Here is a 56,917-nt window from a genome sequence, read left to right on the forward strand (position 1 = left end):
GCGACAAGGGCAGGGGTATGCCTATTTCATGAAAAAGCTCTGGTCGGATGCGGCTGTCCCGCCATCCCGGAAGGATGGTGCGCCCGGAACGAATCAGATCGAGTTCGCGAAGGGCGAGAACAGCGCTCCGAAGGCGTATCACGACGACGCGGCGACTCGTTTGCTGCAGCAGCTTCGTGACCAGGATGCGGAGCTTCGACTCCAGCTCGCGACGACCGACAAGCTGACGAATTCCGAAAAGGAGCTGGCGAAGTTCAACCAGCAGATCAGCGACTGGAAGGGCAAGACGCTCACTGAGGATCAGAAAAGCCTGATCGGGCATCAGGTCGAGATTCGCATTCAGTTGCAGAAGAACATCGAACTCGAGAAAGAGGTCAAGCACCGCGAGGATGTGGCGAAGCTCCAGGAGCGTTCCGCGCAGCTGGCTCAATCCATTGCGGCATTCCAGAAAGGCCAATCTGAGCAGTATTCGCGCGAGCTGGGCGCGATCGGGATGGGTGCGGACGCCCTGAAGAACGTCCAGGCCATCAAGTCCATCTACAAGGAATATCAGCGCCTGCAGGAGCAGCTTGACAAGGCGACGCCGAAGGAACTGATCGGCGGCCCGGATTACCAAAAGGCGGTCGGCGAGATTCAGGCCGGGCTGCAACAGTCCCTGCAGGACTACGACGAGTACTACGCCGCGCTGAAGCTGAAACAGGCGAACTGGATCAACGGCGCGTCGACCGCGCTTGCGAACTATATGGACGAGTCGCAAAACAAGATGAAGCAGACCGAACAGCTGTTCAATACCGTAACGAGCGGGATGGAGTCTGCCTGGGTCAACTTCACGCAGACCGGGAAGCTCAGCTTCACGTCGCTGGTGAACTCAGTAATTGCGGACCTCGCGCGCATGTCGGCAAAGGCGGCGATCAGTGGGCTTCTCGGAAACTTCGCGTCGATCGGTGGCTCTCTGATCGGCGGCTTCTTCGGGGCGAATGCCGGTGTTGCCGCACCCGTCTCGAGCGCGTTGCCGGGTGACTCACTCGACAACATGATCAATCTGACGAACGGATTCGGCACCGGCCATGCGGACGGCGGATACATCACCGGCCCTGGCAGTGGCACTAGCGACAGCATCATGGCTCGACTGTCGAATGGCGAATTCGTGGTGAACGCAGCTGCGACGTCGAAGTACCGCGGCTTGCTCGAGGCGATCAACGGCAAGCAGCCGGTTGCGGCCGCGCCGCGATTCGCGACGGGTGGCTACGTCGGTTCCTCGACGCCGGTTTCGGGTAGCTCCAGCAACGGCATGACGGTCATCGTCGACGCCCCGGTCACTGTAACGGGCGGCAATGGCACGTCCGCTGCCGAACAGCAAAACAGCGCCGAGCTGTCCAAGAAGATCAAGCAGGCTGTTCAGGCTTTGTTGCAGAACGAGCGTAGGCAGGGCGGCGTGCTCTGGAAGCTACAGAACGGATTGAATTAAATGCCCGACACCTTTATTTGGATTCCCACCGTCGCGCAGTATGCCGGTACGACAAAGCTGCGCGTGCGCAAGTCGCAATTCGGCGACGGGTACGAACAGACGGTGCCGGACGGAATCAACAATCGTGTGCTGTCGTTCGCGGTGCAGTTCGTCGGCGGCGCCGACACGATCTCGGAGATTCTCGCCTTCCTCGATGCGCACGTCGGCGTCGGGTTCTATTGGACTCCTCCGCTGCGGCAGCAGTCGCTTTTCAAGTGCGACACATATGCCGACTCCATCCCGGATAACGGCACGTATGCCGTGACGGCGACGTTCACGCAGACATTCGACCTCGGATCATGACAGCACTTCAAAAAATCAATCTGGGAACGGCGCCGGCCGGCTCAGACGGCGATACTGCCCGCTCGGCATTCTCGAAGGTGAATTCGAACGTCGACGTGCTTAATACGCAAGCGGCGCTCACGTCGTCCACGGTGATCACGGCAGCGCAGGCGCTGACTAACGCGTACGTCGGCAAGCGTGTGAATATCAACCTGGCGAGCGCGGGCACGATCAACATGCCGGCAGCCTCGACATGCGCCGCTGATCAGGTGTCGCTTCTGCGCAATATCGGCACGACCGTCGTGACGCTGGCGATCACAACAGGGTCCGGCGATACTGTCGCGCTGTCGAAGCTGAATCCGGGTGAGACGGCTCTGATGGACACCGACGGCGTTCACGCATGGAACGTGCTAATGCGTGGTCGGACGAACAGCGACAATGAAGTTGTCAACGGTAGCTGCACGGTCGGTGGAGCGCTGTCGGTTGCCGGTAACGAAACTGTCAGCGGGACGTTGGTAGTTGGCGGGGCTATAACTGCGTCCGGCGGATTTTCTGCGCGTCCAACGTTCGCTGGGGCAACTCCATGGGACTCCGCGAATCTGAATCCGGTTTCCATAACCGGATCGCAGACAGTGACGGGGGCAAAGACATTCTCGAACACGTTTACGCTGTCGCAAGCAGCAACCGTTAGTCCGTCTCTCGTGCTAAATGCGAACGGCTATGCGCCGTCTCTGAGAAGTATCACGAGCACCTTCTCGACTGATTTTGTAAACAGTGCCGGCACCGCAGTGAATTTTTCTGTTTTCGATTCTGGAGCATCGTCTGCACGAGTGGCATTCTCGGTCGGTGATGCCAGCAACGTCGACAAAGTAACAGTCAAAAATTTTGGCGTCAGTCAAGGCAATGGAGTTGTTTTCCTTCCTAGCTCGAGCGAAAATACTCCGCTGTTGTTCGGAACCTATGGCGGAGGCGTATCGGGTTCTGTCTCCGTTAGTGGTGCAACGACTGCGTTCAACACGAGTTCCGACTATCGCCTTAAGCAGAATTACAGGGCGATCGAGAATGCTCGGGCGTCTATTCGAAAGATTCGCTTTTACACTGGTGAATTCAGGGCAACTCCTGGCGAACAGCATGACTATGTAATCGCGCATGAGTTGCAGGAGATTATCCCGACCGCGGTGACAGGCGAGAAGGATGCGATGGGAGATTGGCACCCGGTATATCGCCAAGGATTCAATCCGACTACGCAGACGCTCATCGATGTGCAGGTTGGTGAAGGAGAAGATGGAGAGCCGATCTTCGAAAAACAGGTGGTAGCCGTGCCGACTCCTGTCGAGCCTGGTGACGTCATCGACGTGGTGCAAGAAATTGCTCCGCAGGCGGTCGACTACTCGAAGTTGGTTCCACGCATTGGCGCAGCCGTACAGGAGATCGATACGGATGTCGAAGACATTAAGGGGAAGTTCGCCGCTCTGCTATTGCGTGTTGAAGCCTTGGAGGGCAAGTGACGATTGCATCCGACATCCAGAAACTCGTGCCCGGTGCACTGATAGAGCTATTCGAGGTGGATTGCACTGCAATCGGTGGCGATATGCTGCGCTTTCACGGGCATCTGCAATCGACCTCGATCTGGTGGCAGGGAAACGAGTACAAGCCGTGGCCGATTCAGGCAAGCGGATTCGAGCATACGTCTAGCGCGCAGCAGCCGTCGCCGACGCTTTCTGTCGGAAACGTCGGCGGCACGATCTCGGCGCTATGCGTCTTCCTTGGCGACATGGTCGGCGCGAAGGTGCGGCGCCGGCGCACGCTGACGAAATATCTGGATTCGGTGAATTTCCCGTCCGGCAACCCGACTGCAGATCCGACGCAAGAGATGGCGCCTGAGCTTTGGTACATCGAGCAGAAGACCGGCGAGACGAACGCGCAGGTCGATTTTATGCTCTCGTCGGCGCTCGACTTTGGCGGCCAGCAAGTGCCGGCTCGGCAGATCGCGTCCGGCTGCCAGTGGCGGTACCGGGACGCAAATTGCGGATACACCGGCACGACGTATTTCGATGCCAAGGACCAGCCCGTGAGCGATCCAGCGCTCGACCGATGCAGTAAGAAGGTGAGCGGCTGCCAGTGTCGCTTCGGCATCAACAACCCGCTTCCGTTCGGGGGGTTCCTCTCCGACACGCTGTCCTGACCTTTCCCCAACCTGCATCCACAACCCCGCTTCGGCTGGTTTTTTATGGACGAACGAATCAAGGCTGCGATCGCCGCGCACGCGCTCGCTGAATACCCGCGCGAGTGCGTTGGCTTCATCGTGCAGACTGACGCCGGCGAAGTCTATCTGCCATGCATCAACCGCGCACCGAAGCCGGAAGACGACATGGCGGTATCTGGCGAGGACTACGCACGCGCCGAAGATATAGGCGAGATCGCAGCGTTCGTTCATTCGCATCCAGGTATGCCGGCGCGCCCGAGCGGCGCTGACAGGGCGATGTGTGAGCAGAGCGGTATCGCGCGCTGGATCATCGTTTCGCTCGGTGTGCAGGCCGATGGCTTGATCGCCATCGACGATTGGTGCGAGTTCGGGCCGTCCGGTTTCATCGCGCCGCTCATTGGGCGCCAGTTTGTGCATGGCGTGCACGACTGCTACGCGATTGTGCGCGATTACTACCGGCTCGAGCGCGGCGTTGATCTCCCTGATTTCGAGCGAAGCGACGAGTGGTGGGATGACGGTCACTCGTCGCTCTATCTCGAAAACTACCGCGCCGCAGGGTTCGAAGACGTGGGGCACGATGCGCCGCTCGAAGTCGGCGACGTGCTGCTGATGCAGATCCGTAGCCGCAACGGCGTGCCAAACCATGCCGGCGTCTATCTCGGCGACAGCCAATTCATCCACCACATGCACGGGCGCCTGTCGGGCCGCACGGTGTGGGGCGGCATGTGGGCGCAAACCCTGCACACGGTGCTGCGCTACAAGGGGTAATCAATGAGCAACACGCTTCGTACCGTACGCCTCTATGGCGTGGCGGGGACCAAGTTCGGCCGCGTGCATCGCATCGCCGTCTCGTCGACGCGCGAAGCCATACGTGCGCTGTGCGTGACGGTTCCCGGATTCGAGAAATTCATGATGTGCGCCAAGGACAACGGCCTGACATTCGCAGTGTTTCATGGCCGCCGGAACGTCTCCGAAGACGAGCTCGAGCATCCGGTCGGGAGGGATGAAATTCGCATTGCGCCGATCCTGATCGGCAGCAAGAACGGCGGCCTGTTCCAGACCATCATTGGGGCCGCGCTGATCGTGGTGGGGGCATTCACGAGCGCATATGGTGGATCAACGCTGATCGGCCTTGGCGCTTCGATGATGCTCGGCGGCGTCATGCAGATGCTGAGTCCGCAGACGAGCGGGCTCGCCGGCGCTGGCCCGAACAACGGAACGTCGTACTACTTCAATGGGCCAGTCAACAGTGCGGCGCAGGGCGAGCCGGTGCCTTTGGTGTACGGCCGCATGGTGGTCGGCTCGAAGGTAATCAGCTCTGGAATTTTTGCACAGGACAAGAACTGATATGCGCATTCAAGGCTCGAAGGGCGGCGGATCGAGCAGCACGCCAACGCAGTCGCCTGATAGCCTGCACTCGATCGCCTATGCGAAAGTGCTCGACGTTCTGTCCGAGGGGCCGATCGGTGGCCTGGTGAATGGGCTGCAGTCGGTGTATCTCAACGGTACGCCAATTCAGAATAGCGACGGCTCGACGAACTTCGCGAACTACAGTTTCGACGCGCGCACCGGCACACAGGACCAGACCTATCTCGCTGGGTTCCCCGCTGTCGAGAACGAGATCGCAATCAGCACGCCGCTGACGTCGGATGCGCCATGGGTTCGCCAGGTGCAGAACACGCAACTCACGGCCGTACGGTTGCGGTTCGGCGTCCCAGCGCTGCAGGTGTCGGACGCGACGACCGGCAATGTCACGGGCTACCGAGTCGAATATGCGATAGATCTCGCCGTCGACGGCGGCTCGTACTCGCAGGTCGTTTCCGGTGCGTTTGATGGCAAGACGACGTCGCTCTACGAGCGCAGTGTTCGCATCGAATTGCCGGCCGCGACTTCGAGCTGGCTTGTGCGTGTGCGCCGCATCACGCCGAACGCGCATAGTTCGCTGATCGCGGACACGATCAATATCGAGGCGATCACCGAAGTCATCGATCGCAAGCTGCGCTATCCGATGAGCGCCCTCATCGGCCTCACGTTCGATGCGCAGTCGTTCAGTTCGGTGCCGACGCGTTCCTACGACATCTACGGTCTGTTGATCCGCGTCCCGACCAACTACAACCCGGTGACGCGCGCATATACCGGCGCTTGGGACGGTACGTTCAAGACTGCATGGTCGAACAACCCTGCATGGGTCTTCTACGACCTCGTGCTGAACGCGCGCTATGGGCTTGGCAACCACGTCGACGCATCAATGGTCGACAAGTGGGGGCTGTATCAGATCGCGCAGTATTGCGACGTGATGGTCGCAGACGGGAAGGGCGGCCAGGAACCCCGGTTCACGTGCAACTGCGTGATCCAGTCGCAGGCCGACGCGTACAAGGTGTTGCAGGATCTCGCGACTACGTTCCGCGGCATCGCGTATTGGGGTCCGGGATCAGTCGTAGCGAACGCGGACATGCCGGCCGATCCGGTCTACGTGTACACCGCGGCGAATGTCGTTGGCGGCCAGTTCAAGTACGTCGGCTCTGCACTCAAGACTCGCTACACGACTGCGCTGGTGAGCTGGAACGATCCAGCGAATCAGTACAAGCAGGCCGTCGAGTATGTGCCTGATGAGGACGGGATCGCGCGCTACGGCGTCACGAAAGCGCAGATCACCGCGTTCGGGACAACGTCGCAAGGGCAGGCGCACCGATTGGGGCTCTGGACACTGCTGACCAGCAGGTACGAAACGAACACGGTTTCGTTTTCGGTCGGACTCGACGGTACGCTCTGCGCACCTGGGCAAATCATCGCCGTCGCGGATCCGGCGAAGGCCGGCAAGAGAATGGGTGGCCGCATCCGCGCGGTGAACGGCGCCGTGATCACGCTCGACAAAGCACCGAGCGTCTCAGCCGGTGACGTGTTGACCGCGATCCTGCCCACTGGCGTAGCGCAGAAGCGCACCGTCAGATCGTCTGCTGGCGACGCAATCACGGTGGACAGCGCCTTCGATACAGATCCGGTCGTCGGGGCCGTGTGGATGCTTGAAAACACGACCCTCAATGCGCAGCTGTTCCGAGTGATCAGCGTGCAGGAGGCATCTGACAACGACCAGATCACGTACACGATCAACGCTGCCCAGCATGAGCCTGGCAAGTACGCGGCGATCGACAATGGTGCGGCGATTCAGGTTCGGCCGATCACGGTCATCCCGCCCTCGGCACAGGTTCCGCCGGCTAACGTTCGGCTCTCGACGTACTCGGTGATCGACCAGGGCATCTCAAAGGCCGTCATGGTCATCGCATGGGATGCTGCTGCGAATGGTGTGAGCTACCTTCCGGAGTGGCGCAAGGATAACGGCGAGTGGGTGTCAGCTAACCAGACGGGCGGCCTGCAGGTTGAGGTGTCGGGCATCTACCGCGGCACCTACAGCGCGCGCGTCCGTGCCGTCAACGGGATGGGGGTGACCTCTGTTCCCGCCTATTCCGCTGACACCACTCTTACCGGCAAGACGGGGCTCCCGCCGGCTGTAGCGTCGCTCTCGACCGCCACGCAGGTGTTCGCGATCGAGGTTGACTGGACGTTCCCAGCCGACGGGACTGCTGGCGATACGCAGCGCACCGAGATTTGGTACAGCAGGACAAACGATCTCAGCACTGCGACGAAGCTCTCGGACTATGCGTTTCCGCAAGCGCGCGCGAGTTTGATGGGCCTCGCAGCAGGCCAATCGTTCTTCTTTTGGGCGCGCCTTGTTGATACGTCCGGGAACATCGGTCCTTGGTATCCGTCTGGCGCTGGTGTGAATGGGCAAAGCAGCAGCGATGCGACGCCGATTCTTGAGTACCTCACTGGGGCTATCACGAAGACGCAGCTGGGTACTGATGTCCTGACTCCCATCGACGCGATTCCCGGTTTGCAGCAGGACGTAAGCGATAACGCGGCAGCGATCACGATTGAGCAGCAAGCACGGTCCACTGCTGACGCAGCGCTCTCGACGCGGATCGATCAGGTGAGTGCTCAGGTCGTTATCCCACCAATGGCTGGCGACAGTGGGGGATATGCCGGATCGACAACGGTCTATGCCGGGGTGTGGTCTGAACAGTCTGCGCGGGCTGAGGCGGATTTGGCGCAGGCGCAGAAAACGGATACCGTTACCGCTCAGATGCAGTCATCCGTGGCAGCGCTGTCTGCTGCCGTGCAGACCGAGACCACGGCGCGAATTGCGGCTGACTCAGCCACGGCGGCACAGATTACGACCGTACAGGCGCAGGTCAATAGCAACACGGCTGCAGTCCAAACGAACGCTGCTTCCTATGCCGACATCAACGGCCGAGTCGCTGCCTCCTATCAGATCAAGACTCGGGTCACGACAGGGGGGCGCACGTACATGGCCGGTATCGGTGTTGGCGTAGATAACACTAGCGGCACGGTCGAGTCCCAGGTGCTGGTGGCAGCACAGCGCTTTGCGATCCTCGACGACGCCGGATCGACGGTGTCGTCGCCGTTCGTGGTGCTGGGTGGCCAAGTATTTCTGTCGCAGGCGTTCATCGGTACCGGCTGGATCACGAATGCGATGATCGGCCAGACGATTCAGTCGACAGCCGTGGGCGCAAACGGTCAGCCGCTCTGGATTTTGGATAAGGCCAATGGCATTACGTTCAATGGCCCGAACGGCGGAAGTGGTTATCTGAACATCAACTCGAGCACGCTAACGGTCTACGACAGCAACGGCACGCTGCGCGTGCGCCTGGGGATCTGGCAATGACGGCAGGTTTGCAAATATGGGATGGCTCTGGCCGCTTGCTGCTGGATGCCACATCGCGCGCGGGCCGAGTGATGGGCATTGTGCGAGCGGAGGGCGTAGCGGGCAGTGCGTCCGCCGACCTGTCGAGCGGGACGCCTTTCTGGACGTTCATGCCCGATTGGATCTTCAAGCGGGTATCGGGTGCCGAGCCGTCTCCCATCGTGTCAATTGGGCCAAGCGGAATCAGCTGGACATACAGCCCGAACTCTGGCGGATCGAATGCCTATAACCCGGTTCCGGGATGGCTGGTATTTGGAGTGTATTGAGGATGACAGCAGGATTTCAAGCATTCACCGATACCGGTCTATATCAGATCGATGGAATGACGCCCAACTACCAGTTGGTGATGTCTGCGTCCGCTGCATCGAGCAGCACGACATTGCTGTTGGCGAGAAACGACGCGGGGAATCCCTTTTACACGACGCTCGCCGCAGTGTCATTTACGTTCTCGGCGAATCAAGCACCGATGTACGGTGTATATGCAGAAGGCGGTGTTGGAATAACTCTCTGGAATGCAACGTCATCTGGCAATACGTACACGCTGACCTTCATCACCGAGCAGCCGTGCACGGTTCACTTCTTCGCTTTCGATAAAGTGCCACCTCCGAGCGGGAACTTCGGCCTGCAGGTGTTCAATGGAAATGGCGTGCTAATTGCTGACTCATCGCGGCCATTCCTGCGCGTGCTCGACGTCATCTACGAAGAGTATTTGCCGCCTGGGACGGGCTGGGTCACAACCGGGTCTCCGTATCCAACATGGAAGTCGAAAACGTACAGCGCCCCAGTCATCATATCGGCGATCTACTCAGTGCATGTGGCTTGGAGCTATGACCCTGCCGGCGTCGAGCTTACGTCGATTCGAGTGAGTGGGAGCACTGTTTCATGGGGAACGACGATGTACGGGGGTGGCAAGACATCAAACTTCTCGGGGTTCAGGGAGCAATATCGCTCGCGCTTCATGGTGCTGGATGGAACTGGAATCGTGTGATTGGCCGCTTTCGAGCGGCCCTTTGTTTTTTGGGGGGGGGAATGGATGCAAGTTAGTCCGACGGAGGCAGCAAGCTACGCCGGTAGCGGCGTGGCTCTTGGAGCGTCGCTGACGCTTACTCAAGTTGGCGTGATCGTGGGTATCGCGACGGCAATCCTGACGTTCGCGTCCAACTTGTATTTCCAGTGGCGAGACGACCAGCGCAAGCAGCGCGAATCCGATCTACGGATCGAAGATATGGAGAAACACGATGGCTAGTGCACCGAAGAAAACTCTTGCCGGTGTTGTGGGGGCTGCTGCGGCAGCCCTTTTGCTTTCTATCGTCCCGCGATTTGAAGGGCAGGTGCTCGTCGCGAAGCCCGATCCGATCGGCATTGTGACTGCGTGCAACGGCGATACGAAGGACGTGAAGCTCGGGCAGCGCTTCACGCCGGAAGAGTGCCGTACTCGGCTCGAACAGCGTTTGATCGAGCATGCCGAGCCGGTGCTGAAGTGCACCCCAACGCTGAAGGGGCACCCGTACCAACTCGCGGCCGCGGTGAGTTTCGCCTACAACGTCGGGCCGCGCGCGTACTGCGCGAGCACAACTGCTCGCCGGTTCAATGCGGGCGACTTCCGCGGCGCGTGCCGCGCGATGAACGAATCGGACAGCGGCAGGCCGCAGTGGGTGACGGCCGGCGGCCGCGTGCTGCCCGGATTGGTGAAACGGCGCGCAGACGAGCGCGCGCTCTGCGAGAGGGGGCTGTGATGCTGAGAATCATCATTCCGTACCTGATTGCTGCGATCCTCGGCGCGTCGGCTGGCTTCGAGGTCGAGCACCTGATCAGCGCGCGGCGGATCGCCGATATGAAGTCCGATGCGGCGATCGCACAAACGAAGGCGGTCGAGGCCGCTCGCATCGAGGAACAACGCCGCACCGCGGCGCAAACGGAGATCGCAAATGACGCGAACCAAAAACGTACGGCCGCGCTCGCGGATGCTTTTGCTGCTCGTGCTGCCGCTGGCAGCCTGCACCAGCGCGTCGATCAGCTCGTCGCAGCCGCCCGCGATCCCGCCACTTCCGCCGGAGGCTCGACAGCCGGCGACGCCCTCGATCTGCTTGCCGACGTGCTCGGCCGCGCTGACCAGCGCGCGGGCGACTTGGCAGAGTACGCTGACCGCGCCCGCATCGCCGGCCAGCAGTGCGAGCGCGACTACGACGCGCTGACGATGACAACCGCGAAATCGAAGAACTGACTGCGCTGCAGGATTATTTGACCGCAAAACGGCCGGCGATGTCCGGCCGCAAATGGATTGTGTGGATCATGAAAAGCTCTGTAAACTTCATAGAAACGAAGTGAAGTTCATCAACTAGCGCCTGAGACCAAAATGAAAAAGATCCTCGCAGCATTGGCAATTCCACTTTGCATTTCCATGGCCGCATGCGGCGGCGGCGACGGTGACTCGCCCGCGGCGCCCAGCAAGTTTGCGGTGAAGCTGACGTTCTCCGGCGTTCCGCTCGTTACGCAGCAAAAGACTACGCGTACGGCCTCGACGGATGTTGCTTCCAGCGCTAGTGCCACGCTCGCGCCATCTGCGGGCCAGGCAACGGTTGACGCGCTTCAGCAGCGGTTCGCCGCGGCGGGCGCCGGGATCACCGTATATCCTGGGGTGATCGACGGGACGACCCTGCATCAACTGGTGATGGCCGTGAATAATGGCGTCGGTCCTACACAGGATGAGATGGATCATGCGAAGCTTCCGGTTGCGCCGTCCGAATGGGTCGTATTGAATTTCCAGCTCGACGATATGCAAACGGGGCGCAATGATCCCGCTCAGGTCGCGGCAATCGAGCAATTCCGCAAGGATCTCGTCGTGTTCCAGAATCGGCTCTATCTGGAAGGCAAACAAATTTACAAGGTGCTCCCGATTCGCACGTGCGAATTGCCCATGGGTCAAACGGCAGCAGATGGGTTGGCGGATCTCTTGGCGAGCGTGCCCGGCAACGGCTATTTGCTTGGCCTAGTGGATGCCCCGGATAAGTCGCACATGGGAGCGGACTGCCGAACTCCGGACCAGGCAACACAAGACGCTCATCTGACCGCCATCGTCACCCGTGTGGTAGACAGCTACAACGCGGTCAATGCGTACGTGAACGACTGCCGCGCCCATCCGGAAAACCATCCCGAGGGTTGCAAAGGGCTGTAACACATCGGGGGCGTTTGCCCCCGATGGTTGTCAGATCAGGGGTGCCTCCTTGTAGGCTTTCGTGACGCACCGGATCCATCAAGCGGGTCATCGGTCCTACGTCCTTCGCTCCTCGTCCTGCAACAGCCGACGCAGCTTGTACAGCGCGACGAGGTGCGCCCCTCCCGTGTCCTCCTTCCAGACCTGCTGAACGATCTCGCGGTAGTGCTCTGCCTCGTCCAACACCCGCCGCATGCGCACGATCTCGATGATGAGCGTGCGCACTTCGTGCCCTTCGGGGTACCGGCGCCAGATTTCGCGTAGCTGGCGCGCGGTTGGCGACTGGATCGAGGGCAGTGGCGGCTTCGGCATGACGGCGTAAATACTGTATGGATATACAGTTTATCGCGGAGTAAGATGGGGCCGTCAACTCGAAAAAGTGGGGACAGCATGTGCACCAACTACGTGGCACCAGGCGAAGATCCCGGACTCAGCGAGTTGCGGATCGACAGCTTCGTCGACCTCTATCGGTGGCACCCATGGAAGCCAGAGATCTACCAGGACTACGACGCCCCGATCGTCGGCTATGTCGACGGGCAGTTCAAGCCGCTGATCGCCGGCTTTGGCTTCTGGCCGCACGCGCTGCAGAAGGCCAACGTCGAGAAGGCGAAGGAGCAGGGCAAGAAGCCTCCGATCATCCGCAGCACGATGAACGTGCGCGACGACAACCTCGGGAAGTCGCCGCTGTATGCGCCGGCGTGGCGCGCCGGCCGCCGCTGCCTGATTCCAGCGAAGTGGATCTACGAGCCGAACTGGGAGACGGGAAAGCACGTGCGGTACCGGATCGGGCTGGCAGGCTGGCGGCCGCTATGCGTCGCGGGCATCTGGCGCACGCTTCAGCGCCCGGACGGCACCGAGCAGCACACCATGGCGATGATCACGGTGAACGGTGATGAGCACCCGATCATGAAGCATATGCATCGGCCGGGCGACGAGAAACGGTCGGTCGTGATCCTGCGGCCGGAAGACTGGGAGGAATGGCTGACGACGTCGAATGTTGAGGCCGCGCGCGCGATGCTGCAGCTGTACCCGGCGGAGGATATGGCGGCCGAGCCGGCGACGTCAGAATGAGGCAGATTTTTCTGGAAGATGAGGCAAAGTGTCTACGCCAGATAAGGATGAGCGATGGCGCCACATTCCAATGTTTTTGTGTAAGTCTATGATTTGTATGGATTATATGTAAGGATTGTGATTCCTGTTGTCGTGGGTTCGAGTCCCATCAGCCACCCCAAAGAATTCCTAGCGGTATCAAGTTGTTGAAAACGGCACTGTCCTTCAGGACAGTGCCGTTTTTGTTTTGGCATTCCCAAATTGGGAATTGCGCGCGGTAACGCTTTGCGAGCTATGTGAAGTCGCAGGGGCGGGCAGCCGTCGCCGGACGCATGCCGATCCCGCAACGCACTGGGTCCGCTTTGCCGGGTCACGAATACGTGCGCCGGCTCCCAGTGCCGAGTCCGTCGCGCGGCAGCGGTGCGCTGCCGGAAACGGCTCGCGGCCGAGCAGTCGCTTCTCGTCGCGCCGTTGAAGCCGCGCGCGTCAGCCGACGCAAGCCACCCGAACCCGGCCCGGGACCCGCGGCGAACCCAGACAGCGTCCCTCATCGAGCGGAGTTTGACCCGCGGCGGTCGCCGTCCTAGTTGTCTTGAACGGCCGCGTCACCGGTCTGGGCAATCTTGGATAGCACGCGCTTCTGATATGCATACCAGGACATCAGGCAGTCTTTATCGCGGCAATTTTTTTCTCGAAAGTTCCATTGCCGCCTCGTTCTATTATTGAACGCCGTCTTGTCTACCGCGGCCTCCTTGGCCTGACGGTACGTGTCGGCGAGATCGCGGTCAGCTGCCGCCAAATCCGGATCGTGACAAATCAGAAACTCTGGAATCGACTTCGCCTTGCTGCAGTCGAAGCTCGTTTGCTGGACGGGGCCGTTGGCAGAGTCATGCTGAGCGTCGGTGGCGGGTGTGGTCGTGGTCGGTGGTTGCGGCACTTGCGATGACGATGCTGCACCGACCGGAGCCTGGCTCACGGTCTGACTTGGCGCTCTCTGGCCGAACGGAATCAGTTGCCCGGCTACGGCATCTTCCACCATTCCATTCAACAGGGATCCCGGCGCAACACGTATGGTTTCCGTCTTTACCACCATATCTCCGGCCATAGTCTGCGATTTTGCGAATTCACAGGGCGCTTGACACGCGACGCGCGTCGAGAAATTGGGATTATCTTCGTCGATCAACAGCAGGATGTACGTGCCGTCGCGAAGGCCGACGTATCGCATCATGACCAAAGGCTTGGCCGTCTTTCCGGCACGAATATCATCTTCGCTTAGGCCCGGCTCGTAACCATAAGTCCCGTCCTGATTGATGGCGTAATTATGCCGAGGCGCGGGCGGGGCAGTGGTGGTCGTTTGCGTCGGAGAAACCTGAGAGGCCGGGGCAGTGTCACTGGCCGCGGCAGGTGCCGCCGTTGTGGTTGCCGAATGAGTGTTGTCCTGCTTCGAATTACATCCCGCGAGAGCTGCAACGACAAGCAGCACAGGGCCAATATGTTTCATGGTCTTCCTCGTTTCTTGTTTGATTTAGTATTTCCATTGCGACTAGCAGATTTCGCTGCACGCACATGCGCCTAAGGTGCGCTTGCGAGTCGATCATGTCAGTCGGCCGCGGGCATCGCAAGCGGCCCATCGCATAGCCGAGCCCGCTACCTACGGTCTGGTTCAAGGTTATTTGTTTTGTTAACTAATTTGATGCTAAATCAGTATGCCGGTGTTGACTTGGATCAGTCGGTGGCTGAAGGTGTCAAATCAGCATTTTTTTCTGATGGACACAAACGGGGAAGCAGCACGATCGCTTTTGGCGCCCCTATTTTCAGCATGATTACCGCCGCAATATCACCGCCAATTCGACCGCGGTTTATTCTGTCGATATCCGACACAAGGTTTATGGAGGAACGAGCGCCTTGGAATATGCCGAAAACGGACCGAACGGCGGGCAGCCGAGCGAGGCGATCGCCATGGTTTCAGCGGAGGAGCGCTACCGCTCGCTGGTCGACGCAATCCGCGACTATGCGATTTTTCTGCTGGACCCGACTGGCCATGTCGCCAGCTGGAACGCCGGCGCGGAGCGTATCAAAGGCTATCGCGCCGACGAAATCATCGGCCAGCACTTCTCGGTCTTTTACCCATCCGACGCGCAACAGCGCGGCTATCCGGCGGAAGAACTCGCTCGCGCCGTCACGCTCGGACGCTGGGAGGACGAAGGGTGGCGCATACGCCGCGATGGTTCGAGGTTCTGGGCCAACGTCGTCATTACGCCGCTGCGAGACCGCGACGGCATGCTGGTCGGCTTCGCGAAAGTCACGCGCGACCTGACCGAGCGCCGCAGCAATGAAGAGAGACTGCGTCAGAGCGAAGAGCGCTTGCGTTTGCTGATGGACGCGGTCGAGGATGCCGTTTTCATGCTCGACCCGGACGGTCACATCACCAGCTGGAACGCCGGTGCGAAGCGGCTCAAAGGTTTCGAACCGGCGGAGATCATCGGCCACCACGTGTCGCGTTTCTATCCGGCGGAAGACATCGCGGCGCGCAAGCCGGAGAGGGAACTGGCGACCGCGGCCGCACAGGGCCGGGTGGAGGACGAGGGCTGGCGGCTGCGCAAAGACGGATCGCGTTTCTGGGCCAACGTCGTGATTACGGCGGTCTACGGTCCGGCCGGCAAATTGCTGGGCTTCGCGAAAGTCACGCGCGACATGACCGAGCGTAATCGCCTGAAGCAACTGGAGTACGCAAGCGAACTCGCGTCGCGTATCGAGACGGCCCGCGAGGAAGAAAAGAAGCGGATCTCGCGAGAACTGCACGACGACCTCGGCCAACAACTGACGGCGCTGAAGATGGGCCTGAACAGGCTCGTGACGCAGGATGACGCGACGCCGAGTGCCCAAGCGGCCCAGCTCGCCGACAGCATGCGCGCCGCGCTCGACCGCGCGATCCTGTCGGTGCGACGCTTGTCGGCCGGTTTGCGGCCGGCGATCCTGGACGATCTCGGCCTGCTTCCCGCGCTCGAGTGGCTGGTGGACGACTTTCGGCAACGCTCCGGCTTGCGGGTGCTGTTCCACACAGAGCGTTGCGATGTGAGATTCACGGACGCCGCGTCGACGGCGTTGTTCCGCATCGTCCAGGAGGCGCTCACGAACATTGCGCGGCACGCATGGAATCCGACCGAAGTCCGGATCGCATTTCGTTGCACGGAATCGCAATGCGACCTGTCGATCGAGGACGACGGCGAGCCGGCCCCGTCAACCGAGCGCCCGCCGGCTGCGGTTCACTCGTCGGGGCTCGCCGGCATTCGCGATCGCGTGCGACGGCTCGGCGGCACGAGCGTCGCGGAGCCTTTACCGTCGCGGGGCTTCGGCATCAGTCTGTCGGTCCCGCGCAGATCGGTCACGACCGACTGAGGCCAACGGCACAACGTCGTCGTGCCGTGCTCCAGGACGTCGAGATCGAACCGGCCGCCACTACCGACCCGATCGAACGTCACATACCGCAATAGCGCGCGAGCAAATCCGCTTCCGTCTCATGCACCTCCACCGGCACGCGCGTCGCGCCCGCGTGCGCCAGATAGCGCGCGCGATGCTGCCCGTTCCGGAACGACGCAACGCCGGTCTTCGACAGACTCGGGATGCCGAGCAGCGTCCGCGGCCTCGTCTCGCGGAACGTGATGAACGGCATGTCCGGAATCCGCGCCTTGTCCGGGTCGAGAAATTCGCGAATGCCGGCCGCCTTGCCGGGCGGCCAGTCCTGAACGGACGGCAGCACGTAATCGGTCGTGTCGCGGTCCGCGCACGCGAGCAGCCGACGCAGGTCGATGGTCACGACGCGATGTCGCGAGTCGTCGGATCCGAATACCCGCTTGAGGTGCGTATAGGCGTAGGCGGCGTGTCCGGGCAACGGAACGATCCAGACGTCGACGCCGTCGTGTTGTGCCTGAGCGAGTGTCATGGTTTGCATCGTATTGCGGTGATTTCTATAGCTCGACTGTCGCAGTGCGGCGGCCTCCGTCCGCAGCGGAATGCGGCGACAGGGGCGCACGAGCAGCTAGCGTGCAATCCGCGCCGCGCTCGTCGACGCGTTCGCGATCATTCCGAGAATAACGGCACCGTGCGTCCGGAATTTATTCCCACGAGCGAAATTCACACAAGATTCACGCGGTGCAGCGCGCATCCGGACGCGCCGGCACATCGCGGACGCGGCGCGTGCCGCGCGGAGGGAAACAACGGAATTCGCCGACGAAAGGTGCAAGCGTCGCTGTCGCCGAGTGCGATCGACACTGGCGCTTGCCGGTTCCAAGGGTGAGTTGTCGCACAGACGGTTGCGCGCGCCACGATCACAATCCGACGGGTTGACCGTTCTCCCCGGCCCGGTCAACGTTTCCCCGCTCGCTCGTGCAGGAGCGGGGACTTTTTGCAGGCCGGATGCGTCAGTGGCTGTCAGGGCTCGAGCGAGCGCTCGGGACGACCGCGTCTATAGGTTGATGATGCCTATTTCCGCCGATGCGCCGCCGGGGCGTCTCGGCCCGCCAGCCGTCAGCGCGCGCGCTACGCTCCGGCCCGCTCACCCAGCCTGTTCGACGCTCGTTTCCCAACCGTCGTAGTTGCCGCCGAGCGCGCGCACCTCGCGGTTGATCTCGAGCGTATGGCGCGTGATGTCGGCCAGCGCCATCGTCCCTTCGTGCGCGAAGCGCACGGCCGATTTGCCGTCCTCGGTCGGCGCGACCGATTCGACCAGATAGCCCTTCGACTCGGCCCAGTCGGCGAACTGGTGCGCGTCGCTCGGATCCGGGAAGTAGGCCCAGTGCGCCACGCGCCGGCTCACGTCGCCGACGTCGCCTTTTTGCAGCAGCGCGTCGAGCCCGCGCATGTCGCGCATCAATTGCCAGTCGTCGTCGGTCGGGTAGAGCGTGCGCCAGTAGGTCTCCTTGTCCGGATCCTCGTGGTATGCGTATTGAAGTGCGTAGGCCGTCTGGTCGGCCAGCGCGTCGACGATCCCGGCCGCCGTGTCTTCGTCGAACGACACGTAAAACAGGAAATCCTGGTTGTTGTCGACGGTGATGCGGCCGACCTGCACGCCGTTGCGCCCAGTCACCGCGGCGTCCAGCAGCGTCTCGACGCGCGTGAGTTCGGCGAATTCGTCGCTGCCGGGCAGGCCGTCGGGCGTCGGATGCGCGAGCGCGACGCGCACGCTGAGCAGCGACGTGCGCGGGTCGGTCTCGGCGATTTCCGCGAACGCGTGATTGAAGCTGATGAAAGCCTGATGGTCGCCCATTCTGGCCGGGAAGGTTCCCCAGGCGTCGGTCATGTGTTTCTCCGGTGCACGATGGTCTGTTGACGGTTGCAAAGCGTCTCAATGTATCATCGAAAATCGCGTCGGCCGAAGCCGCGCGCGCGGCCGGTCGCAACCGTTTCGAAGGAGAGGTCGATGTCGATGTTCGCGGTGAATGGTGTCCGAATCGATGTGCGCAGCGCGCGGGTGACACACGTGCGCTGGGCGGCCGTCAACCCAACGGACCGCTCGTGGGCCGCAGCGCCCAGCGAGGCGACGGTCGCGGAGGTCGCCAGCGCGCTCGCCGCCGGCGCCGACGTGTTGGCCGTGTTCGACGAAGCGGACGCAACGGCCGTCGGGCCGAGGTTGAAACGCGTGCTGTACCGCGACGCATCCGAAGGGATCGAGCTCGACATCGACGCGACGAACGAGTCGCGCACGCTGCGCGACCTTCCGCAAATCTGACGGCAACTGCGGCGCGCGCCCGCACTGCGCAGCGCCGCACGACGACCCATCCCGCCGCGGCAGCAAACGCGATGCCGCCGGTCTCCAGCGCGCCGTTGGCGCCGCACCGCGCTCGCTGCCCGCGTACGTTCGTGCCGGTCCGGCACGTCGCAAAAAAATTTCCGAACCGATGTCGATTTCAGTCGAGCCCGTTCGTCGTGTCATCGGCGGCGGATGCATCGCGCGTCCGTCCCGTTTCCGATACGACAACTCACTGAAGGAGCGACACCCATGGCCACGTTCGTCAAACCGATTCCGGAAGGGATGCGCACGCTGACGCCGCACCTGATCTGCGCCGGCGCAACCGCCGCGATCGAGTTCTACACGCGCGCGTTCAACGCCACCGAACGGTTCCGCCTGATGCTGCCCGACGGCCGGCTCGCGCACGCGTGTCTCGCGATCGGCGATTCGGCGCTGATGCTCGTGGATGAAATGCCCGAGCACGGCGCGGTCGGGCCGAAGGCGCTGAAGGGCACGCCGGTCAGTCTGCATCTGTTCGTGCCGAACGTGGATGCGGCCATCGAGCAGGCCGTCGCGGCCGGCGCGACCCTCCGGGTTCCGGCGGCCGACATGTTCTGGGGCGATCGCTACGGTCAGGTCGAGGATCCGTTCGGTCATCGCTGGTCGATCGCGACCCACCAGCGCGATCTGACGCCCGAGCAGATCGCCGAGGCAATGGCCAGCGCGCCGCCTTGCGGCAGCTGACCGCAGCAGGCAGGCCCCGCGGGGCCGACGCAGCGGGCTGAACGCCGCAGCCCCGGCCGCGCGCCGCCGCGGCATCGGCATCGGCAGCGGCGTGCCGGCGCTCAGCCGCCGGTGGCCTTGCCGCGCCGCTTGTCCTCGTACATGCGCCGGTCGGCCGAATCGAGCAGGTCGGCCACCGTGCGATGACGGGCGGGATCGTAAGCGACGTGGCCGACGCTGAAGCGGATCGCGTAACCGCGCGCGTCGTCCGCGTTGCGCCGCTCGAGCGCCTGCTTCACGCGTTCGATCGGCTCGCCGACGTCGGCCGGGTCGATCGCGCTCAACAGCACGACGAACTCGTCGCCGCCGAGCCGGGCGATCACGTCGCTGTCGCGCAGCGTGCCGGTGAGCGTCTGCGCGAACGCCTTCAGTGCACGGTCGCCTTCCGCATGGCCGCAGCGATCGTTGATCGCCTTGAAACCGTTCAGGTCGAAGAACAGCAGTGCCGCTTGCCGGCCCGTGCGCTCGCACAGGCCGAGCACCTGACGCGCGAGAATCTCGAAGCCGCGCCGGTTCGTCAATTGCGTCAGCTCGTCGGTGGTCGCGAGATGGAGCGCCGCGATTTCGCGTTCGGTCATGTGGGCGAGATCGCCGAGCAGCGCGAGCTCGTCGGCGCACAGCTCACGCGGCCGCGTATCGATCAGGCACAGCGTGCCGACCGGCGCGCCGTTCGGCGCGGCAAGCGGACGGCCTGCGTAGAAGCGAATGCCGGGCTGGCCGGTGACGAGCGGGTTGTCGTGGAAACGATCGTCGTTGAGCGCGTCCTTGACGACCATCGTGTCGTCCGCGAGCAGCGCATGCGCGCAGAACGACACGTCGCGCGAAGTCTGCGTGGCGTCGAGCCCCGGATGACTCTTGAACCACTGGCGGTCCTCATCGACGAGGCTCACGACAGCGATCGGCACGTCGAACAGCCGGCGCGCGAGGCGCGTGATGCGGTCGAAGCGTTCTTCGGGCGGCGTGTCGAGAATCGACAATGAATGGAGTGTGGCGAGCCGGGCCGTCTCGTCGGCCGGTTTGGAAGCAATCTGCATGGGTCTTTGTCTCGGGTGCCGGCATGGGCAGCCGGTCATCGAACGAATGTCGCCTCGCGCGGACACGACGTAGCAGGCGGGCGGCGGTTGCTGCCGAAGGCGCGCCGACGAGCGACTGTGAATCAGTATCGCGCATTCTCCATCGCGCCGCCAGAACGGGCTGGGCGCTCAAGCCGCCCGCTGCGAGGCCGTAAACAGGGGCGAGATCAATCGTTCCGCTATCGCCTCATGGTCCGTTTTCTGTATGCAGCGTATCTCGCGTTTGCGCTGTATCTGCTCTATCCGATGGTCCAGAACACGCTGGCCTTCAGTGCGGGCTGTATCGTCGGCGCGCTGCCGGGCGGTGCGCGCGACGTGCCCAAGCCTTCCGCGAGCGACGCGCATGCGCATCCCGGGCGATGTGTCGCGACGGCGCAGAGCGGTGGACGCTCTTCTGCCGAGATCCACTGACGTCGCTCGTTCGTACCGGCTGCGCTAGCGTCGTGCGTGCGGGGCTGGCCATTCGGCCAGGTTGATGCGTGCGCCGTCCACGCGGATCATGGACGACGTCGCGGTGCTTGCCGACCGCGGCGTGCGTGAACGGCCACGGCGATCGCGCCGATGCGGCGCGTCAATACGATGAGCGATACGGCGTGCCCTGGTCGAAGCGGCTCTGCCAATGCGCGAGGTAGCGCGACGCGAGCTGCGGGTTGTTCCACACCACGACGACGTTCTCCGAATTACGGCTGGCGGCCGACGCGCTGTAATTGAACGAGCCCGTCTCGACATGCTCGGCGTCGATCACGAGGTACTTGTCATGGTGGATCGCGTACACATCGATCGTGCGTGTCGGGATGCCCGCGTTGACGAGCAGGTTCAATGCCTGCTGGCTGCTTTTCGCGCGGTTGCCCTTGTCGTCCACGACCACCGCGACGTTGACGCCGCGCCGCTTCGCGGCGAGCAGCGCGCGCGTGATCGGCGGCGACGTGAACGAATAGGCGGCCACGCGGATGGAAGTGCGTGCTGCGCCGATCGCCTTCAGCACCAGCGCCTCGGCGCCGCCATCGGGCGAGAACGCCGATTCGACGACCTGCGTGGCGGGCGCTGCATGGGTGGGGGCGGGCAGCAGCTGCGTGACGAAATCGATCGCCTGCTGAAGCAGCGATTCGTTGTGCGTCTTGCCGAACGCGGCGAACGGAGTGGCGAGCAGGGAAGCGGCGAGACAGGCGGCGGCGAGGCGTTGGCGCGACAACATCGTGGACAGCGAATGATTTTGAGACAGCGGGCCGTGAGTGTAACGCAGACAGGGCGGCGCGGCCACGCCCGGATGTGGATGCAACGGACGACGTGGCGGGTGCGGGTACCGGGATCGCCTGCGGCAACGTGCGGCGCCCGGGGCAGCAGGCGGTCCGTAAGCGTACGCACGGCCCATCTGAACGGCGCGCGCCGATGTGATAGCGTTCCTGCTTTCCACTGACGCGACGGGAGCACCATGGAATACCGCACACTCGGCGATTCCGGCATCGAGGTCAGCCTGATCGGCCTGGGCACGATGACTTGGGGCGAGCAGAATTCGGAGCGCGACGCGCACGAGCAGATCGATTACGCGCTCGCGCAGGGCGTGACGCTGATCGATACCGCGGAGATGTACCCGGTGCCGCCGAAGGCCGACACGCAGGGCCGCACCGAGCAGTACATCGGCACCTGGCTCGCGCAACATCGTGCGCAGCGCGCACGCATCGTGCTCGCGACGAAAATCGCCGGCCCGGCGCGACAGCCGCACAACCCGCGTCACATTCGCGGCGAAGGCAATCAGTTCGACCGCAAGAATCTGACCGAGGCGCTCGATGGCAGCCTGAAGCGTCTGCAGACCGACTATGTCGACCTGTACCAGCTGCACTGGCCCGATCGCAGCACGACGACGTTCGGCCGTAGCGCGTATCCGTGGATCGACGATGCCTATACGGTGCCGATCGAGGAAACGCTCGGCGTGCTCGCGGAGTTCGTGAAGGCCGGCAAGGTCCGCGCGATCGGCGTGTCGAACGAAACGCCGTGGGGCGTCGCGCAGTTCCTGCGCGCGGCCGAGCGGCTCGGGTTGCCGCGCATCGCGAGCATCCAGAATCCGTACAGCCTGCTGAACCGCACGTTCGAGAATGGCCTGTCGGAGTTCACCCATCGTGACGGCATCGGTCTGCTCGCGTATTCGCCGCTCGCGTTCGGCTGGCTGTCGGGCAAGTACGAAAACGGCGCGCGGCCGGCCGGTGCGCGCATCACGCTGTTCGAGCGCTTTCAGCGTTACAGCAAGCCGCACACCGTTGCCGCGACGTCGCGCTACGTCGCACTCGCGCAGCGCCACGGGTTGTCGCCCGCGCAGCTCGCGCTCGCGTTCGTCAACAGCCGGCCGTTCGTGCGCAGCAACCTGATCGGCGCGACGTCGCTCGAGCAGTTGAAGGAGAACATCGGCAGCATTGACGTGAAGCTGTCCGACGAGGTCCTCGCCGAAATCGACGCGCTGCACGAACTGCAGCCGAACCCGGCGCCGTAAGCGTCCTCGATCAACGCGCGGTATCGCTATCGATGCTGCGAGGTCGCTTCATGGCGCAGCGTGGTCAGCGCATCCCGAGCCGGATGCGCGCGCTCGGCTGTGCGGCAAGACCGAACGGCGCCAGCCCATCAGGTACAGTCCAGGCGCGAGCTGGTTGCCGGGCGGCGAGCGGCTGCTGCACTTCGCACGGCTGCCTGTTGGAGGTCGAGCACGCGATGAAGGAAATCGGCGCGCTGCAAGCGCTGTATGGCAGCGTGTTGAAGATTGTGTGCCCGGAGGGATTCTTGAGCGAGTTCCTGCCCGGCGCGCTCGCCGCCTTCAAGGCGCGCCGCGCCGGTTTCTCGTTGTGGCGCCCGTGCGTGCTTTTCGCGATCACCTGCTCGACGCGATGAGCGCCACGCCGACCGCACGCCGCCGGCGACGCCCGGCCGTGAGATAATTGCGAATCCGCCTTCCGTGCCCGTGCGGCTCGCCGAGCCGCATCGCCCCTGTTCGACGCCAAATTGAAGAACCTGATTGTCACCCTCGATCGCGCCGGCGAGTTCGACGAGATCATCGACGTGCGCACGCCGCTCGAGTTCGCCGAGGACCACATCCCCGGCGCGCTGAACGCGCCCGTACTCAGTAACGAGGAGCGCGTGATCGTCGGCACGATGTACCGTCAGGTGTCGCCGTACGAAGCGACGCGGGTCGGCGCGGCGATGGTCGCGCGCAACATCGCGCGGCATCTCGATACCACCTTCGCCGACCGTCCGCGCAACTGGCGGCCGCTGATCTATTGCTGGCGCGGCGGCAAGCGCTCGGGTTCGATGACGGCCTGGTTCAACCTGATCGGCTGGCAGGCGCGCCAGCTCGACGGCGGCTACAAGGCATACCGGCGCTCGGTGTGCGCGACGCTCGATACGCTGCCCGCGCAGTTTCGCTATATCACGCTCGTCGGTCATACGGGTTGCGGCAAGACGCGGCTGCTGAACGCGCTGCGCGCAGAAGGGGCGCAGACGCTCGATCTCGAGGCGCTCGCCCGTCATCGCGGCTCGCTGCTCGGCGCGCTGCCGGGCGTGTCGCAGCCGACGCAGAAGGCGTTCGATTCGGGGCTGGTCGGGACGCTCGAACGTTTCGACCCCGCGTGGCCGGTGTTCGTCGAGTCGGAAAGCCGCAAGATCGGGCTCGTGCAACTGCCGCTCGCGTTGCTCGACGCGTTCCGCGCGGGGCCGTGGGTGCAAATCGAAGCCGCGCACGACGAGCGCATCGCGTTCCTGCTCGACGACTATGCGCATCTGTTCGTCGACCCCGACGCGTTCAAGGCGCAACTCGCGCGGCTGATCGGGCTGCACAGCCGCGAAGAGGTCGCGCACTGGAGCGCGCTGATCGACGCCGATGCGCGCGCCGACCTGTTCCGCGCGCTGATCGACCGGCATTACGATCCTGCCTATGCGCGCACCTATCGTTCGTCGTACGACAGACCGAACCGCGTGCTGACGTTCACGTTCCGGCCGAACGCAGCGGACGCGCGCGATCAGGCGCGCGCGCTGCTCGACGCGCTCGCGCAGGCCGGCGTGCCGGCATCGCCCACGGGCGATGCGGCGGCGCGTGCCGACACCAATACCGATACCCACAACAACGCAACGACTCCCACACGATGACGACCACACGCTCCCAACCCAGTCCGGCGCTCGGCTGGATGACCTTCCTGCTGATCGCAGTGGCGGGCCTGTTCTACGTGAAATGGTTCCCGTACTACAACAAGGCGTTCGTCGCCGCCGAGCATCACTCGATCGGCAACTCGATCCTGATGGGCACGTCGGCGAGCGCGCCCGAACCGTCGCTGAAGGCGGCGCTCGACTACGCATGGGCGTACGGCAAGGCGATCTGGCAGGCGATGGTGCTCGGCCTGCTGCTCGGTTCGGCCGTGCAGGCGCTGTTGCCCGCGCACTGGGTCGCGCGCGTGCTCGGTCGCAGCGGCTTCGGCAGCGTCGCCGCGGGCGGCCTGCTGTCGCTGCCGGGCATGATGTGCACCTGCTGCGCGGCGCCGGTCGTCGCGGGCCTGCGCGCGCGACATGCGTCGCCGGGCGGTGCGGTCGCGTTCTGGCTCGGCAACACGGTGCTCAATCCGGCCGCGCTGGTGTTCATGGGCTTCGTGCTCGGCTGGCAATGGAGCGCGCTGCGCCTCGTGCTCGGCGTCGCGATGGTGTTCGGGATCGGCTATCTGCTGAACCGCATCGCGCGCCCCGAGGATCGCAGCATCGACGACGCGCAGCTCGCCGCGCTGGCGGCCGAGCAGGCCGCCGCCGGCAATCCGTTCGTCCGCTGGGTGAAGCTGCTCGCGCGCATGGCCGTGCGGCTCGTGCCCGAATACATCGTGCTCGTGCTGCTGCTCGGCGCGGCGCGCGCGTGGCTGTTCCCGCACATCGGTCCGGACATCGGCAACCATCTCGGCTGGATCGTCGCGTTCGCGGTCGCCGGCACGTTGTTCGTGATCCCGACCGCCGGCGAGGTGCCGATCATCCAGGCGATGCTGTCGCTCGGCATGGGCGTCGGCCCGGCCGCTGCGCTGCTGATGACGCTGCCGCCGATCAGCGTGCCGTCGCTCGCGATGCTCGCGCGCTCGTTCAAGCCGTACATGCTGGCGATTGTCTCGGTGCTCGTCGTCGTGTTCGGGGTCGTGAGCGGGCTGCTCGCGATCGCGTTCGGGTTCTGACCGGCGGCCGGCGCCGTATTGGCGGATGCTCGCTGCTGCCGCCGCTGTCACCGCAGTAGCCGCGCGCGACAGCCGCCCATGCGGACCAGCGAGCCGGCCGTGTGCGCGTGCCCGGTGACCGGCCGGCCGGCGCGCCGCCCGCGCCTCGTATTCACCCGGCGCCGCCGCTACACGCGTGCGGTGCCCTTTACAAGAAGCAAACAGGAAAACGCATGACCCAACCGAAGATTCATCCTCGACTCGAAAAGGCGCTGACGCGCGGCGATCTCGCGATCCGCCAGGCCAATTCCGCACGCGCCACGGCCGTGCTGAACGCGCTCGGCACGATGATCATCGAAGCGTCCGCCACGATCGGCGTCGAAGCGAGCATCGAGATTCCGCACGGCGATCGCATCTACGACCCGGTCAACGGCCTGTGGCCGCAGAAGATGCTGGTGTCGTTCGACGGTCCGGTAGCCGAGGCCGACGCGGAGGAATTGCGCGCGGTCTATCTGATCGCCGACGATCCCGGCACGCAGTTCCGCGTCGAGTGGCATCGCGCGGACGGCAAGCTCGGTCGTCAGGAAGGCGGCCCGCTGGCGACCGTCGCGTTCCTGACCGACGTCGAAATTCCGTGGAGCGACGACGACGAGTGACGTCGTCGTCGGCTCGGCACACCGGCCGGCGCGGTATGCGCGTGCGCGTCAGCGCATCATCCGCCGCCGGAACAGCCACGCCGACACCACGAAGCCGCCGAGTGCATAGGCGGCGAGCACCGCGACGTGCAGCCCGACGTCGGTTGCCGGCCGGCCGAGCATCGCGGGCCGGATCAGTTCGACCGCGTTCGCGAGCGGCAGCAGATGCGCGGCGTGCTGCGCGAGCGGCGGCAACTGCGTGATCGGGAAGAACACGCCGGACAGCAGCAGCATCGGCGTCAGCACGAGCGTCTGGTAGAACATGAAGAAGTCGTAGGACGGCGCGAGCGCGGTGACGATCATCGCGGTGCTCGCGAACGCGAGGCCGGCGAGCGCGATCACCGGCAGCGCCGCGAGCATCGACGGAAACCGCGCATAGCCGAGCAGGCCGGCGACCAGCATGATCGTGGCGCCCGACAACAGCGCCTTGCTCGCGCCCCAGACGATCTCCCCGAGCACGATGTCGCCGAGCGCGAGCGGCGTGTGCATGATCGCTTCCCACGTGCGCTGCACGTGCATGCGCGAGAAGCCCGAATACATCGACTCGAAGCTCGCGGACATCATCACGCTCGAACCGACCGTGCCGGCCGCGAGGAACGCGATATACGACACGCCGTCGACGTGCCCGAGCATCAGCCCCAGCCCGAATCCCAGCCCGAACAGGTAGATCATCGGATCGGCGAGATTGCCGAACAGCGACGCGAGCGCGAGCTTTCGCCACACCAGATAATTGCGCCGCCACACCGCGATCCAGTTGGTCGCATTCGCGGGCAGCGCGATCGCGAAGCGCGTTTCGCGCGGCGGGGCGGACGATGTGGAGGCGGAATAGTTGCGAACGTCCATGGTCGGTCAGTCCTGCATTTCGCGGCCCGTGAGCCGCAGGAACACGTCTTCCAGATTGGCCGGACGGTGCAGATAGCGCAATCCCGCACGGCCTTTGAGTCGCGCGGCGAGCGGTTCGGGGTCGCTCACGTAGCAGAACAGCGTTTCGCCGCTGATCTCGGTGCGCTCGGCGAACGACGCCACCTCGTCGCGCAGCGCGACCGGATCCGGCCCGTAGATCTCGATCACGTCGCAACCGATCTCCGACTCGATCAGCGCGTGCGGCGCGCCTTCGGCGATCTTGCGGCCTTCCTCGATCACGCACAGCCGATCGCACAGGCGCTCGGCTTCTTCCATGAAGTGCGTCGTGATCAGGATCGTCTTGCCGCGCGCGAGCAGCGAGCGCAAGCGCTCCCACATCAGGTGCCGCGCCTGCGGATCGAGGCCGGTCGTCGGCTCGTCGAGCACCAGCACGTCGGGATCGTTCACGAGCGCCCGCGCGAGCGTCAGGCGCCGCTTCATGCCGCCCGACAACTCGCCGACGCGCGCGTCCGCCTTGTTCTCCAGCTTCGCGAATTCGAGCAGCGGCGGCACGAGTGCGCGCGCGGCCGGCGCGGAGATCCCGAAATAGCGGCTGAACACGAGCAGGTTCTCGCGGACCGTGAAGTCCGGATCGAGATTGTCGAATTGCGGCACGACGCCGACGCGCCGGCGCGCATGGCGGGCGCGCGACGGGACCGGCTCGCCGCAGAGCGAAATGGCGCCCGCGTCCGGATAGACGAGGCCGAGCAGCATTTTCAGTGTGGTGGTCTTGCCGGCGCCGTTCGGGCCGAGCAGCCCGTAGCATTCGCCGGCCTCGACGTGGAAGGACAGGTCGTTGACGACGAGTCGGTCGCCATAGCGTTTTTCGACGTTCCGGAAATCGATCGGTGCAACGGACATGGGCAGGGTGTCGTTGTGAACGGGCGCCGCCGCGCCGGCCGGCTCGGCGGATGCCACGCGCCGTATGCGAACGGCTCGGACTGTCGCCGGTCACACGGACATGGCTCGCGTGCCCGCGCTGACGGCACGGACGACCCATTCTAGTGCATCGACCGCGCCGCTTCAGCGCGGGCCTGCGGTTTGCGTCGGATGCGCACACGAATCGTGCGCTGCATCATTGCCGACGCGCGTGGTGCGGCGAATCAGCGTTTTCCATCCCTTGCGCGTTGGATTGCGGCGCACCATGATGATTGCATAGCGCACGTGGTCGCGACCGGGAGGTTTCATGGCTAGCTACAACAAGATTCTGCTTTGCTACGACGGCACGCTCGAGGGACGCAAGGCACTGCGGTGCGGTGCGAATCTCGCGCTCGACCTGAAGGCGGAAACGCATTTGCTGTCGGTCGTCGACATGCGCTCGAGCATCGCGCAGAGCGCGGGACTGCTGACCGATGTCGCGTGCGGCCGCTTCGAAGAAACCGCGCGCGAGATCCTGCAGGAAGGGGTGAACTGGCTGCGCGAGCGCGGCGTGCAGGCCGAAGGTCATTTTGCGTTCGGCTACCCGATCGACGAAATCGCGAACCTCGCAACCGAGATCGGCGCCGACCTCGTCGTCGTCGGCCATCGCTGTCGTAGCGGATTGTCTAGATGGTGGATGGGGGCCGGCAACACGCTACTGCTCGATCGCGTGAACTGCAGCATCCTCGTCGCATGTTCGTCGGCCCAGGAGCAGAAGGCCGAAATCGCACGCGAGCGCGAGGCGGCTACCGCGAGCGGTAAATAGTGGGCTAATGGCACGAGGATGCACGCGTTTGCCGCATGACCAGCTCGCTGGCTTCGCGATGAGCGCGTGCCGCATCCGCGGCATCGCCTACCGGCAACGCGCGCTCAACCGTGCAGGTCGATTGCCGCGAGCTTCCACGTAAACAGGCCGAAGCGGTGGAAAATCGCCGCGTAGCGTGTGTCGTCGGCGCTGCGCTGGTACGTCACGACGAACTCGTCGATATTGCGGTAGCCCGCGCTCATTTGCTGCGTCCGGCTGGGTTCGCTCGCGCCGGCGGGCGCGGGCGCCGGGACCGATGTGGCGCCGCTGGCGGGTGCCGGCACGCTCGCTGGACTGCCGGCGCTCGTCGGTGGCACAGCCGGCGCGCTGGCTGGCGCGGTGCCTGACGGCGACCCCGACGGCGAGCCGGCCCATTCGGGAGGCCGTTCGCCGGGACTACCGCGCGGCGGGATGCCGCTCATCAACGCTGCAACACCTTCCGGCGTCGCGTACGCGTCGACCAGCGGGCCGATCAACGCAGACCCGATCAACGCGCCCAGCACCGCGAACGGATTGTTCTTCTTCACCGCGTCGATCCGGCGCATCAATTCTTCCGTGACCTGCTGCTTCAGACTGATGCGCAGCGACGGAAAATCGACGTACTCGCTGACCGCCTGCGCATCGCGCGCATCGATTGCCGATTTGAGCCGGCCGAGTGCCACGTATGGCGACGCATATGCGTAACCGATCGCCGCCAGTACGGCGACGATCAGTATGGCGATCAGTAGCGGCTTGAGCCGCCGGACGCGGCCCGCAGATCCAGTCACGATGCCTCCGGTACGGATGGGTTCCGCCCTCAGAGACCGTGGTGCGCTGCCGATCGTTCCTCGGCGATGCAGCGATCGATCATCCGGCAGACGGCGTCGATCGTCCCCACCATGATCAGGCGCGAGCGGCCGTGATAGACGCGCACCGGTGCGCGGCGCGCCGGTTCCGCATGATTCAGGCCGGCATTCAGCGAGACCCGCGCGAATGCGGGCAGCGCCGACGGCAGCAGCGACGCCTGCCGTTCGACTGCGACTTCTTCGCTCACTGCGGGCGCCGCAGCGGACAGCGGCGCGCAGGGCGTGCGGCCGCGCAGGTGACGCAGGCGGCCGAATTGACGGAAAGGCAGCAGACGGGACAGGCGTTCCATGGTGTTCTCCTCAGCGAGACCGATTGTCAGAGTTCGCCCGAGCGGATCAGCCCGACGGCGATGCCTTCCAGCGCAAATTCCGCGCTGCCGGCTTTGACGAAGATGTTTTCGTAATCCGGGTTCTCCGCGATCAGCTCGATGCCGCCGGGACGGCGCATCAGGCGCTTGACGGTGACGTCGTCGCCCAGCCGCGCGACGATGATCTGGCCGTCCTTCGCTTCGGTGCGCTTTTGCACCGCGAGGAGGTCGCCGTCGAGAATGCCGGCGTCGCGCATCGACAGGCCGCGCACCTTCAACAGATAGTCGGGCTTGCTCGTGAAGAGCGCCGGATCGCACGCGTAATGCTGCGAGATGTGTTCCTGCGCAAGGATCGGGCTACCGGCAGCGACGCGGCCGACGAGCGGCAGCGACAACTGCATCAGCCCGGCGTGCGGCAACGTGAACTGGTGCGGCATGTCGTCGATGCCGAGCAGGCGGATGCCGCGCGAGGCGCCTGCCGCCAGCTCGATCACGCCCTTGCGCGCCAGCGCGCGCAGGTGCTCCTCGGCTGCATTCGGCGAGCTGAAGCCCAGTTCGGCGGCGATCTCGGCGCGCGTGGGCGGGAAACCCGAGCGCTCGATCGCGCGGCGGATCAAGTCGAACACTTGCTGCTGACGTGCGGTGAGTTTGGTCATGGCTCAACTGTATGGATAGACAGTGAGCTGTATTTTTATACAGTACTTCGCGAATTTCAAGTGTTACTTGAGGTTCGATGCGATCGCGCCGGTTCCGCCGTCGTTTTGCGACGTCCCGACGCCGGTTCATCCGCCGCAACCGTCCGCCCAGTCTGCGTTAGCACTTTTGAGTATTAAAAAATGAAGAACGATTATTTTTAATAATGTAACCCGTTCGTTAGACTGGCCCGACATCGCAACACCGACGACACTGGAGAACCAATGATGGCGAAGCGCAATACGGGGCTGGGCGGCGCAGCGGGGCGCCTGATCGCAACACTGGCGTTGGGCGCGGCGGCGGCGCTCGGCGTCGCCTCGCACGCATGGGCCGACACGACGTTCCTGAACGTGTCCTACGACCCGACGCGCGAGCTGTACCAGGACTACAACCAGGCGTTCGGCAAGGAATGGAAGGCGAAGACGGGCGAGACGGTCAACTTCAAGCAGTCGCACGGCGGCTCGGGCGCGCAGGCGCGCTCGGTGCTCGACGGGCTGCAGGCCGACGTGGTCACGCTCGCGCTGGCATACGACATCGATGCGCTCGCGAACAAGGGGCTCGTCGCGAAGGACTGGCAGAAGCGCCTGCCGGACAACGCATCGCCGTACACGTCGACGATCGTGTTCCTGGTGCGCAAGGGCAACCCGAAGGGCATCAAGGACTGGGACGATCTGACCAGGCCCGGCATTTCGATCGTCACGCCGAACCCGAAGACCTCGGGCGGCGCGCGCTGGAACTATCTGGCCGCGTGGGCGTACGCGGTGCACAAGCCGGGCGGCAGCGAGCAGAGCGCGAAGGAGTTCGTGACGAAGCTCTACAAGAATGCAGGCGTGCTCGACTCCGGCGCGCGCGGCGCGACGACGAGCTTCGTGCAGCGCGGCATTGGCGACGTGCTGATCGCGTGGGAGAACGAGGCGTTCCTGTCGATCAAGGAATTCGGCACCGACAAGTTCGAGATCGTGGTGCCGTCGGTGAGCATCCTCGCCGAGCCGCCCGTCGCGGTGGTCGACAAGGTGGTCGACAAGAAGGGCACGCGCAAGCTGGCCGAGGCCTACCTGAATTTCCTGTACAGCCCGCAGGGCCAGGAGATCGCCGCGCGCAACTACTACCGGCCGCGCTCGAAGAACGTGCCGGCGGAGCTGACGAAGCAGTTCCCGAAGCTCAAGCTGTACACGGTGGACGACACGTTCGGCGGCTGGACGAATGCGCAGAAGACGCATTTCGCGGACGGCGGCGTGTTCGATTCGATCTACAAGCCGCAATAACGCCACGCAGTAACGACACGCAGCACACGATAACGACAGCGGCGCGCCACGACAGCGCGCCGCATACCCGACGGGCCGGCGCGCGATTCCGAGCGCCGGCATATGCGTCGGGCCCATGAGCAGCATCGACCCAGCAAGAGCATCCGATGACGACGTACATCTTTCGCAAGCCGAGCGCGCTGCCCGGTTTCGGCGTGACGCTCGGCATCACGGTGGCGTATTTGAGCCTCGTGGTGCTGATTCCGCTCGCCGCCACATTTCTCAAGACCGCGACCTTGTCGTGGGACCAGTTCGTCGCGGCCGTCACGTCGCCGCGCGTGCTCGCGTCGTACCGGCTGACGTTTTCGGCCGCACTCGGCGGCGCGTTGATCAACGCCGTGTTCGGCTTTCTCGTCGCGTGGGTGCTGGTGCGCTACACGTTCCCGTTCAAGCGGGTCGTCGATGCGATCGTCGACCTGCCGTTCGCGCTGCCGACGTCCGTCGCCGGCATCTCGCTCGCGGCCGTCTACGCGACCAACGGCTGGGTCGGCCAGTATCTCGCGCCGCTCGGCATCAAGATCGCATTCACGCCGGCCGGCGTGCTGGTCGCGTTGACGTTCATCGGGCTGCCGTTCGTCGTGCGCACCGTGCAGCCCGTGCTCGAGGATTTCGAGCGCGAGCAGGAGGAGGCCGCCGCATGCCTCGGCGCGTCGCGCTGGCTCACGTTCCGCCGCGTCGTGCTGCCGGCCGTGCTGCCCGCGCTGCTCACCGGCTTCGCGCTCGCGTTTGCGCGCGCGCTCGGCGAGTACGGGTCGGTGATCTTCATCGCCGGCAACGTGCCGATGAAGTCCGAGATCACGTCGCTGCTGATCATCACGAAGCTCGAGCAGTACGACTACGCGGGCGCGACCGCGCTGGCGGTCGTGATGCTGGTCGTGTCGTTCCTGATGCTGCTGCTGATCAACACGCTGCAATGGTATCTGCAGCGTCGCACGAGCCGGGGCGCGAGCGCGCCCGTCGCGGTGGCCGCGAGCGCCGCAGGAGGTGCGCAATGAGCCGCCAGTCCAGCATCGTGTCGAACAACCATGCCGCCGCGCACGCCCGTGCGGCGACGCAGCTCGATCCCGTGACCGAGCCGCGCGCCGTGCGCTGGCTGCTGATCGGCGTCGCGCTCGCGTTCCTCGCGTTCTTCCTCGTCGTGCCGCTCGCCGCGGTGTTCTTCGAGGCGCTGCGCAAGGGCGTCGGCTTCTATCTCGAATCGCTCGCCGATCCGGACGCGTGGTCGGCGATCAGGCTGACGCTGACGGTCGCCGTGATCGCGGTACCGCTCAATCTCGTGTTCGGCGTGTGCGCGTCGTGGGCGATCGCGAAGTTCGAGTTCCGCGGCAAGGCGTTGCTGACCACGCTGATCGACCTGCCGTTCTCCGTGTCGCCGGTGATCTCCGGGCTCGTCTACGTGCTGTTGTTCGGTGCGCAGGGCTGGCTCGGGCCGTGGCTGCAGGACCACGACGTGCAGATCATCTTCGCGGTGCCGGGCATCGTGCTCGCGACGATCTTCGTCACGTTCCCGTTCGTCGCGCGCGAGCTGATCCCGCTGATGCAGGCGCAGGGCAGCGACGAGGAGGAAGCCGCGCGCGTGCTCGGCGCGTCGGGCTGGCAGATCTTCCGGCGCGTGACGTTGCCGAACGTCAAGTGGGGCTTGCTGTACGGCGTGATCCTCTGCAATGCGCGCGCGATGGGCGAGTTCGGCGCGGTGTCGGTCGTGTCCGGCCACATCCGCGGCGTGACCGACACGATGCCGCTGCACGTCGAGATCCTGTACAACGAATACAACTTCGCGGCGGCGTTCGCGGTGGCGTCGGTGCTTGCGCTGCTCGCGCTCGTCACGCTCGCGCTGAAGCTGCTCGCCGAGCGTCACCTCGCCGCCGAACTGGCCGGGGCACGCGACGACGTTCCCGCTCATGCCGGCCCCGTCGCGGCCGTTTCGTCGAAATCGTAAAGAGGCAAACAGAATGGGTATCACCGTCCGTCATCTTCAGAAGCGCTTCGGCGATTTCACCGCGCTCGACAACGTGTCGCTCGATTTCCCGCCGGGCGAGCTCGTCGCGCTGCTCGGGCCGTCCGGCTGCGGCAAGACCACGCTGCTGCGCGTGATCGCGGGCCTCGAGCACGCGGACGCCGGCCAGGTCCTGCTGCAGGGCCTCGACGTCGCGTCGGTCGGCGCGCGCGATCGCCAGGTCGGCTTCGTGTTCCAGCATTACGCGCTGTTCCGCCACATGACCGTGTTCGAGAACGTTGCCTTCGGCCTGCGCGTGAAGCCGCGCCGCGAACGCCCGTCGGAAACGGTGATTCGCGACAAGGTGCACGAGCTGCTGAAGCTCGTGCAGCTCGACTGGCTCGCGCAGCGCTATCCGTCCGAACTGTCGGGCGGCCAGCGCCAGCGCATCGCGCTGGCTCGCGCGCTCGCGGTGGAGCCGAAGGTGCTGCTGCTCGACGAGCCGTTCGGCGCGCTCGACGCGAAGGTGCGCAAGGAACTGCGCAGCTGGCTGCGGCGCCTGCACGACGACCTGCACATCTCGACGATCTTCGTCACGCACGACCAGGAGGAGGCGCTCGAGGTGGCCGATCGCATCGTCGTGCTGAACCGCGGTCACGTCGAGCAGGTCGGCAGCCCGCAGGACGTCTACGACCATCCGCAAAGCGCGTTCGTCTACGAATTCCTCGGCGCGGCGAACCGGCTGCCGGGCACGGTCGCCGCGCGCGGTTTCGTCGCCGATGGCGCGGCGGCGTCGATCGCGGTCGACGCCGATTTCGCGGGCCCCGCACACGCCTACGTGCGGCCGCACGACCTGCAGCTGTGGCCGGTGGGCGGCGGCCATCGCGACGGCATCGCGGTGGACGTGCGCCGCGTGATTCCGCTCGGCGGCTCGGTGCGCGTCGAGCTGGAGGCGCGCACGGGCGGGGCGCTGGAAGCCGAGCTCGATCGCGACGCGTGGCGTGCGCTCGCGCTGCAGGTCGGCGACGGCGCGACGGCCGTGCCGCGCGCGCTGCGGGTCTTTCCCGCACACTGACGCCCGAACCCGGTCATGAGAAGAGGGCGGATACCGCTCCCGATCGATCTTCGAACAACGACAGCCCAAGAGGCATACCCATGAATTTTCAGCAATTGCGCTTCGTGCGCGAGGCCGTGCGCCAGAACATGAACCTGACCGAAGTCGCGAACGTGCTGTACACGTCGCAGTCGGGCGTGTCGAAGCAGATCAAGGATCTCGAGGACGAGCTGGGCGTCGACATCTTCATCCGGCGCGGCAAGCGGCTCACCGGCCTCACCGAGCCGGGCAAGGCCGTGCACCAGCTGATCGAGCGGATGCTGCTCGACGCCGAGAACCTGCGGCGCGTCGCGCGCCAGTTCGCCGATCAGGACAGCGGCCACCTCGTCGTCGCGACGACGCACACGCAGGCGCGCTACGCGCTGCCGAAGGTGATCCGCCAGTTCACCGAAGTGTTCCCGAAGGTGCATCTCGCGCTGCGCCAGGGTAGCCCGCAGCAGATCGCGCAGATGATCCTGAACGGCGAAGCCGATCTCGGCATCTCGACCGAGGCGCTCGACCGCTATCCGGACATCGTCACGTTCCCGTGCTATTCGTGGCACCACACGGTCGTCGTGCCCAAAGGGCATCCGCTCGTCGGACGCGAGCACCTGACGCTCGACGAGATCGCCGAATATCCGATCATCACCTACGACCAGGATTTCACCGGCCGCTCGCACATCGACCAGGCGTTCGCGCAGGCCGGCGCGGTGCCCGACGTCGTGCTGACCGCGATCGATGCTGACGTCATCAAGACTTACGTCGAGCTCGGGATGGGGATCGGCGTGGTCGCTGCGATGGCGTTCGATCCGCAGCGCGACACGGGGCTCGTCGCGCTCGACACGCAGCACCTGTTCGAGGCGAGCACGACCCGCGTCGGGCTGCGCAAAGGCGCGTTCCTGCGCGCCTATGCTTACCGCCTGATCGAGATGTTCGCGCCGCAGTTGAACGAAGCCGAGATCGCGGCGCAGTTGCGCGAGGCGGTGTAACTGGCGGCGAAGTGAAGGGCGGCAGGCGCTCGCCTGCCTGTCGCTCCCTACGGCCGCGCGACGACGCGGCATCGCGTGGTCCGGCCGGCCGGGCGCGGCTGACGGTGCGCTGCCGCGATTCACGCGACGGTCTGAAGCGCATCGCCTCGGCTGGAGGTGGCACATCCGCCACATCTGGAAACACCGCGCCGGCAAGTCCTGCCGCAACGTACCGCCGCAGCATAACCAGCCATCGCGGGGTAACGCACCCCAGCCCGCTCAGAACAAACCCTTAAATAGCGATCGCCCGGGTTGCGCGCCGAACCGAAACGGTACAGCATAGCCGTCACTCCGCCGGCTTCCCGCCGGCGGTGGCGCGTCGACGACAGCGCGCGCCAGGCAGTCGGCCGTCTGCCCCGCTTCCATTTCGTGATACCGACAAGCAGCATCGATGGCCAATGTCCGGCTCATGTAGCGCAAACGTTTGCTTGCATTAAAACAACAGCCAAACAAAACAATCCGGCCCGCCGGGCCGATCGCCAGGAGATGAGTATGAAGGTCCTGTTTCGCCGTCGCTTCCTGACCGCCGCGCTCGCCGCCGTCGCGGTCGCCGCCACCCCGGCCGCGTATGCGCAGTCTGCGGCCAAGCCGAAGGTCGCGCTGGTGATGAAGTCGCTCGCCAACGAGTTCTTCCTGACGATGGAAAACGGCGCGAAGGAATACCAGAAGCACAACGCCGGCCAGTTCGACCTGATCACGAACGGCATCAAGGACGAGACCGACACCGCCAACCAGATCCGCATCGTCGAGCAGATGATCGTGTCGAAGGTCGACGCGATCGTGCTCGCGCCGGCCGATTCGAAGGCGCTCGTGCCGGTGGTGAAGAAGGCGGTCGACGCGGGCATCGTCGTCGTGAACATCGACAACCGGCTCGATCCCGACGTGCTGAAGTCGAAGAACCTGAACGTGCCGTTCGTCGGCCCCGACAACCGCAAGGGCGCGCGCAAGGTCGGCGACTACCTCGCGAAGAGGCTCAAGGCGGGCGACCAGGTCGGCATCGTCGAAGGCGTGTCGACGACCACCAACGCGCAGCAGCGCACGGCCGGCTTCCAGGATGCGATGAAGGCGGGCGGCATGAAGGTCGTGTCGGTGCAGTCGGGCGAATGGGAGATCGACAAGGGCAACGCGGTCGCGTCCGCGATGCTCAACGAATACCCGAACCTGCGCGCGCTCCTGTGCGGCAACGACAACATGGCGATCGGCGCCGTGTCGGCGGTGCGGGCGGCGGGCAAGCAGGGCAAGGTGCTGGTGGTCGGCTACGACAACATCAACGCGATCAAGCCGATGCTGAAGGACGGCCGCGTGCTCGCGACCGCCGACCAGTACGCGGCGAAGCAGGCGGTGTTCGGCATCGACACGGCGCTGAAGGCCATCGCCGAGCATCGCAAGCAGTCTGAGCTGTCCGGCGTGGTCGAGACGCCGGTCGACCTCGTCACCAAGTGACCGAGTGACCACGTGACGCCGCACCGATGACGGCCGCCGTCCCTCAAGAATTCCGGGCGGCGGCCGTTATCTGGAGTGAGCGCGATCACGGCCACGGCATACCCATGCACTTGTGAGCGTCATAACCGCACGCCGCGGGCGCGCGGCCGCAACCAGGATCGCGATGGAACCGACCTTCCAACCTTCCCGTCCAGTCGTCCCCGTGCTCGCCGTATCCGGCGTGGGCAAGACCTACGCCGAACCGGTGCTCGCCGACGTCACGCTGACGCTCGCGGCGGGCCAGGCGCTCGCGCTGACCGGCGAGAACGGCGCGGGCAAGAGCACGCTGTCGAAGATCATCGGCGGGCTGGTCGAGCCGACGACCGGCACGATGCAGCTCGGCGGCGACGCGTATGCGCCGGCCAGCCGCACGCAGGCCGAGGCGCTCGGCGTGCGCATGGTGATGCAGGAGCTGAACCTGCTGCCGACGCTGACGGTCGCCGAGAACCTGTTTCTGAACCGGCTGCCGCGGCGCTTCGGCATCATCGACCGCGCGCGGCTGCGCGCCGATGCGCGGGCCGCGATGGCGCAGGTCGGGCTCGACGCGATCGATCCCGATACGCCGGTCGGCGCGCTCGGCATCGGCCATCAACAGATGGTCGAGATCGCGCGCAACCTGATCGGCGACTGTCGCGTGCTGATCCTCGACGAGCCGACCGCGATGCTGACCGCGCGCGAGGTCGAACTGCTGTTCGAGCAGATCGACCGCTTGAAGGCGCGCGGCGTCGCGATCGTCTATATCTCGCACCGGCTCGAGGAGCTCGCGCGCGTTGCCGAGCGGGTCGCGGTGCTGCGCGACGGCCGGCTCGTGCACGTCGGCGACATGGCCGCGATCAGCGCCGACGGGCTCGTCACGCTGATGGTCGGCCGCGAGCTCGGCGAGCACATCGATCTCGGCGCGCGCCGGATCGGCGCGCCGCGCCTCGTCGTGTCGGGCATGACGCGCGGCACGGCCGTGCAGGACGTGTCGCTCGAAGTGCGCGCCGGCGAGATCTTCGGCATCTCCGGGCTGATCGGCGCGGGGCGCACCGAATTGCTGCGGCTGATCTACGGCGCGGACACGCCCGATACGGGCATGATCGCGGTCGGCGAACCGCCGCAGCCGGTGCGCATCCAGTCGCCGGTCGACGCGGTCGCGCACGGCATCGCGCTGATCACCGAGGACCGCAAGGGCGAAGGGCTGCTGCTCACGCAATCGGTCGCCTCCAACGTGTCGCTCGGCCAGCTCGATCGGCTCGCGCGCGGCGGCGTCGTCGATACGGCGCGCGAAACGGCGCTCGCCGAGCAGCAGATCGACGCGTTGCGGATCCGCACGCACGGCGCGGCGCAGCCAGTCGGCGAACTGTCGGGCGGCAACCAGCAGAAGGTCGTGATCGGCCGCTGGCTCGCACGTGACATGGGCGTGCTGCTGTTCGACGAGCCGACGCGCGGCATCGACGTCGGCGCGAAGTTCGAGATCTACACGCTGATGGGCGCGCTGGCGCGCGACGGCCGCGCGCTGGTGGTCGTATCGAGCGACCTGCGCGAGCTGATGCTGATCTGCGACCGGATCGGCGTGATGTCGGCCGGCCGCATGACCGCCGTGTTCGAACGCGGCAACTGGACTCAGGATGCGCTGCTGGCCGCCGCGTTCGCCGGCTTCGGCCGCGACGCGTTGCCGGACGGCATGCAGCATCCGGATGCGGGAGCGGCGCCGCGCGCGGCTTCCGCGGTTTCGACCACAGGACCACACTCATGACCCAGCCTCCCGTATCTCCGAGTGACGCAGGCGCACAGCAGGACCTGACCGGGGGCCGCGCGCGCACGCTGTCCGGCACACGGCTCGGCGTCTCGAACTACCTCGGGCTCGCCGGTGCGCTCGTCGCGATGGTCGCGCTGTTTTCGGCGCTGAGCTCGCACTTCCTGACCTACGACACGTTCAGCACGATCGCGAACCAGATTCCCGATCTCGTCGTGATGTCGGTCGGCATGACGTTCGTGCTGATCATCGCCGGCATCGACCTGTCGGTCGGCTCCGTCCTGGCGCTGGCCGCGTCGATGGTCAGCGTGGCCGCGCTGAAATGGCAGTGGGCGCCGTTGCCGGCCGCGCTGAGCGGCATCGCGGTCGCCACCGTGACCGGCTCGCTGACGGGCGCGGTGACGGTCGGCTGGCGGATTCCGTCGTTCATCGTGTCGCTCGGCGTGCTGGAAGGCGCGCGCGGGCTCGCGTACCAGCTGACGAATTCGCGCACCGCGTATATCGGCGACGCGTTCGATTTCCTGTCGAACCCGATCGCGCTCGGCATTTCGCCGGCGTTCCTGATCGCGGTCGCGGTGATGATCGCCGCGCAGTTCGTGCTGACGCGCACCGTGTTCGGACGCTATCTGGTCGGAATCGGCACGAACGAAGAAGCCGTGCGGCTGGCAGGGGTTAACCCGCGGCCGTATAAAATCCTCGTATTCGCATTGATGGGCGCGCTTGCCGGGCTCGCGTCGCTGTTCCAGATTTCGCGGCTCGAAGCGGCGGACCCGAACGCGGGCGTGGGCCTCGAGCTGCAGGTGATCGCGGCCGTCGTGATCGGCGGCACGAGCCTGATGGGCGGGCGCGGCTCGGTGATCAGCACGTTCTTCGGCGTTTTGATCATCTCCGTGCTGGCGGCGGGGCTTGCGCAGATCGGCGCGAACGAGCCCACCAAACGGATCATCACGGGGGCGGTGATCGTGGTGGCCGTCGTGCTCGACACGTATCGCAGCCGGCGCTCGCGCGCACGGTAGAACAACATGGAACGCAGACCAAAGAGAAACGGGATATGGCGACGATCAAGGATGTAGCGGCCATGGCGGGCGTGTCGTTTACGACCGTCTCGCACGTAGTGAACAATTCGCGGCCGGTGTCCGCGGATGTGCGCGCGAAGGTCGAAGGCGCGATTCGCGAGCTGAACTACGTGCCGTCGGCCGTAGCGCGCTCGCTGAAGGCGCGCGCGACGGCGACCATCGGCCTCGTCGTGCCGAACAGCACGAATCCGTATTTCGCGGAGCTTGCACGCGGCATCGAGGATCAATGCGCGGCGAACGGCTATTGCGTGTTCTTCTGCAACTCGGACGACGATCCGGTGAAGCAGCGCAACTACCTGCGCGTGCTGCAGGAAAAGCGCATCGACGGGCTGATCGTCGCATCGGCCGGCGAGGACGCCGTGCTCGCGCAGACGCTCGCCGATTCGCAAGCGCCGCTCGTCGTCGTCGATCGCAACATCGAGGGGCTGCCGGCCGACCTCGTGCAGATCGACCACGAGCGCGGCGCGTATCTGGCCACGCGGCATCTGCTCGAGCTCGGCCACGCGAAGATCGGCTGCATCACCGGCCCGACCGACACGGCCGTCAGCGCGATGCGCGTGCACGGCTTCATCCGCGCGATGGCCGAGCGCGGCATCGACATCGTGCCGGGCGCGATCGCCGAAAGCGATTTTTCGTGCCTCGGCGGCTATCACGCGGCGGCGCGGCTGTTCGAGACGGTGCAGCCGAGCGCGATTTTCGCCGGCAACGACCTGATGGGCGTCGGCGCGCTGCGCGCGGCGGCCGAGCGCGGCATCCGCGTGCCGGACGAATGCTCGATCATCGGCTTCGACGACATCGAGTTTTCCCGCTACACCTATCCGGCGCTGTCGACGGTCGGGCAGTCGGTGCGGGCGCTCGGCGAAATGGCCGCGCAGACGCTGATCGAGCGGATCGGCGGCGGCTCGACGGCCGCGCCGAGCCGCCGCCGCGTCGTGTCGCCGCGGCTCGTGCTGCGCGAATCGACGTCGGTCTATCGGGAGCCTGCCGTGCCCGGTGCGCGCGCATGACGGCGCCCAACGCCGGTGCAGGCCGCGTGACGGTGGTCGGCAGCCTCAACATGGATCTCGTCGTACGTGCGCCGCGGCTGCCGTTGCCGGGCGAAACGCTGGCCGGCCGCGCGTATGCGCAGGCAGCGGGCGGCAAGGGCGGCAACCAGGCCGTCGCCGCCGCGCGCCTGGGCGCGCAGGTCGCGATGATCGGCTGTGTCGGCGCGGACGCGCACGGCGCAGCGCTGCGCGCGGGCCTCGAGGCGGAAGGCATCGATTGCTCGCGGGTCGCGACGAGCGCGTCCGCATCGACGGGCGTCGCGCTGATCGTTGTCGACGATGCGAGCCAGAACACGATCGTGATCGTCGCGGGCGGTAACGGCGAAGTCACGCCGGCAACGGTCGCGCAGCACGAGGCCGCGATCGCCGCGGCCGACGTGCTGATCTGCCAGCTCGAGACGCCGCCGGACGCGGTATTCGCGGCGCTGTCGGCCGGGCGGCGCCTCGGGCGCACGGTGGTGCTGAACCCGGCGCCGGCCGTCGCGCCGCTGCCCGACGGCTGGCTGCCGCTGGTCGACTATCTGATCCCGAACGAGGTCGAGGCCGCCGCGCTGACCGGCCTGCCGGTGCGCGATCCGGCCGACGCGGAAGCTGCCGCGCGCGCGCTGCAGGCGGCCGGCGCACGCAACGTGCTGATCACGCTCGGCGCGCGCGGCGTGCTGGCGCTCAGCGCCGACGGCGCGGCGCGCCACTATCCGGCGCCCGTCGTGCAGGCGCTCGACACGACCGCCGCCGGCGACACCTTCATCGGCGGCTTCGCGGCCCGGCTCGCGGCCGGCGACGGCGTCGACGCCTCGATCCGCTTTGCGCAGCGCGCCGCGGCCGTCTCGGTCACGCGCGCGGGCGCGCAGCCTTCGATTCCCACCCTCGCCGAACTGGCCTGATAACGCCGGATCGCGCGGCTTCCGCCGCCGGCACGAGCCGGCGGCCGGTCATCCTCCAACACCCGTCGCCGTCGATTGCAGCGCGCGCGCGTCGCGCGACACGCTGCCGTGTTGCGCCCCCTTCATTCATTCATACGTAATGAATGACAGGATTGCTGAGAAAATTGATAGCAATACCATCAAGTTGTGCGTCGAATGGTCGTAAATGTATCGGAGCGAAACAGTGTTTCGAAACGGGCCAGGCCCGTCCATGACGACGCAAGACAGGAACAATGATGGTGATCGCAAACCTGACGATACGGGCGCGCATCGGCTTGACGATGGCGTTTCTCGCGGTGCTGCTGGCGGTGATCGGGGTGCTCGGCCTCTACGGGATGAGCACGGCGAACGACTCGATGCGCGAGCTGTTCACGAACCAGATGCCGAGCGCGGTCGACGTGGCCGTCGCGGACACCTACGCGGCGCGCGAGCGGCTGGCGCTCGATCGCGCCGCGCTGCTGGTGGGCACGCCCGATTCGGCCACGGCGGTCGAGCGCAGCCGCGAGATGCGCGCGCAGTCCGACGCGTGGTGGAAGAAGTACCTCGATCTGCCGCGCGGCCCGGAGGAAGACCGCATCGCGCAGGACGTCGCCGCAAAGCGACAGGCGCTGCAGCGCAACTGCGACGCGTTCGGCGCGCTCGTCACGGCCGGCGACCGTGACCGGCTCGGCGAAGGCGCCAAGCAACTCCAGGTGAAGTACAACGACCTCACGACCGCGAGCGAGGCGTTGCGCAATTTTCAGTTCTCCGACGCTCAGCGCGGCTTCGATCACGCGGAATCGGTGTACGAAACGTTGCGCGTAGTGTCCGTCGTCGCGCTGCTCGCCGGCTTCGTCGCCGCGGTGCTGTCGTGGCTGACGCTGACCCGCGCGATCGGCCGCCCGCTCGCTGAGGCGCTCGGTCATTTCGACGCGATCGCGGCAGGCGACCTGCGCCGTGCGATCGTCGTGCAGCGGCGTGACGAAATGGGGCAACTGCTGAACGGTCTCGCGAAGATGCAGCGCGGGCTCGTCGACACCGTGCGCACGGTGCGCGGCGGCAGCGAGTCGATCGCGACGGCCGCGCGGGAAATTGCCGCCGGCAACATCGACCTGTCGTCGCGTACGGAGGAGCAGGCGTCCGCGCTGCAGGAAACTGCATCGAGCATGGAGCAGCTGACCGGCACCGTGAAACAGAACGCGGACAATGCACGGCAGGCGAGCGCGCTGGCTGCGAACGCATCGGAGATCGCCAACAAGGGCAATACGGTGGTCGGCCAGGTGGTCGGCACGATGGGCGAAATCAACGACAGCTCGGCGAAGATCGCGGACATCATCGCGATCATCGAAGGCATCGCGTTTCAAACCAACATCCTGGCGCTGAACGCGGCCGTCGAAGCGGCGCGCGCCGGCGAGGAAGGGCGCGGCTTTGCGGTCGTCGCGGGCGAGGTGCGCAGCCTCGCGCAGCGCTCGTCGAGCGCGGCCAAGGAGATCAAGGCGCTGATCGACGCGTCGGTGGAGCGTATCCACACGGGCTCGCAACTGGTCGACGAAGCCGGCCGCACGATGCACGACGTGATCGCCGCGGTGCAGCGCGTGACGGACATCATGGGCGAGATCGCCGCGGCGTCCGAAGAGCAGAGCAGCGGCATCGATCAAGTCGCTCGCGCGGTCGCGCAGATGGACGAAGTCACGCAACAGAACGCGGCGCTCGTCGAGGAAGCGGCGGCCGCCGCGCAATCGCTCGACGAACAGGCGGCGCGCCTGCGCGAAACGGCAGCGGTGTTCCGGCTCGACGACGACGCGGCGCGACCGTCGGTCGCAGCCGGCGCCACGCGTCAGGCGCCGCGCGCGAAGCCTGCGCCCGCTGCGCAGCCGGCCGCGGCAGCCGCACCTTCCGTGCCCGCTGGGCCGACCGCCGCGCCTGCCACGCGCAACGAGCGTGACGCCGCACCGAAGCGCACGGCACCGGCGCGCAAGCCGGCAGCCGCAGCGAGCGCGCCGTCCCCGGCTGCGGCAACGGCCGGCGCCGACGATTGGGAGACGTTCTGATACGCGCATGCGCGCGCCTGCCGTCTGCATCAATCCCCATTTGACGAAGTCACACCGGACGCCCGCGCATGCGGGCGTCGTCGTTCGTGCGGCCGGTCGAATGTGACACCGTCCGTGAACATTCACGCGTCGACGCGCGATGTGCATCCGCGCTACGGGTATCTCCTGACGATGCGAAAAAAATTTGTAACGGTGGGCGCGACGTGTCGTCGCAAACGTCTGCTCGAACGTCTATGAAGAAGGGGGCGTGAAGGGGAGTGTGAACGGCGCGGCGACGACGGCGAAGCCATCCGACGCACGAGACGTTCCGCTGCTCGGCGAGACGCGGCGGATGCAGTTTATGCGGCTCGGGAGATCGATTGTAAAGCGACGAAATGCATTGTCCAACCGGTGTTGTCGAGAATGACGAACTTCATACGAAGATGTCGTGAAAAAAAATAAGAAAGGGTTTAGGATGAATTCGAACGCGCTTGCTTCTGCGCAGTCATAGGAAGGCAGGCAAGTCTTACGACTCACGCGAGGGAGGTAGCATGGATATTTACAGCAGCTTCGCGAACCGCTTCGAAAAAACGCGAGAGGAAGAATTCTCGCTGGAGGAGTACCTCGCGCTCTGCAAGAACGATCCGTCAGCGTACGCCACGGCAGGCGAACGCATGCTGGCTGCAATCGGGGAACCCGAGCAAATCGATACCCGCAACGACCCGCGCCTGTCGCGGATCTTCGCGAACAAGGTTATCAAGGTCTATCCCGCCTTCCGTGAGTTTTACGGAATGGAGGAAGTGATCGAGCAGGTGGTTGCGTACTTCCGCCACGCTGCGCAAGGGCTTGAAGAGAAGAAGCAGATCCTCTACCTGCTCGGGCCGGTCGGCGGCGGCAAGTCGTCGATCGCCGAGCGTCTCAAGCAGCTGATGGAACGCGTGCCGTTCTATTCGCTGAAGGGCTCGCCCGTCAACGAATCGCCGCTCGGGCTGTTCGACTACGACGAAGACGGCCCGATCCTCGAAGAGCAATACGGCATTCCGCGCCGCTATCTGAAGAGCATCCTCAGCCCGTGGGCCGTGAAGCGCCTGCACGAATACAACGGCGACATCCGTCAGTTCCGCGTGGTGCGTCGCTACCCGTCGATCCTGCGGCAGATCGGCATCGCGAAGACGGAGCCCGGCGACGAGAACAATCAGGACATCTCGTCGCTCGTCGGCAAGGTCGACATCCGCAAGCTCGAGCAGTACGCGCAGGACGACGCCGATGCGTACAGCTATTCGGGCGGCCTGTGCCTGGCGAACCAGGGGCTGCTCGAATTCGTCGAAATGTTCAAGGCGCCGATCAAGGTGCTGCACCCGCTGCTCACCGCGACGCAGGAAGGCAACTTCAAGGGCACGGAAGGCTTCGGCGCGATCCCGTTCGACGGCGTGATTCTCGCGCACTCGAACGAGTCGGAGTGGAAGGCGTTCCGCAACAACCGCAACAACGAGGCGCTGCTCGACCGGATCTTCGTCGTGAAGGTGCCGTATTGCCTGCGCGTCTCGGAAGAGATCAAGATCTACGAGAAGCTGATCCGCAATTCGTCGCTCGCCGAAGCGGTGTGCGCGCCCGGCACGCTGAAGATGATGTCGCAGTTCGCGGTGCTGTCGCGGCTGCACGAGCCGGAGAATTCGAGCCTCTTTTCGAAGATGCAGGTGTACGACGGCGAGAACCTGAAGGACACCGATCCCAAGGCGAAGTCGTACCAGGAGTATCGCGACTACGCGGGCGTGGACGAAGGGATGACGGGCGTATCGACGCGCTTCGCGTTCAAGATCCTGTCGCGCGTGTTCAACTTTGACACGAGCGAAGTCGCCGCGAACCCGGTGCATCTGATGTACGTGCTCGAACAGCAGATCGAACGCGAGCAGTTCCCGCCTGAAACGGAGCAGAAGTATCTGTCGTTCGTGAAGGACGTGCTGGCGTCGCGTTATGCGGAGTTCATCGGCAAGGAAATCCAGACGGCGTACCTCGAATCGTATTCGGAATACGGGCAGAACATCTTCGACCGCTACGTCACGTATGCGGATTTCTGGATCCAGGATCAGGAGTTCCGCGATCACGACACGGGCGAGAGCTTCGACCGCGCCGCGCTGAACGCCGAACTGGAGAAGATCGAGAAGCCGGCCGGCATCAGCAACCCGAAGGATTTCCGCAACGAGATCGTGAACTTCGTGTTGCGCGCGCGGGCCGCGAACGCCGGCAAGAATCCGGTGTGGACGAGCTACGAGAAGTTGCGGGTCGTGATCGAGAAGAAGATGTTCTCGAATACCGAGGAACTGTTGCCGGTCATTTCGTTCAACGCGAAGGGCTCGGCCGAGGAGCAACGCAAGCATGAGGACTTTGTGAACCGGATGGTCGCGAAGGGCTATACGCCGAAGCAGGTGAGGCTGCTTTGCGACTGGTACCTGCGCGTGCGCAAGTCGTCATGACGCGCGCGGTACCGTGCCCGTGCGGAGGGTCCGCGCGGGCACCTTCAGAGGCGCCGCCCGCATGACGGCAGACGGCATGTGCGGCGAGCGTCCCGGCATATCGACTTTCGAGCGGGAGACCGGGAGTGCTTCATCAAATCATCGACCGCAGGCTGGCCGGCAAGAACAAGAGCATCGCCAACCGCGAACGCTTTCTGCGTCGCGTCAAGAACTACATTCGTCGTGCCGTGTCGGACGCGGTGCGCGATCGTAGCATCAAGGATATCCAGAGCACGCAAAGCATCACGATTCCGCGCAAGGACATCGCGGAGCCGACCTTCCGGCACGGGCCGGGTGGCCGTCGTGAATACGTGCACCCCGGCAACGAGGACTACGTGCGCGGCGACAAGATTCCGCGCCCGCAGGGCGGCTCGGGCGGCGGCGGCAGTCAGGCGAGCAACGACGGCGAAGGGCAGGACGACTTCGTGTTCGAGTTGTCGCGCGACGAATTCATGCAGTACTTCTTCGACGATCTCGAACTGCCGCGCCTCGTGAAGACGCACCTGCTCACGGTGCCGAGCTGGAAGAACGTGCGCGCGGGCTGGGCGGCGGAAGGCACGCCGAACAACATCGACGTCGTGCGCTCGCTCAGAAGCGCGCTCGGCCGGCGCATCGCGCTCGGTTCGCCGCTCGTGAACGAGCTGCGCGAGCTCGAAGCGCAGCTCGAGGCGCTGAAGAATGATCCGGAAGATCGCCGTGCGGAAATCGCGACGCTCGAAGCCGAGATCCATCATCTGAAAGGGCGCATCTGGCGGATTCCGTTCATCGATCCGTTCGATCTGCGCTACGTGAATCGCGTCAAGCAGCCGCAGCCGTCGAGCCAGGCCGTGATGTTCTGCCTGATGGACGTGTCGGGCTCGATGGACGAACAGCGCAAGGATCTCGCGAAGCGCTTCTTCATCCTGTTGTACCTGTTCCTGAAGCGCAACTACGAACGCATCGAGGTCGTGTTCATTCGTCACCACACGCGCGCCGAGGAAGTCGACGAGGACACCTTCTTCCATTCGACGGAAAGCGGCGGCACCGTGGTGTCGAGCGCGCTCGAGCTGATGCGCAAGGTGATGGACGAGCGCTACTCGCCGACCGAGTGGAACATCTACGGCGCGCAGGCCTCGGACGGCGACAACTGGACCGACGATTCGCCGAAGTGTCGCAAAATCCTCGAAGAGGATATCCTCACCAAGACGCGTTATTTCGCCTACATCCAGGTCGCGCCGGAAGAGCAGAATCTGTGGCTGGAGTATGCGCAACTGGCGCTGTCGCAACCGCATCTCGCGATGAAGAAAGTCGAATCGGCTGCCGACATCTACCCAGTATTTCGCGAGTTGTTCGAAAAGCAGGTGGAAATGTCATGACAACGCGCCATCTGCACAACGAATCGCGCGGCTATGCGCCGCGCCCTTCCGGCGACGACACGGCCGGCCCCGCCGCATCGCAGCAAAGCGGCCAGGCCGGGCCCGCTGCGCCGGCCGCCGACTTGCCCGCTGCCGGGCAGAAGGAAGCGCGTATGAACGTTGCCGAACGCAAGCCGCTGCCGTGCCCGTCCGACTGGACGTTCGAGCTGCTCGAGGAATACGACACGCACATCGCGCAGGTCGCCGAGCAGTACGAGCTCGACATCTATCCGATCCAGCTCGAACTGATCAGCGCCGAGCAGATGATGGACGCGTATGCGTCGGTCGGGATGCCCGTCAACTACCGACACTGGTCGTTCGGCAAGCATTTCCTCGCCACCGAGAAGAGCTATCGGCGCGGCCAGATGGGCCTCGCCTACGAGATCGTCATCAACTCGAACCCTTGCATCGCGTATCTGATGGAAGAGAACACGATGACGATGCAGGCGCTGGTGATCGCGCATGCGGCCTACGGCCACAACTCGTTCTTCAAGGGCAACTACCTGTTCCGGCTGTGGACCGACGCGCACGCGATCATCGACTATCTCGTGTACGCGAAGAACTACGTCGCCGAATGCGAGGAGCGCTATGGCCTCGATCGCGTCGAGGAGCTGCTCGATTCGTGTCACGCGCTGATGAACTACGGCGTCGACCGCTACAAGCGGCCGCAGAAGCCGTCGCTGTCGAAGGAAGCGGCGCTGCGGCGCGAGCGCGAGGCGTATCTGCAGTCGCAGGTCAACGAGCTGTGGCGCACGCTGCCGGGCAAGAAGCCCGAACTGGCCGAGGAGCAGGAAGGCCGCTATCCGCCGGAGCCGCAGGAGAACCTGCTGTATTTCGCGGAAAAGAACGCGCCGCTGCTCGAGCCGTGGGAGCGTGAGGTGATCCGCATCGTGCGCAAGATCGGCCAGTACTTCTACCCGCAGCGGCAGACGCAGGTGATGAACGAAGGCTGGGCCACGTTCTGGCATTACACGCTGCTGAACACGCTGTACAACCAGGGCAAGCTCGAAGACGGCTTCATGATGGAGTTCCTGCATTCGCACAGCAACGTCGTCTATCAGCCGCCGGTCACGAAGCCGTACTACAGCGGGATCAACCCGTATGCGCTCGGCTTCTCGATGATGAGCGACATCCGCCGCATCTGCGAAGCGCCGACGGAAGAGGACTACAAGTGGTTTCCGGAAATCGCGGGCACGCCGTGGTTGCCGGCGATGCACTACGCGATGCGCAATTTCAAGGACGAGAGCTTCATCGCGCAGTATCTGTCGCCGAACCTGATCCGCGAGATGCGGCTGTTCTCGGTGCTCGACGACGACATGCGCGATTCGCTCGAAGTGTCGGCGATCCACGACGAATCCGGCTACCAGTACGTGCGCCAGGCGCTGTCGCGGCAGTACGACATCCATCACCGCGAACCGAACATCCAGGTGTGGGCCGTCAACACGCGCGGCGACCGCAGCCTCACGCTGCGCCACTTCATGACCGACAACCGGCATCTGTCGAACGACAGCGACGAGGTGCTCAAGCACATGGCACGCCTCTGGCAGTTCGACGTGTACCTGGAAAGCGTCGACGAGGCAGGCACCGTGCGCAAGCGCTACGAATGCCGATACGTGCCGCCCGAGGTGCGAGTTTGACGCGTATCTGACCGGTCGAGCGAATGGTTTGCATCCGACGCCAGCCTTGCGGCTGGCGTTTTCATATGACGAACGCTCGGCAGGAGAAGATTTTTCTACATCGGGATGAACCCGGAGAGACTGCTACTTTACATTTGGCTAAACTCCCGTAGCGCCGTGCGCCGGAACCGGTGCCACGTGCGACCCCCACGCGGCGGTTGCGGCCGTCTCGCCCCAGCAAAGCACTAAAAGGAAACAGACCAACCCATGGACGTCCAGAGCGACCAAGCTGCGCTGTCCGCGCAAGACACCCGGCGGCGCGTGTTCGCCATCGTCGGCGCCTCGTCGGGCAACCTCGTCGAGTGGTTCGACTTCTACATCTACTCGTTCTGCGCGCTGTATTTCGCGCCGGCGTTCTTCCCCAGCGGCAACACGACCACGCAGCTGCTGAACACGGCAGGCGTGTTCGCGGCCGGCTTCCTGATGCGTCCGATCGGCGGCTGGCTGTTCGGCCGCATCGCCGACCGTCACGGCCGCCGCGCGGCGATGATGATCTCGGTGCTGATGATGTGCGGCGGCTCGCTGGTGATCGCGGTGCTGCCGACCTACGCGCAGATCGGCGCGCTCGCGCCCGCGCTGCTGCTGGTCGCGCGGCTGTTTCAGGGGTTGTCGGTCGGCGGCGAGTACGGCACGAGCGCGACCTACATGAGCGAGGTCGCGCTGCAAGGGCGGCGCGGTTTCTTCGCGTCGTTCCAGTACGTGACGCTGATCGGCGGCCAGCTGTGCGCGCTGCTGGTGCTCGTGATCCTGCAGCAGGCACTGTCGGGCGACGAGCTGAAGGCGTGGGGCTGGCGCATTCCGTTCGTGTGCGGCGCGGCGGCGGCGCTGATCTCGCTGTATCTGCGCAAGTCGCTCGACGAGACGTCGACCAGCGCGTCGCGCGACAAGAAGGACGCGGGCACGATTCGCGGTGTGTGGCAGCACAAGGGCGCGTTCTTCACGGTGGTCGGCTTCACGGCCGGCGGCTCGCTGATCTTCTACACGTTCACCACGTACATGCAGAAGTATCTGGTGAACACGGCCGGCATGCACGCGAAGACGGCCAGCAACGTGATGACCGTCGCGCTGCTCGTCTACATGCTGATGCAGCCGGTGTTCGGCGCGCTGTCCGACCGGATCGGCCGGCGCACGTCGATGATCCTGTTCGGCACGCTGTCGGTGCTCGGCACGGTGCCGCTGATGCACGCGCTCAAGACGGTGTCGAGCCCGACGGCCGCGTTCGTGCTGATCACGGTCGCGCTCGCGATCGTCAGCTTCTACACGTCGATCAGCGGCCTGATCAAGGCCGAGATGTTCCCGCCGGAAGTGCGCGCGATGGGCGTCGGCCTGTCGTATGCGGTCGCGAACGCGATCTTCGGCGGCTCGGCCGAATACGTCGCGCTGTGGTTCAAGTCGATCGGCAGCGAGGAGACCTTCTACTGGTACGTGACCGCGCTGTGCGCGATCTCGCTGATCGTGTCGTGGCGCATGCGCGACCCGAGCAAGGAGGGCTATCTGCGTCACGAGCCGTGATCGGTGCAACGGCGCGGCCGCCGGTGCGGCCGGCATGACGCCACGGAACGGCGCGCCGCGATGTACGTGGCGCGCCGTTTTTTGTTCATGGCCGGTTCGCGTCGCTGGTCGCCGCGCGTAAGCGCATCGCGCATCGCGCGATATCGTTATCGAAATCGCTTCGTTGTCCGCGGTCGGCGCCAGCGCTTATGCTGGGCGCGTAGTTCGTGTGACACCTCCTTGACTGGGATTCGCGCCCGCTGCCTGCAGCGGGCGTCTTTTTGTTCCCGCTCCGTCACGCGGCCAGCAGTGTCAGGGACACCAAATATAATGGCGCGCGCGGCTCACGCGCGACAACCCATACCAAGATCCCATGAGAGAACAACCAACATCCAGGCCGTGGCTGACGATCGTGCTGGCCGTCGTCAATATCGCGATATTCGTGCTGATGTGGCGCGCCGCATCGTACGGCGACCTGTCGAACCCGCTGCTGCTCGACTGGGGCGCGAACTTCGCGCCGTACACGCTCACCGGGCAGCCGTGGCGGCTGCTGACCAGCGCATTCCTGCACGGCAGCTGGATGCACGTCGCACTCAACATGTACATGCTGATCGTGCTCGGCACGGTGCTCGAACGCGTGGGCGGGACGCTGCGGTTCGGCGTCGCGTATCTGTTGTCCGCGCTCGGCGGCTCGCTGCTCAGCGCGCTGTGGCACGGCTATCACGAAGTCGGCGGCAGCAGTTTCGCCTTCGGCGTCGTGCTGCAGACGAGCGGCATCCAGCCGGTGGTGAGCGTCGGCGCGTCGGGCGCGCTGATGGGGCTGGCGGGCGCCGCCGCGGCGCTGGTGCTGCGACGCCGGCGCGAGGCCGGAGCCGACGCGCAGGTGCCGATCAATCTCGCCGCGGTCGTGCAGGTCATCGTGCTCAACCTCGGGTCGGGCTTCGTGATTTCCGGCATCGACCAGGCCGCGCATCTCGGCGGCGTGATCGTCGGCTTCGTCGCCGGCTGGCTGATGTATGGCGGCACGCGTGCGTCGCGCGTCGCCGTGCCGCTCGTGGTCGCGGTGCTCGGCAGCGCCGCGATGGTGTCGGCGGCGCAGCGCGCGGGCAGCGACGAGTTGCAGAGCTGGCGCGTCGCGACCGATCGCGCGCTCGCGCACGACGCCGCGAAGCGGCAGGCGCAACAGCAGGCGGCCGCGATTGCCGCGCAGATCCGCGACGACGAGCAGCATCGGCCCGCGCCCGTGTCGGCCGAGCGCGCCGCAGGCACCGTCGTGCCGGTCGGCAAGTGGCCGTATGCGATGGTGCTGGGCGCGTCGGGCAAGCGGCTGTACGTGACCGACATCGACCGCAACACGCTCGTCGTGGTCGATGCGCAGCGCCAGGCGGTCGTGCGGACGATCGCGGGTGAACCGTTCGCGACCGGGCTCGACGGCTGCCCCGGCAACATGTGCCGCGGCCGCGGCGCGAGCGGCCTCTATGTGAGCCCCGACGAACGCTATGCGTACGTCGCGTCGATGCGCGAGAACGGGCTCGTGCGCATCGACCTGAACAGCGGCGCGATCGTCGACGGCGTGACGCTCGGCCGGTTCCCGCGCGCGATCGTGGCGTCCGCATCGAACGACAGGCTGTACGTGCTGAACAGCGTCGACGACACGATTTCCGTCGTCAGCCTCGCGCACTGGCCGCAGGTCGTCGCGACGCTGCGGCTCGGCGATCACGATGCGTCGGGCGTCGAGTTCGGCCGCGCGCTGTCGATGTGGCTGTCGCCCGACGGCAAGCGGCTGTATGCGTATGCGTTCGAGAAGAGTGCCATCGTCGCGTTCGACACGGCGACGAATGCGCCGGTGCAAACCTATCCGGTCGATGCGGATTTCATCGAAGCGAAGCCGGGCGCGAACGGTGCCGGCGTGTGGTTCTACAACGCGTCGTCGGTGCAATGGCGGGACGCGTCGACGCTTGCCGTACGCAGCGCTTATCCGGTGTGCGACACGTCGATGCACAGCTTCGACGGCAGCGGCGACGGCTCGCTGATCGCCGTCGCCGGCTTCGACGGCAAGCCGCTGCGCGTGATCAAGACGGCGACGCGTCGCACGGTGGGCGAGTTTCCGGTGGCGGGCGGCGCCGGGCAGGTGATCTTCGCGCCTGACCGCCGCACGCTGTTCGCGCTCGGGGCAGCGGGTACGCTGTCGTTCCTCTCCATGGACCGCTCGCTCGATTATCTGCAGGACGGCGGCGACGGCGAGTTCCTGTGCGCGGCGTCGGCCGACGGCAGCGGGGAGGGCGGGGATGCCGGCGACGAATGACCGCGCTCGCGCGTCATCACGAAACCCGCAGAGCAAAGCATCATTTGTTGGTTCGAATCCGCCGCATGCGCTGATACGTTAGCGGCTTCGCGACGATACACCGCGTTGCGATGTTCCTCGAACCGGGCCGCCGCGCGATCCGCGGCGGCCCTCATAACAATGCAGGCTGCGCTCATGAAATTCCACACTCTCGCTACCTGGCTCGTCGGAGCTGCGCTCGTTACGGCGGGCACGCTCGCGCATGCAGACCGCCTCGACGACATCAAAAAAGCCGGCGTGCTGCGCGTCGCGACGTTCGACAGCAACCCGCCGTTCGGCTTCGTCGATGCGAAAAGCCACCACATCGTCGGCCTCGACGTCGACTACGCGAAGGCGCTCGCCGACAAGCTCGGCGTGAAGCTGCAACTGCAGCCGACCAATCCGGCCAACCGCATTCCGTTCCTGACCTCGGGCAAGGTCGACCTGGTGCTCGCGAACTTCACGATCACCGACGAGCGCGCGAAGCAGGTCGACTTCAGCATTCCGTACTTCTCGTCGGGCCAGCAGTTTCTCGCGAAGAAGGGCGTGCTGAAATCGGCCGACCAGCTGAACGGCTTGCGCGTCGGCGCGGACAAGGGCACGACCAACGAAATCACGCTGCGCGACAAGTTCCCCGGCGCGACGATCGTCGCGTACGACGACACGCCGTTCGCATTCGCGGCGCTGCGCGCGGGCAACGTGCAGGCGATCACGCAGGACGGCCCGAAGCTGATCGGCCTGCTCGCGAACGTGCCCGACAAGCAGAACTACGAGATCCCCGCGTTCACGATCTCGAACGACTACATGGGCGTCGGTGTGCCGAAGGGCGAAGCGCGCCTGCTCGGTTTCGTGAACGACACGCTGAAGGGGCTCGAGGCGAACGGTCGCGCCGCGCAGATCTACGACGCGTGGTTTGGCCCGACGACCAGGACGCCGCTCACGCGCATCTTCCGCATCGGCGATCGCACCTGAGTCGTTCGCGCCGCGCGTCGAGATCGCCCGCCGCACGTTGCCCGGCGCCCGGCGCCCGTCGCGGTGCGACGGATCGCGGCGTTTCCCGTGTCACTTACCCGATCGCGCCCGCCGCGATCGCACCATCTCATGTTCGGGTTGGCTCCCAAATATCTGTCCTGGCTGTGGCAGGGCTTTCTGGTCACGCTCGGCCTGGCGGCTGCGTCGGCGCTCGCGGCGAGCGTCGGCGGCTTGCTGCTCGCCGTGATGCGTCACGCGCGCGGGGCGGCGCCGCGCATGCTCGCGGCCGGCTATGTCGTGGCGTTGCGCAATACGCCGCTGCTCGTGCAGCTGCTGTTCTGGTATTTCGGCGTCGCGTTGCTGCTGCCCGATACGTGGATCGCGTGGCTGAACGCGCGCCACCGGCTCGACATCGGCCCGCTCACGCTCGCGTGGCCGTCGTTCGAATTCGTCGCGGGCTGGGTCGGGCTGAGCGCCTACACGGCCGCGTTCGTCGCCGAGGAATGCGAAGCCGGCCTGCGCGGCGTGCGGCGTGCGCAGCACGATGCCGCTGCGGCGCTCGGCCTCACGCCGATGCAGTCGCTGCGCTACGTGGTGCTGCCGCAAGCCGTGCGTATTGCGCTGCCGCCGCTGTTCGGCCAGTACATGAATCTCGTCAAGAATTCGTCGCTCGCGATGGCGATCGGGGTCGCCGAGCTGTCCTATGCGTCGCGGCAGGTCGAGACGGAGACGTTCAAAACCTTCGCCGCATTCGGCATCGCGACCGTGCTGTATGTCGCCGCGGTGGCCGCGATCGAGGCCGCCGCGTACGCGGCCACGCAATGGCGCGACCGGCTCGGCGCAGGGCGGTGACGATGGACCTTTCGCTGTTGCTCGACAACCTGCCGTATCTGCTCGTCGGCGCCTTCCCGGACGGCCCGCTCGGCGGCGCCGCGTTGTCGCTCGTGCTGGCGATGGCATCGGCCGTCGCGTCCGCGCTGCTCGGCGTCGCGCTCGGTGTGGGGATGGCGCTCGCGCGCGGGCCGCTGCGCGTCCTGCTGCTCGCGTTCATCGGTTTTTTCCGCGCGATTCCGGTGCTGATGCTGATCTTCTGGACGTACTTCCTGATGCCGATGCTGCTGCACATGGACGTGCCGGGGCTCGCGACCGTCGTCTGCGCGCTCGCGCTGATCGGCGGCGCCTATCTCGCGCACGCGGTGCACGCGGGCATCGTCGCGGCGGGCGAGGGGCAGCGTCAGGCGGGCTTGTCGCTCGGGCTCACGCGCTGGCAGACGGTGCGCCACGTGCTGCTGCCACAGGCGATCCGGATCATGACGCCGTCGTTCGTGAACCAGTGGGTTGCGCTCGTGAAGGACACGTCGCTCGCGTACATCGTCGGCGTGCCGGAACTGTCGTTCGTCGCGACGCAGGTGAACAACCGGTTGATGGTGTATCCGGCGCCGATCTTCCTGTTCGTCGCGGTGCTGTACCTCGTGCTGTGCACGTCGCTCGACGGCGCAGCGCGCTGGCTGCTGTCGCGCCGCGAGCGTGCGCAGCAGATCGCACGCACGACGCCCGACCGGACCGAACCCGCGCGATGACGGGTGTGCCGCGTGCGGTGCGTGATGCGCGCTTGCTTGCGGTATGAGGTTCGATGACGCCACGCGGCGGCGCGCGTCGGTGCTGCGCAGCGCGGGCACCGGCTACGTTCCGCCGCAGCGGATCAACCAAACGCCGGGAGTGGCGCGGCGTCGACCGATATCGCGATCCTGCGGTTACCCACGCACGTCACCGCCCCGGCCACACACCCGACCGAACGTTACGACGCGCCGTAATGCGTATCGAACACCGAACGCAGCGTCGACGGCCCGACCGCGAAGTCGCCCCACAGCGGGCCGTCGCCTTGCGCGAACGCAAACGGCGTCGTGCCGATCGACGCGAGGCGGAACCGCCACTGCGCGGCTTCCTGACGGAACGCG

The 56,917-nt window shown here is 65.2% G+C and carries 54 protein-coding genes and 1 pseudogene (2 of these 55 running past the window's edge); 43 read left to right on the forward strand and 12 right to left on the reverse strand.

What is annotated here, in order from left to right:
* The 13 genes from EX20_RS29860 to EX20_RS07115 all read left to right on the forward strand — a co-directional run.
* On the forward strand, nucleotides 1-1,468 hold the 3' portion of the coding sequence (locus EX20_RS29860; RefSeq protein ID WP_072465451.1) for a phage tail tape measure protein. 1,373 nt of this gene lie to the left of the window's left edge; the window shows 1,468 of its 2,841 coding nt (coding positions 1,374-2,841); the start codon falls outside the window, past its left edge; its stop codon occupies nucleotides 1,466-1,468.
* Nucleotides 1,469-1,810 (forward strand): phage tail protein, encoded by a 342-nt coding sequence (locus EX20_RS07055; protein WP_034193082.1) that lies wholly within the window; start codon nucleotides 1,469-1,471, stop codon nucleotides 1,808-1,810.
* Nucleotides 1,807-3,297, forward strand: a complete 1,491-nt coding sequence (locus EX20_RS30420) for a tail fiber domain-containing protein (RefSeq protein WP_081350639.1) — start codon at nucleotides 1,807-1,809, stop codon at nucleotides 3,295-3,297. Before EX20_RS07055 ends, EX20_RS30420 begins: the two co-directional genes overlap by 4 nt.
* Entirely contained in the window at nucleotides 3,294-3,974 is a 681-nt protein-coding gene (locus EX20_RS07070; RefSeq protein ID WP_034193085.1) for a phage minor tail protein L, read from the forward strand. Before EX20_RS30420 ends, EX20_RS07070 begins: the two co-directional genes overlap by 4 nt.
* Nucleotides 3,975-4,019: 45 nt before the next feature.
* Complete coding sequence (locus tag EX20_RS07075; protein ID WP_034193086.1) at nucleotides 4,020-4,763, forward strand: C40 family peptidase; 744 nt, start codon at nucleotides 4,020-4,022, stop codon at nucleotides 4,761-4,763.
* A gap of 3 nt (nucleotides 4,764-4,766) precedes the next feature.
* Nucleotides 4,767-5,342 (forward strand): tail assembly protein, encoded by a 576-nt coding sequence (locus tag EX20_RS07080; RefSeq protein ID WP_034193087.1) that lies wholly within the window; start codon nucleotides 4,767-4,769, stop codon nucleotides 5,340-5,342.
* A 1-nt stretch (nucleotide 5,343) separates the two neighbouring features.
* Complete coding sequence (locus EX20_RS07085) at nucleotides 5,344-8,739, forward strand: TipJ family phage tail tip protein (RefSeq protein WP_034193088.1); 3,396 nt, start codon at nucleotides 5,344-5,346, stop codon at nucleotides 8,737-8,739.
* Nucleotides 8,736-9,044 carry a hypothetical protein gene (locus EX20_RS32775; protein ID WP_231572246.1) on the forward strand — a complete coding sequence of 103 codons (309 nt, stop codon included), beginning with the start codon at nucleotides 8,736-8,738 and terminating at the stop codon, nucleotides 9,042-9,044. The genes EX20_RS07085 and EX20_RS32775 overlap by 4 nt, the downstream gene beginning before the upstream one ends.
* Before the next feature lie 2 nt (nucleotides 9,045-9,046).
* Nucleotides 9,047-9,766: a hypothetical protein gene (locus tag EX20_RS07095; RefSeq protein ID WP_034193090.1), complete on the forward strand. Its 720-nt coding sequence runs from the start codon at nucleotides 9,047-9,049 to the stop codon at nucleotides 9,764-9,766.
* A complete protein-coding gene (locus tag EX20_RS07100; protein ID WP_226151306.1) occupies nucleotides 9,767-10,024 on the forward strand; it encodes a phage holin in 258 nt (85 codons plus the stop codon).
* Nucleotides 10,017-10,514: a lysozyme gene (locus EX20_RS07105; protein ID WP_034193091.1), complete on the forward strand. Its 498-nt coding sequence runs from the start codon at nucleotides 10,017-10,019 to the stop codon at nucleotides 10,512-10,514. Before EX20_RS07100 ends, EX20_RS07105 begins: the two co-directional genes overlap by 8 nt.
* Nucleotides 10,514-11,002: a DUF2514 family protein gene (locus EX20_RS07110; protein ID WP_034193092.1), complete on the forward strand. Its 489-nt coding sequence runs from the start codon at nucleotides 10,514-10,516 to the stop codon at nucleotides 11,000-11,002. Before EX20_RS07105 ends, EX20_RS07110 begins: the two co-directional genes overlap by 1 nt.
* A gap of 132 nt (nucleotides 11,003-11,134) precedes the next feature.
* Entirely contained in the window at nucleotides 11,135-11,953 is an 819-nt protein-coding gene (locus tag EX20_RS07115) for a hypothetical protein (protein ID WP_034193093.1), read from the forward strand.
* A gap of 96 nt (nucleotides 11,954-12,049) precedes the next feature.
* Here EX20_RS07115 and EX20_RS31770 read toward each other — a convergent pair whose 3' ends face one another.
* On the reverse strand, nucleotides 12,050-12,304 hold the full coding sequence (locus EX20_RS31770; RefSeq protein ID WP_060043758.1) for a hypothetical protein: 255 nt from the start codon (nucleotides 12,302-12,304) through the stop codon (nucleotides 12,050-12,052).
* 78 nt (nucleotides 12,305-12,382) lie between these two features.
* Between EX20_RS31770 and EX20_RS07120 the strand changes: the two genes are divergently transcribed.
* Entirely contained in the window at nucleotides 12,383-13,063 is a 681-nt protein-coding gene (locus tag EX20_RS07120) for an SOS response-associated peptidase (RefSeq protein ID WP_034193094.1), read from the forward strand.
* Between the two features lie 562 nt (nucleotides 13,064-13,625).
* Here the strand turns inward: EX20_RS07120 and EX20_RS07125 are convergent.
* A complete protein-coding gene (locus EX20_RS07125; protein ID WP_034193188.1) occupies nucleotides 13,626-14,354 on the reverse strand; it encodes a lysozyme inhibitor LprI family protein in 729 nt (242 codons plus the stop codon).
* Nucleotides 14,355-15,001: 647 nt separating this feature from the next.
* On the opposite strand from EX20_RS07125, the gene EX20_RS07130 reads away from it, so the two are divergent.
* The gene (locus EX20_RS07130) at nucleotides 15,002-16,441 is read left to right on the forward strand and encodes a PAS domain-containing sensor histidine kinase (protein WP_034193189.1); all 1,440 of its coding nucleotides are present in this window, start codon (nucleotides 15,002-15,004) and stop codon (nucleotides 16,439-16,441) included.
* A 79-nt stretch (nucleotides 16,442-16,520) separates the two neighbouring features.
* Here EX20_RS07130 and EX20_RS07135 read toward each other — a convergent pair whose 3' ends face one another.
* Together EX20_RS07135 and EX20_RS07140 are read right to left on the reverse strand one after the other, a co-directional pair.
* A complete protein-coding gene (locus EX20_RS07135; RefSeq protein WP_011884706.1) occupies nucleotides 16,521-16,985 on the reverse strand; it encodes a plasmid fertility inhibition factor family protein in 465 nt (154 codons plus the stop codon).
* 612 nt (nucleotides 16,986-17,597) lie between these two features.
* Nucleotides 17,598-18,341, reverse strand: coding sequence for a DUF695 domain-containing protein (locus EX20_RS07140; protein WP_014722976.1), 744 nt, complete (start codon nucleotides 18,339-18,341; stop codon nucleotides 17,598-17,600).
* Nucleotides 18,342-18,461: 120 nt separating this feature from the next.
* Here EX20_RS07140 and EX20_RS07145 point away from each other — a divergent pair, with 120 nt between their 5' ends.
* Both EX20_RS07145 and EX20_RS07150 read left to right on the forward strand, forming a co-directional pair.
* The gene (locus tag EX20_RS07145) at nucleotides 18,462-18,770 is read left to right on the forward strand and encodes a hypothetical protein (protein WP_034193095.1); all 309 of its coding nucleotides are present in this window, start codon (nucleotides 18,462-18,464) and stop codon (nucleotides 18,768-18,770) included.
* A 270-nt stretch (nucleotides 18,771-19,040) separates the two neighbouring features.
* Nucleotides 19,041-19,514: a VOC family protein gene (locus EX20_RS07150; RefSeq protein WP_034193096.1), complete on the forward strand. Its 474-nt coding sequence runs from the start codon at nucleotides 19,041-19,043 to the stop codon at nucleotides 19,512-19,514.
* A 101-nt stretch (nucleotides 19,515-19,615) separates the two neighbouring features.
* On the opposite strand, the gene EX20_RS07155 is transcribed toward EX20_RS07150, so the two are convergent.
* Nucleotides 19,616-20,587 (reverse strand): GGDEF domain-containing protein, encoded by a 972-nt coding sequence (locus EX20_RS07155; protein WP_011884713.1) that lies wholly within the window; start codon nucleotides 20,585-20,587, stop codon nucleotides 19,616-19,618.
* Nucleotides 20,588-20,815: 228 nt separating this feature from the next.
* On the opposite strand from EX20_RS07155, the gene EX20_RS07160 reads away from it, so the two are divergent.
* A complete protein-coding gene (locus tag EX20_RS07160; RefSeq protein WP_011884715.1) occupies nucleotides 20,816-21,037 on the forward strand; it encodes a hypothetical protein in 222 nt (73 codons plus the stop codon).
* Between the two features lie 160 nt (nucleotides 21,038-21,197).
* On the opposite strand, the gene EX20_RS07165 is transcribed toward EX20_RS07160, so the two are convergent.
* Nucleotides 21,198-21,821, reverse strand: coding sequence for a phospholipase D family nuclease (locus EX20_RS07165; RefSeq protein ID WP_011884717.1), 624 nt, complete (start codon nucleotides 21,819-21,821; stop codon nucleotides 21,198-21,200).
* Nucleotides 21,822-22,058: 237 nt separating this feature from the next.
* Between EX20_RS07165 and EX20_RS07170 the strand changes: the two genes are divergently transcribed.
* From EX20_RS07170 to EX20_RS07190, 5 genes and pseudogenes are all read left to right on the forward strand, one after another.
* The gene (locus EX20_RS07170) at nucleotides 22,059-23,111 is read left to right on the forward strand and encodes an NADP(H)-dependent aldo-keto reductase (RefSeq protein ID WP_014722978.1); all 1,053 of its coding nucleotides are present in this window, start codon (nucleotides 22,059-22,061) and stop codon (nucleotides 23,109-23,111) included.
* 160 nt (nucleotides 23,112-23,271) lie between these two features.
* Nucleotides 23,272-23,461, forward strand: a pseudogene (locus EX20_RS07175) (LysR family transcriptional regulator); the annotation flags it as partial.
* A 153-nt stretch (nucleotides 23,462-23,614) separates the two neighbouring features.
* Nucleotides 23,615-24,754, forward strand: coding sequence for a tRNA 2-selenouridine(34) synthase MnmH (gene mnmH, locus EX20_RS07180; protein WP_034193098.1), 1,140 nt, complete (start codon nucleotides 23,615-23,617; stop codon nucleotides 24,752-24,754).
* Nucleotides 24,751-25,809 carry a permease gene (locus tag EX20_RS07185; RefSeq protein ID WP_011884723.1) on the forward strand — a complete coding sequence of 353 codons (1,059 nt, stop codon included), beginning with the start codon at nucleotides 24,751-24,753 and terminating at the stop codon, nucleotides 25,807-25,809. Before mnmH ends, EX20_RS07185 begins: the two co-directional genes overlap by 4 nt.
* 212 nt (nucleotides 25,810-26,021) lie before the next feature.
* A complete protein-coding gene (locus tag EX20_RS07190; RefSeq protein ID WP_011884724.1) occupies nucleotides 26,022-26,444 on the forward strand; it encodes a hypothetical protein in 423 nt (140 codons plus the stop codon).
* Between the two features lie 48 nt (nucleotides 26,445-26,492).
* Here the strand turns inward: EX20_RS07190 and EX20_RS07195 are convergent, their stop codons facing one another.
* Nucleotides 26,493-27,326, reverse strand: a complete 834-nt coding sequence (locus EX20_RS07195) for an ABC transporter permease (protein WP_011884725.1) — start codon at nucleotides 27,324-27,326, stop codon at nucleotides 26,493-26,495.
* A gap of 6 nt (nucleotides 27,327-27,332) precedes the next feature.
* On the reverse strand, nucleotides 27,333-28,247 hold the full coding sequence (nodI, locus tag EX20_RS07200; RefSeq protein ID WP_034193190.1) for a nodulation factor ABC transporter ATP-binding protein NodI: 915 nt from the start codon (nucleotides 28,245-28,247) through the stop codon (nucleotides 27,333-27,335).
* A 325-nt stretch (nucleotides 28,248-28,572) separates the two neighbouring features.
* Between nodI and EX20_RS07205 the strand changes: the two genes are divergently transcribed.
* Complete coding sequence (locus tag EX20_RS07205) at nucleotides 28,573-29,070, forward strand: universal stress protein (RefSeq protein WP_011884727.1); 498 nt, start codon at nucleotides 28,573-28,575, stop codon at nucleotides 29,068-29,070.
* Between the two features lie 104 nt (nucleotides 29,071-29,174).
* On the opposite strand, the gene EX20_RS07210 is transcribed toward EX20_RS07205, so the two are convergent.
* Genes EX20_RS07210 through lexA form a run of 3 tightly spaced genes read right to left on the reverse strand, consistent with a single transcriptional unit; the run spans nucleotide 29,175 to nucleotide 30,918 of the window.
* The gene (locus EX20_RS07210) at nucleotides 29,175-29,876 is read right to left on the reverse strand and encodes a DUF2939 domain-containing protein (protein ID WP_034193099.1); all 702 of its coding nucleotides are present in this window, start codon (nucleotides 29,874-29,876) and stop codon (nucleotides 29,175-29,177) included.
* Nucleotides 29,877-29,905: 29 nt separating this feature from the next.
* On the reverse strand, nucleotides 29,906-30,244 hold the full coding sequence (locus EX20_RS07215) for a hypothetical protein (protein WP_011884731.1): 339 nt from the start codon (nucleotides 30,242-30,244) through the stop codon (nucleotides 29,906-29,908).
* Nucleotides 30,245-30,270: 26 nt separating this feature from the next.
* Nucleotides 30,271-30,918, reverse strand: coding sequence for a transcriptional repressor LexA (gene lexA / locus EX20_RS07220; protein ID WP_011884733.1), 648 nt, complete (start codon nucleotides 30,916-30,918; stop codon nucleotides 30,271-30,273).
* A 264-nt stretch (nucleotides 30,919-31,182) separates the two neighbouring features.
* On the opposite strand from lexA, the gene EX20_RS07225 reads away from it, so the two are divergent.
* The 19 genes from EX20_RS07225 (at nucleotide 31,183) to EX20_RS07315 (ending at nucleotide 56,539) form a co-directional block, all read left to right on the forward strand.
* A complete protein-coding gene (locus tag EX20_RS07225) occupies nucleotides 31,183-32,220 on the forward strand; it encodes a sulfate ABC transporter substrate-binding protein (protein WP_034193191.1) in 1,038 nt (345 codons plus the stop codon).
* Nucleotides 32,221-32,366: 146 nt separating this feature from the next.
* Nucleotides 32,367-33,254 carry a sulfate ABC transporter permease subunit CysT gene (gene cysT / locus EX20_RS07230; RefSeq protein ID WP_014722988.1) on the forward strand — a complete coding sequence of 296 codons (888 nt, stop codon included), beginning with the start codon at nucleotides 32,367-32,369 and terminating at the stop codon, nucleotides 33,252-33,254.
* The gene (cysW, locus tag EX20_RS07235; protein WP_011884739.1) at nucleotides 33,251-34,198 is read left to right on the forward strand and encodes a sulfate ABC transporter permease subunit CysW; all 948 of its coding nucleotides are present in this window, start codon (nucleotides 33,251-33,253) and stop codon (nucleotides 34,196-34,198) included. The genes cysT and cysW overlap by 4 nt, the downstream gene beginning before the upstream one ends.
* Nucleotides 34,199-34,211: 13 nt before the next feature.
* On the forward strand, nucleotides 34,212-35,270 hold the full coding sequence (locus EX20_RS07240; RefSeq protein ID WP_014722990.1) for a sulfate/molybdate ABC transporter ATP-binding protein: 1,059 nt from the start codon (nucleotides 34,212-34,214) through the stop codon (nucleotides 35,268-35,270).
* An 80-nt stretch (nucleotides 35,271-35,350) separates the two neighbouring features.
* Complete coding sequence (locus EX20_RS07245; RefSeq protein ID WP_011884743.1) at nucleotides 35,351-36,277, forward strand: CysB family HTH-type transcriptional regulator; 927 nt, start codon at nucleotides 35,351-35,353, stop codon at nucleotides 36,275-36,277.
* Between the two features lie 531 nt (nucleotides 36,278-36,808).
* Complete coding sequence (locus tag EX20_RS07250; protein WP_014722991.1) at nucleotides 36,809-37,759, forward strand: sugar ABC transporter substrate-binding protein; 951 nt, start codon at nucleotides 36,809-36,811, stop codon at nucleotides 37,757-37,759.
* 163 nt (nucleotides 37,760-37,922) lie between these two features.
* Nucleotides 37,923-39,536, forward strand: coding sequence for a sugar ABC transporter ATP-binding protein (locus EX20_RS07255; RefSeq protein WP_034193100.1), 1,614 nt, complete (start codon nucleotides 37,923-37,925; stop codon nucleotides 39,534-39,536).
* Nucleotides 39,533-40,552, forward strand: a complete 1,020-nt coding sequence (locus tag EX20_RS07260) for an ABC transporter permease (protein ID WP_034193101.1) — start codon at nucleotides 39,533-39,535, stop codon at nucleotides 40,550-40,552. The genes EX20_RS07255 and EX20_RS07260 overlap by 4 nt, the downstream gene beginning before the upstream one ends.
* A 35-nt stretch (nucleotides 40,553-40,587) precedes the next feature.
* The gene (locus EX20_RS07265) at nucleotides 40,588-41,619 is read left to right on the forward strand and encodes a LacI family DNA-binding transcriptional regulator (RefSeq protein ID WP_034193102.1); all 1,032 of its coding nucleotides are present in this window, start codon (nucleotides 40,588-40,590) and stop codon (nucleotides 41,617-41,619) included.
* Nucleotides 41,616-42,542, forward strand: a complete 927-nt coding sequence (rbsK, locus tag EX20_RS07270) for a ribokinase (protein ID WP_034193103.1) — start codon at nucleotides 41,616-41,618, stop codon at nucleotides 42,540-42,542. The genes EX20_RS07265 and rbsK overlap by 4 nt, the downstream gene beginning before the upstream one ends.
* A gap of 275 nt (nucleotides 42,543-42,817) precedes the next feature.
* On the forward strand, nucleotides 42,818-44,611 hold the full coding sequence (locus EX20_RS07275; protein WP_034193104.1) for a methyl-accepting chemotaxis protein: 1,794 nt from the start codon (nucleotides 42,818-42,820) through the stop codon (nucleotides 44,609-44,611).
* Between the two features lie 530 nt (nucleotides 44,612-45,141).
* A complete protein-coding gene (locus tag EX20_RS07280; RefSeq protein ID WP_011884759.1) occupies nucleotides 45,142-47,064 on the forward strand; it encodes a PrkA family serine protein kinase in 1,923 nt (640 codons plus the stop codon).
* Nucleotides 47,065-47,189: 125 nt separating this feature from the next.
* The gene (locus EX20_RS07285; RefSeq protein WP_011884761.1) at nucleotides 47,190-48,458 is read left to right on the forward strand and encodes a YeaH/YhbH family protein; all 1,269 of its coding nucleotides are present in this window, start codon (nucleotides 47,190-47,192) and stop codon (nucleotides 48,456-48,458) included.
* A complete protein-coding gene (locus EX20_RS07290; protein WP_034193105.1) occupies nucleotides 48,455-50,134 on the forward strand; it encodes a SpoVR family protein in 1,680 nt (559 codons plus the stop codon). Before EX20_RS07285 ends, EX20_RS07290 begins: the two co-directional genes overlap by 4 nt.
* Nucleotides 50,135-50,380: 246 nt before the next feature.
* A complete protein-coding gene (locus tag EX20_RS07295) occupies nucleotides 50,381-51,685 on the forward strand; it encodes an MFS family transporter (RefSeq protein WP_011884766.1) in 1,305 nt (434 codons plus the stop codon).
* A 352-nt stretch (nucleotides 51,686-52,037) separates the two neighbouring features.
* Nucleotides 52,038-53,969 (forward strand): rhomboid family intramembrane serine protease, encoded by a 1,932-nt coding sequence (locus tag EX20_RS07300; RefSeq protein ID WP_034193106.1) that lies wholly within the window; start codon nucleotides 52,038-52,040, stop codon nucleotides 53,967-53,969.
* A 174-nt stretch (nucleotides 53,970-54,143) separates the two neighbouring features.
* The gene (locus EX20_RS07305) at nucleotides 54,144-54,959 is read left to right on the forward strand and encodes an ABC transporter substrate-binding protein (RefSeq protein WP_034193107.1); all 816 of its coding nucleotides are present in this window, start codon (nucleotides 54,144-54,146) and stop codon (nucleotides 54,957-54,959) included.
* 129 nt (nucleotides 54,960-55,088) lie between these two features.
* On the forward strand, nucleotides 55,089-55,811 hold the full coding sequence (locus EX20_RS07310; protein ID WP_034193108.1) for an amino acid ABC transporter permease: 723 nt from the start codon (nucleotides 55,089-55,091) through the stop codon (nucleotides 55,809-55,811).
* Between the two features lie 2 nt (nucleotides 55,812-55,813).
* Nucleotides 55,814-56,539 (forward strand): amino acid ABC transporter permease, encoded by a 726-nt coding sequence (locus EX20_RS07315; protein ID WP_011884774.1) that lies wholly within the window; start codon nucleotides 55,814-55,816, stop codon nucleotides 56,537-56,539.
* A 218-nt stretch (nucleotides 56,540-56,757) separates the two neighbouring features.
* On the opposite strand, the gene EX20_RS07320 is transcribed toward EX20_RS07315, so the two are convergent.
* Nucleotides 56,758-56,917, reverse strand: partial view of a M23 family metallopeptidase gene (locus EX20_RS07320; protein WP_011884775.1) — the end only. Its footprint extends 1,109 nt past the window's final position; the window shows 160 of its 1,269 coding nt (coding positions 1,110-1,269); the start codon falls outside the window, past its right edge; its stop codon occupies nucleotides 56,758-56,760.

Origin of the sequence: Burkholderia sp. WP42, assembly GCF_000745665.1 — a bacterium.
GTDB lineage: Bacteria > Pseudomonadota > Gammaproteobacteria > Burkholderiales > Burkholderiaceae > Burkholderia > Burkholderia vietnamiensis.

Bases quoted from the DNA above. Each gene is read 5' to 3' on its own strand.
- EX20_RS07055 (WP_034193082.1), top strand. From the start codon at position 1,469: ATGCCCGACACCTTTATTTGGATTCCCACCGTCGCGCAGTATGCCGGT.
- EX20_RS30420 (WP_081350639.1), top strand. From the start codon at position 1,807: ATGACAGCACTTCAAAAAATCAATCTGGGAACGGCGCCGGCCGGCTCA.
- EX20_RS07075 (WP_034193086.1), top strand. From the start codon at position 4,020: ATGGACGAACGAATCAAGGCTGCGATCGCCGCGCACGCGCTCGCTGAA.
- EX20_RS07080 (WP_034193087.1), top strand. From the start codon at position 4,767: ATGAGCAACACGCTTCGTACCGTACGCCTCTATGGCGTGGCGGGGACC.
- EX20_RS07085 (WP_034193088.1), top strand. From the start codon at position 5,344: ATGCGCATTCAAGGCTCGAAGGGCGGCGGATCGAGCAGCACGCCAACG.
- EX20_RS32775 (WP_231572246.1), top strand. From the start codon at position 8,736: ATGACGGCAGGTTTGCAAATATGGGATGGCTCTGGCCGCTTGCTGCTG.
- EX20_RS07095 (WP_034193090.1), top strand. From the start codon at position 9,047: ATGACAGCAGGATTTCAAGCATTCACCGATACCGGTCTATATCAGATC.
- EX20_RS07105 (WP_034193091.1), top strand. From the start codon at position 10,017: ATGGCTAGTGCACCGAAGAAAACTCTTGCCGGTGTTGTGGGGGCTGCT.
- EX20_RS07110 (WP_034193092.1), top strand. From the start codon at position 10,514: ATGCTGAGAATCATCATTCCGTACCTGATTGCTGCGATCCTCGGCGCG.
- EX20_RS07115 (WP_034193093.1), top strand. From the start codon at position 11,135: ATGAAAAAGATCCTCGCAGCATTGGCAATTCCACTTTGCATTTCCATG.
- EX20_RS31770 (WP_060043758.1), bottom strand. From the start codon at position 12,304: ATGCCGAAGCCGCCACTGCCCTCGATCCAGTCGCCAACCGCGCGCCAG.
- EX20_RS07120 (WP_034193094.1), top strand. From the start codon at position 12,383: ATGTGCACCAACTACGTGGCACCAGGCGAAGATCCCGGACTCAGCGAG.
- EX20_RS07130 (WP_034193189.1), top strand. From the start codon at position 15,002: ATGGTTTCAGCGGAGGAGCGCTACCGCTCGCTGGTCGACGCAATCCGC.
- EX20_RS07135 (WP_011884706.1), bottom strand. From the start codon at position 16,985: ATGACACTCGCTCAGGCACAACACGACGGCGTCGACGTCTGGATCGTT.
- EX20_RS07140 (WP_014722976.1), bottom strand. From the start codon at position 18,341: ATGACCGACGCCTGGGGAACCTTCCCGGCCAGAATGGGCGACCATCAG.
- EX20_RS07145 (WP_034193095.1), top strand. From the start codon at position 18,462: ATGTCGATGTTCGCGGTGAATGGTGTCCGAATCGATGTGCGCAGCGCG.
- EX20_RS07150 (WP_034193096.1), top strand. From the start codon at position 19,041: ATGGCCACGTTCGTCAAACCGATTCCGGAAGGGATGCGCACGCTGACG.
- EX20_RS07155 (WP_011884713.1), bottom strand. From the start codon at position 20,587: ATGCAGATTGCTTCCAAACCGGCCGACGAGACGGCCCGGCTCGCCACA.
- EX20_RS07160 (WP_011884715.1), top strand. From the start codon at position 20,816: ATGGTCCGTTTTCTGTATGCAGCGTATCTCGCGTTTGCGCTGTATCTG.
- EX20_RS07165 (WP_011884717.1), bottom strand. From the start codon at position 21,821: ATGTTGTCGCGCCAACGCCTCGCCGCCGCCTGTCTCGCCGCTTCCCTG.
- EX20_RS07170 (WP_014722978.1), top strand. From the start codon at position 22,059: ATGGAATACCGCACACTCGGCGATTCCGGCATCGAGGTCAGCCTGATC.
- EX20_RS07185 (WP_011884723.1), top strand. From the start codon at position 24,751: ATGACGACCACACGCTCCCAACCCAGTCCGGCGCTCGGCTGGATGACC.
- EX20_RS07190 (WP_011884724.1), top strand. From the start codon at position 26,022: ATGACCCAACCGAAGATTCATCCTCGACTCGAAAAGGCGCTGACGCGC.
- EX20_RS07195 (WP_011884725.1), bottom strand. From the start codon at position 27,326: ATGGACGTTCGCAACTATTCCGCCTCCACATCGTCCGCCCCGCCGCGC.
- nodI (WP_034193190.1), bottom strand. From the start codon at position 28,247: ATGTCCGTTGCACCGATCGATTTCCGGAACGTCGAAAAACGCTATGGC.
- EX20_RS07205 (WP_011884727.1), top strand. From the start codon at position 28,573: ATGGCTAGCTACAACAAGATTCTGCTTTGCTACGACGGCACGCTCGAG.
- EX20_RS07215 (WP_011884731.1), bottom strand. From the start codon at position 30,244: ATGGAACGCCTGTCCCGTCTGCTGCCTTTCCGTCAATTCGGCCGCCTG.
- lexA (WP_011884733.1), bottom strand. From the start codon at position 30,918: ATGACCAAACTCACCGCACGTCAGCAGCAAGTGTTCGACTTGATCCGC.
- EX20_RS07225 (WP_034193191.1), top strand. From the start codon at position 31,183: ATGGCGAAGCGCAATACGGGGCTGGGCGGCGCAGCGGGGCGCCTGATC.
- cysT (WP_014722988.1), top strand. From the start codon at position 32,367: ATGACGACGTACATCTTTCGCAAGCCGAGCGCGCTGCCCGGTTTCGGC.
- cysW (WP_011884739.1), top strand. From the start codon at position 33,251: ATGAGCCGCCAGTCCAGCATCGTGTCGAACAACCATGCCGCCGCGCAC.
- EX20_RS07240 (WP_014722990.1), top strand. From the start codon at position 34,212: ATGGGTATCACCGTCCGTCATCTTCAGAAGCGCTTCGGCGATTTCACC.
- EX20_RS07245 (WP_011884743.1), top strand. From the start codon at position 35,351: ATGAATTTTCAGCAATTGCGCTTCGTGCGCGAGGCCGTGCGCCAGAAC.
- EX20_RS07250 (WP_014722991.1), top strand. From the start codon at position 36,809: ATGAAGGTCCTGTTTCGCCGTCGCTTCCTGACCGCCGCGCTCGCCGCC.
- EX20_RS07255 (WP_034193100.1), top strand. From the start codon at position 37,923: ATGGAACCGACCTTCCAACCTTCCCGTCCAGTCGTCCCCGTGCTCGCC.
- EX20_RS07260 (WP_034193101.1), top strand. From the start codon at position 39,533: ATGACCCAGCCTCCCGTATCTCCGAGTGACGCAGGCGCACAGCAGGAC.
- EX20_RS07265 (WP_034193102.1), top strand. From the start codon at position 40,588: ATGGCGACGATCAAGGATGTAGCGGCCATGGCGGGCGTGTCGTTTACG.
- rbsK (WP_034193103.1), top strand. From the start codon at position 41,616: ATGACGGCGCCCAACGCCGGTGCAGGCCGCGTGACGGTGGTCGGCAGC.
- EX20_RS07275 (WP_034193104.1), top strand. From the start codon at position 42,818: ATGGTGATCGCAAACCTGACGATACGGGCGCGCATCGGCTTGACGATG.
- EX20_RS07280 (WP_011884759.1), top strand. From the start codon at position 45,142: ATGGATATTTACAGCAGCTTCGCGAACCGCTTCGAAAAAACGCGAGAG.
- EX20_RS07290 (WP_034193105.1), top strand. From the start codon at position 48,455: ATGACAACGCGCCATCTGCACAACGAATCGCGCGGCTATGCGCCGCGC.
- EX20_RS07295 (WP_011884766.1), top strand. From the start codon at position 50,381: ATGGACGTCCAGAGCGACCAAGCTGCGCTGTCCGCGCAAGACACCCGG.
- EX20_RS07300 (WP_034193106.1), top strand. From the start codon at position 52,038: ATGAGAGAACAACCAACATCCAGGCCGTGGCTGACGATCGTGCTGGCC.
- EX20_RS07305 (WP_034193107.1), top strand. From the start codon at position 54,144: ATGAAATTCCACACTCTCGCTACCTGGCTCGTCGGAGCTGCGCTCGTT.
- EX20_RS07310 (WP_034193108.1), top strand. From the start codon at position 55,089: ATGTTCGGGTTGGCTCCCAAATATCTGTCCTGGCTGTGGCAGGGCTTT.
- EX20_RS07315 (WP_011884774.1), top strand. From the start codon at position 55,814: ATGGACCTTTCGCTGTTGCTCGACAACCTGCCGTATCTGCTCGTCGGC.